Annotated in this window: 49 protein-coding genes (1 of these 49 running past the window's edge); 30 read left to right on the top strand and 19 right to left on the bottom strand. The window is 66.4% G+C overall.

Features of this window, described 5'->3' with window-relative positions; all coding sequences use genetic code 11:
• Positions 1 to 35: 35 nt before the first annotated feature.
• Both ACT53T_RS13740 and ACT53T_RS13735 read left to right on the top strand, forming a co-directional pair.
• Complete coding sequence (locus ACT53T_RS13740) at positions 36 to 1,592, top strand: pyridoxal phosphate-dependent decarboxylase family protein (RefSeq protein ID WP_476161633.1); 1,557 nt, start codon at positions 36 to 38, stop codon at positions 1,590 to 1,592.
• An 84-nt stretch (positions 1,593 to 1,676) separates the two neighbouring features.
• Positions 1,677 to 2,375 carry a glycosyltransferase family protein gene (locus ACT53T_RS13735; RefSeq protein WP_476161632.1) on the top strand — a complete coding sequence of 233 codons (699 nt, stop codon included), beginning with the start codon at positions 1,677 to 1,679 and terminating at the stop codon, positions 2,373 to 2,375.
• A 15-nt stretch (positions 2,376 to 2,390) separates the two neighbouring features.
• Here the strand turns inward: ACT53T_RS13735 and ACT53T_RS13730 are convergent, their stop codons facing one another.
• A complete protein-coding gene (locus tag ACT53T_RS13730) occupies positions 2,391 to 2,699 on the bottom strand; it encodes a carboxymuconolactone decarboxylase family protein (protein ID WP_018267701.1) in 309 nt (102 codons plus the stop codon).
• A 112-nt stretch (positions 2,700 to 2,811) separates the two neighbouring features.
• Here ACT53T_RS13730 and ACT53T_RS13725 point away from each other — a divergent pair, with 112 nt between their 5' ends.
• Positions 2,812 to 3,363: a TetR/AcrR family transcriptional regulator gene (locus tag ACT53T_RS13725; RefSeq protein WP_018267700.1), complete on the top strand. Its 552-nt coding sequence runs from the start codon at positions 2,812 to 2,814 to the stop codon at positions 3,361 to 3,363.
• Here ACT53T_RS13725 and cobU read toward each other — a convergent pair.
• From cobU to ACT53T_RS13710, 3 genes are all read right to left on the bottom strand, one after another.
• The gene (gene cobU, locus ACT53T_RS13720) at positions 3,342 to 3,857 is read right to left on the bottom strand and encodes a bifunctional adenosylcobinamide kinase/adenosylcobinamide-phosphate guanylyltransferase (RefSeq protein WP_476161631.1); all 516 of its coding nucleotides are present in this window, start codon (positions 3,855 to 3,857) and stop codon (positions 3,342 to 3,344) included. The genes ACT53T_RS13725 and cobU overlap by 22 nt on opposite strands.
• Positions 3,858 to 3,997: 140 nt before the next feature.
• The gene (locus ACT53T_RS13715; RefSeq protein ID WP_018267698.1) at positions 3,998 to 4,420 is read right to left on the bottom strand and encodes a SufE family protein; all 423 of its coding nucleotides are present in this window, start codon (positions 4,418 to 4,420) and stop codon (positions 3,998 to 4,000) included.
• An 82-nt stretch (positions 4,421 to 4,502) separates the two neighbouring features.
• Complete coding sequence (locus tag ACT53T_RS13710) at positions 4,503 to 4,880, bottom strand: hypothetical protein (RefSeq protein WP_400765694.1); 378 nt, start codon at positions 4,878 to 4,880, stop codon at positions 4,503 to 4,505.
• A gap of 251 nt (positions 4,881 to 5,131) precedes the next feature.
• Here ACT53T_RS13710 and ACT53T_RS13705 point away from each other — a divergent pair, with 251 nt between their 5' ends.
• Together ACT53T_RS13705 and ACT53T_RS13700 are read left to right on the top strand one after the other, a co-directional pair.
• On the top strand, positions 5,132 to 6,958 hold the full coding sequence (locus ACT53T_RS13705; RefSeq protein WP_476161630.1) for a sensor histidine kinase: 1,827 nt from the start codon (positions 5,132 to 5,134) through the stop codon (positions 6,956 to 6,958).
• Entirely contained in the window at positions 6,951 to 7,634 is a 684-nt protein-coding gene (locus ACT53T_RS13700) for a peptidoglycan-binding domain-containing protein (RefSeq protein WP_476161629.1), read from the top strand. The genes ACT53T_RS13705 and ACT53T_RS13700 overlap by 8 nt, the downstream gene beginning before the upstream one ends.
• Positions 7,635 to 7,842: 208 nt before the next feature.
• Here the strand turns inward: ACT53T_RS13700 and ACT53T_RS13695 are convergent, their stop codons facing one another.
• Together ACT53T_RS13695 and ACT53T_RS13690 are read right to left on the bottom strand one after the other, a co-directional pair.
• Complete coding sequence (locus tag ACT53T_RS13695) at positions 7,843 to 8,868, bottom strand: sulfate ABC transporter substrate-binding protein (protein WP_476161628.1); 1,026 nt, start codon at positions 8,866 to 8,868, stop codon at positions 7,843 to 7,845.
• A 173-nt stretch (positions 8,869 to 9,041) separates the two neighbouring features.
• Positions 9,042 to 9,974, bottom strand: a complete 933-nt coding sequence (locus tag ACT53T_RS13690) for an extensin-like domain-containing protein (RefSeq protein WP_476161627.1) — start codon at positions 9,972 to 9,974, stop codon at positions 9,042 to 9,044.
• A 232-nt stretch (positions 9,975 to 10,206) separates the two neighbouring features.
• Between ACT53T_RS13690 and ACT53T_RS13685 the strand changes: the two genes are divergently transcribed.
• Complete coding sequence (locus ACT53T_RS13685; protein WP_476161626.1) at positions 10,207 to 11,295, top strand: hypothetical protein; 1,089 nt, start codon at positions 10,207 to 10,209, stop codon at positions 11,293 to 11,295.
• A gap of 45 nt (positions 11,296 to 11,340) precedes the next feature.
• Here the strand turns inward: ACT53T_RS13685 and ACT53T_RS13680 are convergent, their stop codons facing one another.
• Positions 11,341 to 11,820: a DUF2852 domain-containing protein gene (locus ACT53T_RS13680; protein ID WP_476161625.1), complete on the bottom strand. Its 480-nt coding sequence runs from the start codon at positions 11,818 to 11,820 to the stop codon at positions 11,341 to 11,343.
• 195 nt (positions 11,821 to 12,015) lie between these two features.
• Here ACT53T_RS13680 and ACT53T_RS13675 point away from each other — a divergent pair, with 195 nt between their 5' ends.
• Positions 12,016 to 13,023, top strand: a complete 1,008-nt coding sequence (locus ACT53T_RS13675) for a chloride channel protein (protein WP_476161624.1) — start codon at positions 12,016 to 12,018, stop codon at positions 13,021 to 13,023.
• The gene (locus tag ACT53T_RS13670; protein WP_476161656.1) at positions 12,905 to 13,582 is read left to right on the top strand and encodes a chloride channel protein; all 678 of its coding nucleotides are present in this window, start codon (positions 12,905 to 12,907) and stop codon (positions 13,580 to 13,582) included. Before ACT53T_RS13675 ends, ACT53T_RS13670 begins: the two co-directional genes overlap by 119 nt.
• Here the strand turns inward: ACT53T_RS13670 and ACT53T_RS13665 are convergent.
• The 5 genes from ACT53T_RS13665 to ACT53T_RS13645 all read right to left on the bottom strand — a co-directional run bounded on the left by ACT53T_RS13665 (position 13,579) and on the right by ACT53T_RS13645 (position 20,038).
• Complete coding sequence (locus tag ACT53T_RS13665) at positions 13,579 to 14,199, bottom strand: TetR/AcrR family transcriptional regulator (protein ID WP_476161623.1); 621 nt, start codon at positions 14,197 to 14,199, stop codon at positions 13,579 to 13,581. The genes ACT53T_RS13670 and ACT53T_RS13665 overlap by 4 nt on opposite strands.
• Positions 14,200 to 14,404: 205 nt before the next feature.
• The gene (locus ACT53T_RS13660; protein ID WP_400765681.1) at positions 14,405 to 15,928 is read right to left on the bottom strand and encodes a SpoVR family protein; all 1,524 of its coding nucleotides are present in this window, start codon (positions 15,926 to 15,928) and stop codon (positions 14,405 to 14,407) included.
• Positions 15,928 to 17,235, bottom strand: coding sequence for a YeaH/YhbH family protein (locus ACT53T_RS13655; protein WP_476161622.1), 1,308 nt, complete (start codon positions 17,233 to 17,235; stop codon positions 15,928 to 15,930). The genes ACT53T_RS13660 and ACT53T_RS13655 overlap by 1 nt, the downstream gene beginning before the upstream one ends.
• A 37-nt stretch (positions 17,236 to 17,272) precedes the next feature.
• Entirely contained in the window at positions 17,273 to 19,216 is a 1,944-nt protein-coding gene (locus ACT53T_RS13650; RefSeq protein WP_400765677.1) for a PrkA family serine protein kinase, read from the bottom strand.
• Between the two features lie 381 nt (positions 19,217 to 19,597).
• Complete coding sequence (locus ACT53T_RS13645) at positions 19,598 to 20,038, bottom strand: transcriptional repressor (RefSeq protein WP_400765675.1); 441 nt, start codon at positions 20,036 to 20,038, stop codon at positions 19,598 to 19,600.
• A 128-nt stretch (positions 20,039 to 20,166) separates the two neighbouring features.
• Here ACT53T_RS13645 and ACT53T_RS13640 point away from each other — a divergent pair, with 128 nt between their 5' ends.
• From ACT53T_RS13640 to typA, 4 genes are all read left to right on the top strand, one after another.
• Entirely contained in the window at positions 20,167 to 21,414 is a 1,248-nt protein-coding gene (locus ACT53T_RS13640) for an argininosuccinate synthase (RefSeq protein WP_036292899.1), read from the top strand.
• Positions 21,415 to 21,565: 151 nt separating this feature from the next.
• A complete protein-coding gene (locus tag ACT53T_RS13635; RefSeq protein WP_476161621.1) occupies positions 21,566 to 22,903 on the top strand; it encodes a TAXI family TRAP transporter solute-binding subunit in 1,338 nt (445 codons plus the stop codon).
• Between the two features lie 111 nt (positions 22,904 to 23,014).
• On the top strand, positions 23,015 to 23,935 hold the full coding sequence (locus ACT53T_RS13630; RefSeq protein ID WP_476161620.1) for an OmpA family protein: 921 nt from the start codon (positions 23,015 to 23,017) through the stop codon (positions 23,933 to 23,935).
• A gap of 175 nt (positions 23,936 to 24,110) precedes the next feature.
• Complete coding sequence (gene typA, locus ACT53T_RS13625) at positions 24,111 to 25,931, top strand: translational GTPase TypA (RefSeq protein ID WP_476161619.1); 1,821 nt, start codon at positions 24,111 to 24,113, stop codon at positions 25,929 to 25,931.
• Positions 25,932 to 25,980: 49 nt separating this feature from the next.
• Here the strand turns inward: typA and otsA are convergent, their stop codons facing one another.
• The 3 genes from otsA to otsB are packed head-to-tail and all read right to left on the bottom strand — an operon-like array spanning position 25,981 to position 29,926.
• On the bottom strand, positions 25,981 to 27,369 hold the full coding sequence (otsA, locus tag ACT53T_RS13620; protein WP_476161618.1) for an alpha,alpha-trehalose-phosphate synthase (UDP-forming): 1,389 nt from the start codon (positions 27,367 to 27,369) through the stop codon (positions 25,981 to 25,983).
• Entirely contained in the window at positions 27,366 to 29,180 is a 1,815-nt protein-coding gene (locus tag ACT53T_RS13615) for a glycoside hydrolase family 15 protein (protein ID WP_400765669.1), read from the bottom strand. The genes otsA and ACT53T_RS13615 overlap by 4 nt, the downstream gene beginning before the upstream one ends.
• Positions 29,177 to 29,926 (bottom strand): trehalose-phosphatase, encoded by a 750-nt coding sequence (otsB, locus tag ACT53T_RS13610; protein ID WP_476161617.1) that lies wholly within the window; start codon positions 29,924 to 29,926, stop codon positions 29,177 to 29,179. The genes ACT53T_RS13615 and otsB overlap by 4 nt, the downstream gene beginning before the upstream one ends.
• Positions 29,927 to 30,156: 230 nt before the next feature.
• On the opposite strand from otsB, the gene putA reads away from it, so the two are divergent.
• The 8 genes from putA (at position 30,157) to ACT53T_RS13570 (ending at position 42,069) form a co-directional block, all read left to right on the top strand.
• On the top strand, positions 30,157 to 33,222 hold the full coding sequence (putA, locus tag ACT53T_RS13605) for a bifunctional proline dehydrogenase/L-glutamate gamma-semialdehyde dehydrogenase PutA (protein WP_476161616.1): 3,066 nt from the start codon (positions 30,157 to 30,159) through the stop codon (positions 33,220 to 33,222).
• Between the two features lie 85 nt (positions 33,223 to 33,307).
• Positions 33,308 to 34,477, top strand: coding sequence for an isovaleryl-CoA dehydrogenase (locus ACT53T_RS13600; protein ID WP_476161615.1), 1,170 nt, complete (start codon positions 33,308 to 33,310; stop codon positions 34,475 to 34,477).
• Positions 34,478 to 34,531: 54 nt separating this feature from the next.
• Positions 34,532 to 36,139, top strand: a complete 1,608-nt coding sequence (locus ACT53T_RS13595) for a carboxyl transferase domain-containing protein (protein ID WP_476161614.1) — start codon at positions 34,532 to 34,534, stop codon at positions 36,137 to 36,139.
• Positions 36,140 to 36,146: 7 nt separating this feature from the next.
• Positions 36,147 to 36,947: an enoyl-CoA hydratase-related protein gene (locus ACT53T_RS13590; protein WP_476161613.1), complete on the top strand. Its 801-nt coding sequence runs from the start codon at positions 36,147 to 36,149 to the stop codon at positions 36,945 to 36,947.
• The gene (locus tag ACT53T_RS13585; protein WP_476161612.1) at positions 36,937 to 38,925 is read left to right on the top strand and encodes an acetyl/propionyl/methylcrotonyl-CoA carboxylase subunit alpha; all 1,989 of its coding nucleotides are present in this window, start codon (positions 36,937 to 36,939) and stop codon (positions 38,923 to 38,925) included. The genes ACT53T_RS13590 and ACT53T_RS13585 overlap by 11 nt, the downstream gene beginning before the upstream one ends.
• A complete protein-coding gene (locus ACT53T_RS13580) occupies positions 38,922 to 39,845 on the top strand; it encodes a hydroxymethylglutaryl-CoA lyase (protein WP_476161611.1) in 924 nt (307 codons plus the stop codon). Before ACT53T_RS13585 ends, ACT53T_RS13580 begins: the two co-directional genes overlap by 4 nt.
• Complete coding sequence (locus ACT53T_RS13575) at positions 39,842 to 40,891, top strand: enoyl-CoA hydratase/isomerase family protein (protein WP_476161610.1); 1,050 nt, start codon at positions 39,842 to 39,844, stop codon at positions 40,889 to 40,891. The genes ACT53T_RS13580 and ACT53T_RS13575 overlap by 4 nt, the downstream gene beginning before the upstream one ends.
• Positions 40,888 to 42,069, top strand: a complete 1,182-nt coding sequence (locus ACT53T_RS13570; RefSeq protein ID WP_476161609.1) for an acetyl-CoA C-acyltransferase — start codon at positions 40,888 to 40,890, stop codon at positions 42,067 to 42,069. The genes ACT53T_RS13575 and ACT53T_RS13570 overlap by 4 nt, the downstream gene beginning before the upstream one ends.
• Positions 42,070 to 42,127: 58 nt before the next feature.
• Here ACT53T_RS13570 and ACT53T_RS13565 read toward each other — a convergent pair whose 3' ends face one another.
• Positions 42,128 to 43,249 (bottom strand): Glu/Leu/Phe/Val family dehydrogenase, encoded by a 1,122-nt coding sequence (locus ACT53T_RS13565; protein WP_476161655.1) that lies wholly within the window; start codon positions 43,247 to 43,249, stop codon positions 42,128 to 42,130.
• Between the two features lie 20 nt (positions 43,250 to 43,269).
• Between ACT53T_RS13565 and pdhA the strand changes: the two genes are divergently transcribed.
• The 7 genes from pdhA to ACT53T_RS13530 all read left to right on the top strand — a co-directional run bounded on the left by pdhA (position 43,270) and on the right by ACT53T_RS13530 (position 51,101).
• Positions 43,270 to 44,481, top strand: coding sequence for a pyruvate dehydrogenase (acetyl-transferring) E1 component subunit alpha (pdhA, locus tag ACT53T_RS13560; protein ID WP_476161608.1), 1,212 nt, complete (start codon positions 43,270 to 43,272; stop codon positions 44,479 to 44,481).
• 167 nt (positions 44,482 to 44,648) lie between these two features.
• Entirely contained in the window at positions 44,649 to 45,629 is a 981-nt protein-coding gene (locus ACT53T_RS13555) for an alpha-ketoacid dehydrogenase subunit beta (RefSeq protein ID WP_476161607.1), read from the top strand.
• Positions 45,626 to 46,750: a dihydrolipoamide acetyltransferase family protein gene (locus ACT53T_RS13550; protein ID WP_476161606.1), complete on the top strand. Its 1,125-nt coding sequence runs from the start codon at positions 45,626 to 45,628 to the stop codon at positions 46,748 to 46,750. The genes ACT53T_RS13555 and ACT53T_RS13550 overlap by 4 nt, the downstream gene beginning before the upstream one ends.
• A 487-nt stretch (positions 46,751 to 47,237) precedes the next feature.
• Positions 47,238 to 47,741: a hypothetical protein gene (locus ACT53T_RS13545; RefSeq protein ID WP_476161605.1), complete on the top strand. Its 504-nt coding sequence runs from the start codon at positions 47,238 to 47,240 to the stop codon at positions 47,739 to 47,741.
• A 267-nt stretch (positions 47,742 to 48,008) separates the two neighbouring features.
• Entirely contained in the window at positions 48,009 to 48,629 is a 621-nt protein-coding gene (locus ACT53T_RS13540; RefSeq protein WP_400765642.1) for a response regulator transcription factor, read from the top strand.
• 24 nt (positions 48,630 to 48,653) lie between these two features.
• Complete coding sequence (locus ACT53T_RS13535; RefSeq protein WP_476161604.1) at positions 48,654 to 50,210, top strand: RecQ family ATP-dependent DNA helicase; 1,557 nt, start codon at positions 48,654 to 48,656, stop codon at positions 50,208 to 50,210.
• A gap of 465 nt (positions 50,211 to 50,675) precedes the next feature.
• Complete coding sequence (locus ACT53T_RS13530) at positions 50,676 to 51,101, top strand: hypothetical protein (protein ID WP_476161603.1); 426 nt, start codon at positions 50,676 to 50,678, stop codon at positions 51,099 to 51,101.
• Between the two features lie 22 nt (positions 51,102 to 51,123).
• On the opposite strand, the gene ACT53T_RS13525 is transcribed toward ACT53T_RS13530, so the two are convergent.
• From ACT53T_RS13525 to ACT53T_RS13515, 3 genes are all read right to left on the bottom strand, one after another.
• Positions 51,124 to 52,965 carry a cation:proton antiporter domain-containing protein gene (locus tag ACT53T_RS13525; RefSeq protein WP_476161602.1) on the bottom strand — a complete coding sequence of 614 codons (1,842 nt, stop codon included), beginning with the start codon at positions 52,963 to 52,965 and terminating at the stop codon, positions 51,124 to 51,126.
• 237 nt (positions 52,966 to 53,202) lie between these two features.
• Positions 53,203 to 54,162 carry a DnaJ C-terminal domain-containing protein gene (locus tag ACT53T_RS13520; RefSeq protein WP_476161601.1) on the bottom strand — a complete coding sequence of 320 codons (960 nt, stop codon included), beginning with the start codon at positions 54,160 to 54,162 and terminating at the stop codon, positions 53,203 to 53,205.
• Between the two features lie 144 nt (positions 54,163 to 54,306).
• Positions 54,307 to 54,801 carry an RT0821/Lpp0805 family surface protein gene (locus ACT53T_RS13515; protein ID WP_476161600.1) on the bottom strand — a complete coding sequence of 165 codons (495 nt, stop codon included), beginning with the start codon at positions 54,799 to 54,801 and terminating at the stop codon, positions 54,307 to 54,309.
• A gap of 59 nt (positions 54,802 to 54,860) precedes the next feature.
• On the opposite strand from ACT53T_RS13515, the gene pdxH reads away from it, so the two are divergent.
• From pdxH to ACT53T_RS13500, 3 genes are all read left to right on the top strand, one after another.
• Positions 54,861 to 55,469 (top strand): pyridoxamine 5'-phosphate oxidase, encoded by a 609-nt coding sequence (gene pdxH, locus ACT53T_RS13510; protein WP_026191606.1) that lies wholly within the window; start codon positions 54,861 to 54,863, stop codon positions 55,467 to 55,469.
• Positions 55,470 to 55,586: 117 nt separating this feature from the next.
• Positions 55,587 to 56,219, top strand: a complete 633-nt coding sequence (locus ACT53T_RS13505; protein WP_476161599.1) for a TIGR02301 family protein — start codon at positions 55,587 to 55,589, stop codon at positions 56,217 to 56,219.
• A gap of 80 nt (positions 56,220 to 56,299) precedes the next feature.
• Positions 56,300 to 56,517, top strand: the 5' portion of a protein-coding gene (locus ACT53T_RS13500) for a hypothetical protein (RefSeq protein WP_161912516.1). The gene runs 40 nt beyond the window's last position; 218 of the gene's 258 nt are visible here — the first part of the coding sequence; the start codon lies at positions 56,300 to 56,302; the stop codon falls past the right edge of the window.

The following is a 56,517-nucleotide window of genomic DNA, read 5'->3' as shown; positions in this document are numbered from 1 at the left end:
GTCCAACGACGTAGCTCCCGAGGATGAAAGCGGGAATGAACCACTCACAACGGCCGCCGAAGCCGATCGGCGCGGCCGTCCCGGCGCCCGCCGACGCCTCGCCCGCGGATCTCGATCCCACGGATTGGGAGGCGTTCCGCGCCGAGAGCCATCGCGCGCTCGACGCCATGATCGACCATCTCGCCACGCTGCGCGAGCGGCCGGTCTGGCGCGAGCCTTCAGCGGAGGCGCGCGAGCGCTTCCGGCGCCCGCTGCCGGCCGAGGGCCAGGGCCTCTCCGCCGCGCTCGAAGATTTCGAGCGCTTCATCCAGCCCTACGCCAATGGCAATATCCATCCGCTGTTCATGGGCTGGGCGCAGGGCGCCGGCACGCCCGTGGGCATGATCGCGGAAATGCTCGCGGCCGGGCTCAACTCCAATTGCGGCGGCCGCAATCACATCGCGCTCGACGTCGAGCGGCAGATCGCCGCCTGGATGGCGGAGGCTTTCGGCTTCCCTCTGGACGCCTCCGGCGTCTTCGTCACCGGCACGTCGATCGCCAATTTCCTGTCGCTGCTGGTCGCGCGCGAGCATGCGCTCGGCGAGAAGAATGTGCGCAAGAACGGGCTCAAGGCGCTCGAGGAGCAGCTCGTCGCCTATGCCTCGAGGGAGGCGCACAACTGCGTGCGGCAGGCCATGGAGCTCGCCGGCCTCGGCGCGCGCCATTTGCGGCTCATCGAGTCGGACGGCTCTCATTCGCTGCGCATCGACGAGCTGAAGCGCGCCATCGCCGAGGATCGCGCCGCCGGTCTGCATCCGTTTCTCGTCGTCGGCACGGCGGGCGCGGTCGACACGGGCGCGATCGACGATCTCGACGCGCTCGCCGATATAGCGAAGGCGGAAGATCTCTGGTTTCACATAGACGGCGCCTTCGGCGCGCTGGCCGTTCTCTCGCCGGCGCTGAAGCCTTTGGTGAAGGGCCTCGAGCGCGCCGATTCCATCGCCTTCGATTTCCACAAATGGCTGCATGTGCCCTATGACGCGGGCTTCTTCCTCGTCCGCGACCCGGAGGCGCATCGCCGCGCCTTCGCCGCCAACGCCGCCTATCTGACGCGCGCGCCGCGTGGGCTCGCGGCCGGCGAGATTTGGCCCTGCGATCTCGGCGCCGATCTCTCGCGCGGCTTTCGCGCGCTGAAGACCTGGTTCACCATGGAAGTCTTCGGCGCGCGGCGGCTCGGCGCCTGCATCGAGAAGAGCTGCGCATTGGCGCAGCGGCTGCGCGGCCATATCGAAGCCTCGCAGACTTTCGAGATGCGCGCGCCGGTGGCGCTCAATGTCGTCTGCTTCGGCGTGAAGGACGATGACGAGAGCGGCCGGCTCAATCGCGAGATCGTGATGGAGCTGCATGAGAGCGGCGAGGCGGCGCCGTCGCTCACCCTGCTCGACGGACATCCGACGATCCGCGCGGCGATCTTCAATCATCGCACGCGCGAGACGGACATAGACGACTTCATGCAAATGCTGGAGCGCGCCGCGCAACGCGCCCGCGGCGAGCCGCCGCTCGCGCCGCTGCCGACGCCGCGCGAGGACGGCGAGCCGCTCTCGCAGGATTGAGCGCGCGCGGCGAGCTGGCGTATCGCTTGCTTTTATCGTGCGAGGAAGGCCGCCGAGGGCGGCCGCTCACGAAAGGCGGCGTTCATGAACGTCCTCGCCATCATCTCCGCCGCGACGACGCAGGACGGCCGAGCGACCGGCGTGCTGGCGCCGCTCGCCGGCGCGCCGCTGCTGGGGCGGCTGCTCGATCGTCTCGCCCATGCGGAAAAGCTCACCGGAATTGTCGTCACCACCAGCGACGAGCCGGAGGATGCGCCGATCCGCGAATTTTGCGCCGCGCGCGGAACCCCATGCCAGTCCGGCGCGCGCGACGATCTCATCGGCCGCCAGCTCGCGGCGATGGCGGCGGCCGGCGCCAAGGGCGGCGTCTCGCTCGACGCCCGCAATCCGCTCATCGATCCGGCGCTCGTCACCCAGGTCGCCGATCTGCTGCAAATGACCGATGGAATGCTGGATTGGATCGGCAACACTCTGGCGCCGGCCTATCCGCGCGGCATGGAGATCGACGGCTTCACCGCCGCCGCGCTGACCGAGGCCGAGAAACGCTGCGGCGAGCCGGAGCAACGTCGCCGCAGCCCGGCTTTTCTGCGCGAGAATGGCCGAATCTATCGCCCGCTGAGCCTGAAGGCCCCGCCGGAGGTCGCGCGGCCGGATGTGCGGCTCGGCGTCGAGAGCCTCGCCGACCTCCCGCGCATAGAGGCGATTTTTCAGAGCTTCGAGGGCCGCACGGATTTCACGCTCGCCGAAATATTGGCCGCCGCCGATCGGCTGGCGGCGCAATAGCGCGTTTCCGTACGCCTATTCCACGCCGGCGACATGGGTTCCATGGGTGACGGCGGCGCCGGCGCGCAGCGCCGCGGCGATAAAGACCGTCTCGGCCAGCTCCGTCTCTGTCGCGCCGGCGGCGATGGCCTGCTTGCGGTGGATCTCGAGGCAATAGGCGCATTGCGTCGTCATGGCCACGGCGAGGGCGATCAGCTCCTTGTATTTCTTTGGAATAGCGCCTTCGGCCATGGCCGCGGCGTCGAATTGCTTGAAGGCCTCCCATGCGGTGGGCGCCGAGTCGCCGATCTTCTTCAGCCGCTTCACATTCTGCATATCGTACATGGGCTTGCCTCCCGGAGATCAAAGCTTACCTATCAGATGATAGGCTCGCACAATGCGCCATTGACGAAGTGCCTGTCAATGGCGCTACTCCCGGGCGGAAGGACGGAGTGGAATGGCGACGGCGCGACGCGGCGAGGTTACGGCCGCGAAGATTCTGGACAGCGCGGAGGAGCGGCTCTGCCGCTACGGCTATAATGGCGTGAGCTTTCGCGACATCGCCGCCGATGTCGGAGTGAAGAGCGCCAGCGTCCATTATTTTTTCCCCACCAAGCCGGCGCTGGTCGCCGCCGTGGCGCGGCGCTACGCCGATCTCTGCCTGGCGGAGCTGGGCGATCCGCAGGCGCGAACGCCGGCCGAGGCCGTGGCGCTGGCGGCGGAAATGTTCCGCCGCACGGTGGCGGAGAAAAAGCGAATGTGCCTCTTCGGCATGTTGGCGGCGGAAGTGGGCGGCCTGCCGTCCGAGGTCTGCGCGGAGGCGCGGCGCTTCTTCGCCGAGACGCTGGCTTGGCTGCGCCTCGCCCTGCGCGGCGAGGCGGCCGAGGCGGAGGCTATCCTCGCGGCTTTCGAGGGCGGCGTGCTGCTCGCCCGCGCCATGGATGATCCAGCCATGCTGGAGAAGGTGACGGAGCGCCTGGCGGCGCGTCACTTCACCGTGAGCGGATAGCCGGCGACGATGAGATAGAGCCTGCCCGCCGCTTTGGCGACGGCCTGATGCAGCTCGCCGGCGGCGTCGCGAAAGCGCCGCGCCAGCGCATTCTCCGGCACGATGGAGAGGCCGACCTCGGAGGAGACCAGGACCGTCGACGCCCGCCGCTCGGCGAGCGCCTCGAGCAACGCGGCGCGATCGGCGCGCAAATCCGCTTCGGCGAGCAGGCGATTGGTCAGCCAGAGCGTGAGACAATCGACCAGCAGCGGAAGCTCCGGCGGCGCTGCGGCAATGGCCGCGGCGAGCGCCTGCGGCGCCTCGACCGTGCGCCAATCCCCGGCGCGCCGCTCCCTATGCGCGCCGATTCGGCTCTCCATCTCCGCGTCGAAAGCCTGCGCCGTGGCGATATAGGTCCAGGGGCCGGGCTCGGCGGTCACGAGCCGCTCGGCGAAAGCGCTCTTGCCGGAGCGTGCGCCGCCGAGGACGAAGGTCACATTTGGATTTTCGGTCATTCCCGACGGCGCCGAGCGACATGCGCGCGGCGCCGGCCCCTATTTGGACTTGCGCGTTCGATTGCGAAAATCGCTTCGCACTTTTCGGGACGATGCGCCAGAGGCGCCCCTTCCCCGCCGAGCGACGGGATGGGCGAGGCTCACGCGGCCAGAGCGGCGCGCGCCTCGTTCTTGATGCGCTCGACCATGGAGCGGACGCCATTGCTGCGCTGAGGCGTCAGATGCTGGGCGAGGCCGAGCTCGGTGAACAGCGGCATGGCGTCGAGATCGACGATCTCATCGGCCGGACGGCCGGAATAGAGCGCGAGAATCAGCGCCACGAGCCCACGCACGATGTGAGCGTCGCTGTCGCCGCGCAGCGACAGCAGCGGCGCGCCGCGGCCCTCGCGAATCACCTTGCTGTCGAGCCAGACCTGGCTCGCGCAGCCGCGCACCTTGTTCTCCTCGGTGTGGGCTTCGTCCGGCAGCGGCTCCAGAGTGCGGCCGAGCTCGATGAGATATCGATACCGATCCTCCCACTCGTCGAGCATTTCGAAATTGCCGATGATCTCGTCTATCACCATTGTTCGCTCGCCCGCTCGAGACGCCTTTCCGACAGTTATATGGCCACTGTCCGTTTTGGCGCAATCGCCAGCGACGATGCAATCACGGCGCCGCGCCGAGACCGGCGGGCCGCCGCGGCGGCTCGACCGAAGCCGTCGCGCGGCCGATTCGCTCCGCCGCCTGCAGGCACTCCATCGGATGCGCCATGCAATGGTCGCGCGCCACAGTGGCGATTTTGGCGGACGCCTCCTCGGCGAGATCGGCGAGCGCGTCACGGGCGAAGTCGACGGGCGAGGGCTCGGATTTCGAGGGCTCGGACTTGGCGGCGGCTCGCGGCCTCGCGGGAGGATCGGCGAAAGCCCCGGCGGGGACGCGCGCCGCCACGGCGGGCGGGCGCGGCGCAGGACGCCGCTCGGCGTCCCGCAGAATGACGAGACAAACGATCCCTAAGAAAATCAAGCTCTTGAAAATAAATCCCACGGCCGCCGCCTCGCTTCGCCGACGGGGAAGCCGCCGCGCGCGAAAAACGATGGCGCGCCGCCCTTACCGCTTCGTAAAGACGCACGCGGCGCAAATCGCCGGCGCGACCGCGGCCGCGCGGGGCTAAGAAGTCGCAAACCATATGCGCCGTTCACAGCCCGTACAACCCGAAAACTTCCATTTCTGTGGTCGGTTTAGCAGTCACTTAAGACCGATTTGTCACATTGCCCTCAATCCGGGAGCGTGTGATTTTGCGTAAGCCAGCTGCACCTTGGGCGACCGTGTCGAGTGAATGGATCGAACGTCTGGCGCAATCCGGGCGCGCGATCGATTCGATGGAGCGCGCGCGTCGCGAAGCCTTCCTCCTGTCGCATCTCGTTCTGGCCGCCGGCGTGCTGATCGCGGCGCCGCTGTGGATCGTCGTCAATGGCGCGCCGACGCTGGGCGAGAGCGCGATCTTCGCTCTGGCGCAATTGCCGCTGCTGTCGGTGATCGCGCTGCTGCGCCTCGACAATCTGAAGACCGCGCAATCCATCGCCGCCTTCGGCTGGCTGGCGCTGGCCGCGGCCTGCCTCTTCACCGGCGCGCATGTCGGCGCGGCGGCGCCCTTCGGCGCGCTGGCCCTGATAGAGGCGACATTCGCCTACGATCTCGCGCTGATCTCGGCGACGGCCTCGGCCGCTCTCGTCGTGCTCACGGTCGCCGCGCTGACCGCCGCGTCGGTCGGCGGATTTTTCGAGACGCTGCTGGCGGCGCCGCTGGTCCTCTATGTCGTGCTGCTGGCCCGCAGCGCGGCGAAGGTGGAGACGGTCCGCGCTGAGGCGGAGGCGCGCAACATGCGCGATCTGCGGCTCGTCTCCGAGGCGGCGGGCGATCTCGTCATCGGCTTCGACGAGGGCGGCGCGGTCGCATCCGTCGTCGGCGAGGCCGCCAAGGCCTATGGGCTGGATGCGCGCGAATTGATGGGGCGCGGCTTCTTCCAGCGCGTCCATGTCGGCGATCGGCCGGCGTTTCTGAAGCTCGTCTCCGACGCCATCGCCACCGGCGAGGCGATACGCGCGACGCTGCGGCTGCGCATCGGCCATGCGCGCAACGAGCGCGGCGAGTTCGTCGAGCCGGTGTTTCATTTCTTCGAGGCGCGCAGCAGCCTGGTGGAGGCCGCCGCCGGCGAGCGCGCGGGCGGCGTCGTCTGCATATTGCGCGATGTGACGGCCCAGCGCCACGCCGCAGAAACGATAGAGGCGGCGCGCCGCGAGAGCGAGATGGCCGCCGCCGGCAAGACGCGCTTCCTCGCCAATGTCAGCCATGAGCTGCGCACGCCGCTCAACGCCATCATCGGCTTCTCGGAAATGCTGGCGAGCGAGCAGCTCGCGCCGGCCGATCCGGCCAAGCGGCGCGAATATGCGGAGATCATCCGCAATTCGGGCCAGCATCTGCTCGCCGTCGTCAACACCATCCTCGACATGTCGAAGATCGAATCCGGCTCCATGCAGCTTTCGCCCGAGCCCTTCTCTCTGCCCGAGCTCGTCGATCAATGCGTGAGCATGATGCAGCTGAAGGCCGAGCAGGGTCAGGTGACGCTCTCCCGCGATTATGCCGAGCGTCTCGAGGACATCGTCGGCGACAAGCGCGCCTGCAAGCAGATCATCATCAATCTGCTCTCCAACGCCGTGAAGTTCACGCCCGCCAACGGCCGCGTGCGCATCCGTCTCTATCCAGACGGCAATTGCCTCGCGCTCTCCGTCACGGACAGCGGCATCGGCATTTCCGCCGCCGATCTCGGCCGGCTCGGCGACCCTTTCTTCCAGGCCAGCGCCAGCCATGATCGCGCCTATGAAGGCACCGGCCTCGGCCTCTCCGTGGTGCGCGGCCTCGTCGGCCTGCATGGCGGAACCATTGCGGTGGAGAGCGCGCCGCGCAGCGGCACCAGCGTCACCGTGCGCCTGCCCCTCGATTGCCGTCCCTTTCAGAACAAGGCCCCCGCTCTCGCCAGGATCGAGACGATCGCCCGCCGCGGCGTCATCCGTCCCGCCGAGGAGCTCGAGGCCGCCGAAGACAGGGTGAAGAAAATTGCGTGAAGCTCTCGCCGGCACAAATCATGATTTTCTGCTCCGCGACGAGGATCGCGGCGAGACGCAGCGGCGCGGCCGCGGCGCCAAGGACAAGGCCAAGGCCAAGAAGAAAGGCGCGCTGACCAAGCTGTTCGGCGGACGTCGGCGCGGCATCGTCTTTCTCAGCCTCGCCGGCGCGACGGCGATCGGCGTGCCGCTGAACGCGCTCTATTTCCAGGACGGCCGCCATCCGGCGCCGCTGTTCCGCGCCTTCGCGCCAGAGCCGCGCGCGTCAGAGCCGCGCGCGGCGGCCGAGGCGCCGACGCCGCCCGCGCGGCCGACTGCGACGGCGCCCGCCCAGCCGCAATCCATTCAGCCTGCGCCCGTCGTCCATGCGGCGGCGCCCAAGCCCGCGGCGAAGCCGGAGCCGGCGCGCAACGAGAAGCGCGACGCGATCGGCGCGCTGCTCGGCAATGCGCATAGGGACGCGCCCAAGGCCGATGAAGCCGACAAGACTGTGCAGGCGGCGCAGCGCGCGCTCGCCAAGCTCGGCTATGCGCTGCATGCGGATGGCAAGATAGGCGGCGCGACTAGGCAGGCGATCGAGAAATATGAGCGCGACAATCGCCTTCCCGTCACCGGCGAGGTGACGCAAAAGCTGCTGCGCAAGCTGCAAGGCCAGGCGAGCGTCGCCGCGCACTGACGCCCTTAGGGCGATCGGGTGAAGGACAACAATCCTCCCCCTCATGCTGAGGAGCGCCCGAAGGGCGCGTCTCGAAGCGCGAGGGGGAGCTCCAGATGACCGCATGAAGGTTTCCTCGTCCTTCGAGACGCCGCTTCGCGGCTCCTCAGGATGAGGAAACCTTTCACCTCATCCGCCCTGCTCGGGTCCAGCGTCCGCCGCTTTCGCGTCAGGGCTTCTGCATCTCGTCGAAGAGCGCGCCATCGACGAAGAATTTCTTCTGCGCCGCCGGCCAGCCGCCGAAGGCCTTGTCGATCGTCACCAGATCGAGCGTGTGGAAGCGCTTCAAATCTTCCGGCGCGGCGAATTCCGGCTTCGACGGGCGATAGCCGTGCTTGGCGATGAGCGCCTGACCGGCCGGCGTGTAGAGGAAGCCGAGATAGGCTTCCGCCGCCTTGCGCGTTCCCTTGGCGTCCACATTGCCGTCGACGATCGACACCGCCGGCTCGGCGAGAATGGACAGCGACGGAACCACGATCTCGAGCTTGTCCTTGCCGAACTCGTCGATGGCGAGAAAGGCCTCGTTCTCCCAGGCGATGAGAACATCGCCGAAGCCGCGCTGGGCGAAGGTGGTGGTGGAGCCGCGCGCGCCGGAGTCGAGCACGGGCGCATTCTTGTAGATCGCCTTCACCAGCTCCGTCGTCTTGGCCTCGTCGCCGTTGAACTTCTTCAGCCCATAGGCCCAGGCGGCGAGGAAGTTCCAGCGCGCGCCGCCGCCGGTCTTGGGATTGGGCGCGACGACGACGACGCCGGGCTTGGCGAGATCGTCCCAATCCTTGATCCCCTTGGGATTGCCCTTGCGCACGAGCAGCACGATAGTCGATGTGTAGGGCGAGGAATTATTGGGCAGGCGCTTCTGCCAATCGGCCGGAATCTTGCCGGTCTTGCTGGCGATGGCGTCAATGTCATTGGCGAGAGCGAGCGTCACCACATCGGCGGCGAGCCCCTCTATGACCGAGCGCGCCTGCGCGCCGGAGCCGCCATGCGAGGCTTGGATCTGCACGTCCTGACCGGTCTTCTTCTTCCAATCGGCGGCGAAGGCCTTGTCGACGGCCTTGAACAGCTCCCGCGTCGGATCATAGGAGACGTTGAGCAGAGTCTCGCCGCAGGCCGCCGACGCGAAGCTCAATGAAAGCGCGAGGCCGATGGCGCGCAAGAACCCGCGAGACGGAAAAAGACCGGACGTCGTCTGCATGTCGCTCCTCGAGATATGACCGCTCTGCATCATTCGCATGCGTCGAAAGCGAGCCTGCGGGGCTCGCGGTCCAGATTCGTCCTTGGACCGCGAGCCTGCGGGCTCGCTCTCGACGCCGACTATTAGCCTATCAGCTCGTCGCCAATCATTCGCCCCGCGCAACCGCGAGCGGATCAGCGCGCGTGCGGGCGGATGCTGGAGGTGACGTCCCAATCCTTCGGCGCGCCTTCGGGCGAGAGCGCCGCGGGCTTCGGCCGCACGGGCGGCATGGGCGCGGCGAGGATCAGGCTGTCATTGACGCTGCGCGAGGCCTGCGCCTGAAAGGCGGCGAGCGGCGGCTGAGCGCCGGGCGTGTCGACATCGTCGTCGTCCGGCCCATGGGCGACGAGCTGCGGGTCCTGGCCCGGCGGCGGCGCGACGTCGCGCGGGACCGGCTTGCAAATATGCCGATCGCCATTGCGGCCATGCATGGCGAGGTCGACATGAATATGATTGTAGTGAAATGCGTTGGAGCCGGGCGACAGAACAGTGGTGAAATGCCGGCAGGAGCCGCCATGCACCTCGGCGAGAAAATCCTTCACCTGCTGCTCGCCGCGCGTCCAATCGCGCACGATGGAAATCTCGCGCCCGTCGGCGAGCACGAAGCCGCCGATATCGAGCGCATTGCCGAAGGAATGTTCCGAGAGCGGCGCGCCCGCCTGGGCGTTCATGCCACGGCAGGAATAGGAGCCCATGGAGTTGATCTGCGCCACCGGCTGGCCGAAGCGCGCCATGGCCGAAGGCTGCACCACATCGGCGAGCCATTGGTCGAGCTCGGCCACCATGGAGCAGTCGAGCGTCGCCCGCGCATTGAAGGCGACGGCGCCGCCCTGCAGCGCCGTGACCTTCAGCGGCCTGGTGAGGCCGCAAATGCCCGGCCCGTCGATCTCCGGCGCGAATTGCACATAGGCGGTGGGCTGCACGCGCTTCTCGGCGAGGCAGGCGTTCTCGGCGTTGGCGCGCCAGGCCGGGCGCTGCGGCTTGGCCATGAATCCGCAGCCCGACAGCCCCGCCGCCGCGAGCGGCGCGAGGGCGAGAAGCAGCAATGGCGTTATGCGGCGAGCCATGCCGCGACAATGACGGCGGAGCGTTAACGCGGCGTCGAGAAATGTGGTTAACGTCAACGCTTCTCGGGCGTTGGCGCGAAACGCCTCCGCCCGCGCGAATCCGGCCGCAGCGAGCGACATCCCACCGTCATGCGCGCGTCGTAATCGGGCCGGCTGAAGCCAGAGCGCATCTTCGCGCTCGGCCGAGGCTGGGGGATTTTTCATGCGCGCAAGACGATTTTCGATAGCGCTTTTGGCGGCTGTTCTCGCGAGCGGCGTCTCCGCGGACGCCGATGAGCGCGGCCTGGAGCGGCGGCTGGAGCCGCGCCACGAGCACAAGACCACGATCGCCGTTTTCGGCGACTGGCCCTATAATCTCAACCTTCTGAACAACGCCAATCTGCTGCTCGACTCGGTCAATTCCGATCCAGAGGTGAGCCTGGTGATGCATGTCGGCGATATTCATTCCGGCAGCATGCCTTGCACCAGCGCCGGAACGCTGCCGCCGATCGCGGCGTCCAACCCCGGCTGGAATCAGCAGATTTTCGCGGCCTTCCAGAAGTTCAAATCGCCGGTCGTCTACACGCCGGGCGACAATGAATGGACCGACTGCCACAAGTCGAAGGAGTCGTCCTCCGGCAAGCCGCTGCAGGAGCTGGCCGCCGTGCGCAGCCTGTTCTTCGCGCGGCCGGGCTGGACGCTCGGCCTCCATGAGATGGAGGTCTACAGCCAGGCGAAATATTTCTCGCCCTCCTATCCCGCCGATGCGCAATTCGTCGAGAATATGATCTGGATGGATGCGCGGACCGTCTTCGTGACGGTGAACATGCCGGGCTCCGACAATGACGGCCTGCCCTGGAGCAGCGTGGAGGACAAGACCGCGCGCGAGGCGGAGATCGCCGCCCGCACCGACGCCGATATTCGCTGGCTGCAAGCCGCCTTCAATCTCGCCGAGCGCGAGCATGCGGCCGCTGTGGTGATCGGCCTGCAGGCCGATATGTGGGACCCGGCCGCGCTGGCGGCGGGCGGCGACGGGCTCGATCGCTACACCGGCTTCGTGCGCGAGCTGGCGAACCAGGCCGTGCGCTTTCGTCGTCCGGTGCTGCTCATCAACGGCGATTCACATCTTTATGGATCGGATCGTCCGCTCGCCGATCCGTCGAGCGCGACCGGCAAGATTCACAATGCGGCGGCGGCGGCCAATCTCACGCGCATCACCGTCCAGGGCTCGACCAATGCGCCCGGCGAATGGCTGCGGCTGACGATCGACGCGCGCACGCCCAGCGTCTTCAGCTGGAAGAATGTCGCTTATTGCGTCGATCCGCTGACGAGCTGCAAGTAACAAAAAAGGGCGCGTCCCGCGGGGCGCGCCCTTCTCGCGATCGGGTCAGCTCTGCGGCTCGCCGCGATCCCGGCGCGCCCGCATGAAGGATTCGAATTCCGCACGATCGCGCGCGCGGCGCAGCTCGTCTATATGCTCGGCGAACTCGCGCTCGGCCTCGGCGAGCTTGCGGCGCTCCTCCTCGAGGCGGGCGAGCTCGCTCTCGCGCCAATCGTCGAAAGCGACATTGCCCGAGGAGCGCATGAAGCCCGGACCACGCCAGCCGCCGGTGGGGCCGGGCTGGCCGGTCGCCTCCTTCCAGCGGGCCTGGACATCGGCCGCGCGCTCCTGCGCGAAGGCGAAGAGATCGCCCTCATAGCCCATCTTCCGTTGCCACACCTTGAAGAGCACGATGGCGAGGCCGATCGGCCAGAAGACGATGAAGCCCAGAACCATCGCCAGCAGCTCGAGCGGCTTCCATGGCCGCCCGCCGTCTCCGAAGCGATAGTGAGATTCGTGCATGCGGGAGTGACGATGACAGCCCATGTTCGGACTCTCCAGTTCCTTCGCTCATCGCGGGCGCGCGCGGTGGATCCGCGCGCCGCCGTCGCAATGTGAATGTAACATACATTAACATTGTTGTTTCGCAAGGGGCCCGCCGAAGATTCCGCCTCCGGCTGATTTCGTCTCTCGCGCCGCGGCGCGCTATCCTGCGCTCGACCTTTCTCGCGAATCGTTTCCATGACCGACTTCTCCGACGTGGACGCAAGCGCGCTCCTCGCACTGGCGACGCTCATCGGCGCCGGGGCGCTGCCTTTTCTGTTCCGCCTCGCCTTCGGCCGCCGCAGGCGCAAGGGCCGCGCGCGCGCCGCCTCGGTCGCGCTGGCGCTCGGCCGCTCGCGCCGGCTGGCGCTGGTCGGCGTCGCTGGAGCGGAGCGCCTGCTGCTGCTCGGCGAGACGAGCGATGTCGTGATCGAATCCCATATCGCCGACGCCGCCCCGGCGGAGGAGACGCCCGAGCCGCCGTCCGAGCTGCGCGGCCTCTTTTCGCTCGGCGCCGTCTCGCTGCTGGCGGGGGTCGCGGTGGGAACGCTCTGCGGCGTGTTCCGCCTCGTGCTCGACGCCGCCGGGCGCATGAGAATGGCCATTCCCGACCAGTTCGCGGAGCGCCCGGTTCTGGGCCTCGCGATCATGGTCGCCGGCGCGGCGCTCGCCGCTGGGCTCGCGGCCTATCTCGTGCGCCGTTTCGTCCCGGCGGCGGTGGGAAGCGGCATTCCGCGTGTCGAATCGGTGATCGACGGCAGCGAGCCGCCCTCCCCGCCGCTGCTGCTGCCGGTGAAATTCATCGGCGGCGTGCTGGCGATGGGCGCCGGCCTCGCGCTCGGCCGCGAAGGGCCGTCGGTGCAGATGGGCGCGACGCTCGCGCATCAGTTCGGCCGCTATTTGCGCTATGATTGGCGCGATCAGCAATCGCTGCTCGCCGCCGGCGCCGGAGCCGGGCTCGCCGCCGCCTTCAACGCGCCGCTCGCCGGCGCGGCCTTCGTGCTCGAGGAATTGCTGCGCCGCTTCGATATGCGCCCATGCGACCATAGCGCTCGGCGCTTCGGTCGGCGCCATATCGGTCGTGCGGCTGCTGCTCGGGCCGGAGCCGGAATTGCGCGTCGCGGCGCATTATCCTGTCGGGCCGCTCGACGTTCCGCTCGGCCTCGCGCTCGGCGCCATCATGGGGCTCGCCAGCCTCGCCTATAATCGCGCCATTCTCCGCGCCCTGGACTTCGCCGATCGCTCGCCCTTGCCGGCGGAGGCGAAGGCCGCCCTGGTCGGCGCCGGCGTCGGCGCCATCGGCTTTCTCGCGCCCGATCTCGTCGGCGGCGGCGATCTTCTCACGCAAAAGACGCTGGACGGCGCCTATGCGCTCGACGCCCTGCCGCTGGTCTTCGCGCTGCGTTTCGCGCTCGGCGTCGTCTCCTATGCGGCGGGGACGCCGGGCGGCCTGTTCGCGCCGCTGCTGGCGCTCGGGGCCGAGATCGGGCTCTTCTTCGGCCTCATGATTCCGGGCGAAGACGCGCTGACCATGGGAATGAAATTCGCGCTCATCGGCATGGCCTCGTTTTTCGCCGCCGTGGTGCGCGCGCCGCTCACCGGCATGATCCTCATCACCGAGATGACCGATAATTCAGAGCTGCTGCTGCCCATGCTGGCGGCCTGCTTCGCGGCCATGGCCATCGCCGCCGTCTGCCGCAACGAGCCGATCTATGACGCGCTGAAGGAGCGCTCCGCCCGTCTCGCGCGGCGGGCGGAGACTTAAGCCGAAGGGGTCTCCGCGCGGCGGACGGCGGACTCCATGAGATTGCGCGCGGCGGCGTCGAGCACGGGGACGGGATCGAGCCCCTTGGCGGCGTCGAGATGACCGGAGATGGTCAGCATGGCGACGCCATGGGCGAGCGCCCAGAGCTGCAGCGCCAGCTTGCGCGCGCCCTGCGCCGGAACGCCCCGCTGCTGCAGAAAGGCCACCACAGAGCGCCACAGAATATCCAGCGCATGATCGGCGGCGTCGGCGGAGGGCTCGCTCGCCAGCGTCGCCGCCGAGCCGAACATTGCGGCATAGAGGCCCGGCTCCTCACGCGCGAAGGCGAGATAGGCGGCGCACATGCGCCACATGGCCGCCGCCGCCTCCGGCCGTCCTTCGTCCCAGGCGTTTTCCAACGCCGAGCCGAAGGAGAGAAAGCCGCGCCGGGCGACCTCGTTCAGCAAATCCTCCCGGCTGGCGAAATGGCGATAGGGCGCGGCCGCTGTGACGCCGACGCGCTTGGCCGCCTCGCCGAGGCTGAGATTGGCCGGCCCGCCTTCCGCCAGCAGCTCGAGCGCAGCTTCGACCAGCGCCTCCTTGAGGGCGCCATGGTGATATTTGCGCTTGATGGTCATCCGAGCGGCATGCGTGAGGCGAAGCGTTCGCGCAGCCGTCGCACAGTCTCGCCGGAAATGGAAGCCGGGAGACGGGAGGAGGTCGACCACATTTCTTTCGGGGCGTCATCGCGAGGAGCGCAGCGACCAAGCGATCCAGGGGCCGCACGGCGGCTCTGGATCGCTTCGCTTCGCTCGCAATGACGGCCGCAGAGGCAACGCCGCGTTACCCCGCCTCCGGCCGCACCATATGCTCTTTCAGCACCTGCTCCGTGCCGGCGTCGATCTCCTGCAGCAGCACCTCATAGCCCCAGAGATTGGCGAGATGGCCGAGCACCATTGCGGCGTTGGTCAGCTCCAGCATCTTGCCGTCGCGCACGCGATGATGCAGCACGAGCTTGCGATTGCCGGCGAGATCGACATCGACGATCTGAATGTCCGGCGCATAGCCGCCGACGTCATATTGCGCCGCGAGGCTGCGGCGCAGATCGCGATAGCCGCGCTCATTATGGATCGACGACACTTCGAGATGCGGCTGCTCGCGATCGTCGACGACATGGAACAGCCGCCAATTGCGAATGAGCCGCGGGCTCAGGAATTGCGCGATGAAGCTGTCGTCGCGGTAATTCGCCCAGACGTGGCGCAGCACCTCCATCGCATCGCCGGTTCCGGCGATCTCGGGGAACCAATAGCGGTCCTCCTCGGTCGGCTCGCGCACGATGCGCTCTATGTCGCGCATCATGTCGAAGCCGAGCGCATAAGGATTGACGCCATTATAGGATGGGCTGTCGTAGAAGGGCTGCCGCGTGGCGTTGGTGTGCGAGGTGAGGAACTCGAGGAAGCTGCCGTCGTCGATCCGCCCGGTCTCGTGCAGACGACCCAGCAGCCGATAATGGCAATAGGTGGCGCAGCCCTCGTTCATCACCTTGGTCTGCTGCTGCGGATAGAAATATTGCGCGATGAGCCGCACGATGCGCAGCACCTCGCGCTGCCAGGGCTTCAGACGCGGCGCGGCCTTCTCCAAAAAGTAGAGGATGTTCTCTTGCGGCAGGCCGAGCAGGGCGCGGCGCTTGTCGCCGGCCAATTGCTTCGCTCCATGCGCGCGGCCGGGAACGGTGCGCCACAGATCGTCATAGACGCGCTCGCGCTCCTCCTTGCGATCCTGCTCGCGTTTCTCCTCCATATGGAGATTGAGCGGACGCTTGCGCGGATAGCGGTCTATGCCTTGCGGCATCAGCGCATGAGCGGCGTCGAGCAAGCGCTCCACCTCCGCATGGCCGTAGCGCTCCTCGCAATTGGCGATATAGGCTTTGGCGAAGGAGAGATAATCCAGAATGCCTTCTGGATCGGTCCATTGCCGGAACTGGTAATTATGCTTGAAGAAATGATTGTGGCCGAAGGCGGCGTGCGCGATCACCAGCGTCTGCATAGTGGCGGAATTCTCCTCCATTATGTAGCTGATGCAGGGATCGGCGTTGATGACGATCTCATAGGCGAGGCCCTGCAGCCCCATGCGATAAATGCCCTCGTGCTGGGCGAAACGCTTGCCGAACGACCAATGCTTGTAGAAGAGCGGCATGCCGGTCGAGGCGTAGGCGTCGAGCATCTGCTCGGCGGTGATGATCTCGATCTGATTGGCGAATGTGTCGAGCCCGAGCTCCTTGTGCGCAATGCCCGCGACCGCATCGTGGATGCGCTGGATCGTGCCGAAATCCCAATCCTTGCCTTCATAGAGCAGCTCGCCGCGCATCAGCCGACCTCCGCCGTCTTGGCCGCGCGCCGTTGGAACAATTGCCGGAACACGGAATAGATATGCTCGCGTCGGGAGACGCGACGCATCTGGAATTTCTCATTTTCCTTTTGCAGCGCGGCATAGGTGAGCCATAGCGAGCTCTGGCCGTGATGCGGCACATAGCCATGCGTCTCGGTATTCGGCCCGCTCACTTCCACATAGGCGAAATATTGGCACAGCGGCAGAATGTGATTCTGCAGCAGCTCGCGCGTCTGCGGATTGTCGCTGGAGAGATTGTCGCCGTCCGAGGCCTGCGCGGCGTAGATGTTCCACACGCCCGGATCATAGCGCTCGCGAATGACCTTCAGCATCTCCTGCAGAGCGGAGGAGACCATTGTGCCGCCGGTCTCGGCGGAGCGGAAGAATGTGTCCTCGTCCACCTCGCCGGCGCGATCCGTATGGCGGATGAAGACGATCTCGACGCGCTTGTAGCGCCGCGTCAAGAACACATGCAGCAGCATGAAGAAGCGTTTGGCGAGATCCTTCATATGCTCGGTCATGGAGCCGGAGACGTCCATGAGGCAGAACATCACCGCCTGCGTCACGGGCTTCGGAAAACGCTCGAAGCGGCGATAGCGCAGATCGATCGGATCGAGATAGGAGATGCGCGACCTCTTGTTGCGCAGCGCCTCGAGCTCGGCGGCGAGGCGCTCGGAATCGGCGTCGTCGCGGCTCTGCGCCTCCGCGAGGCGGCGCTCGAGATCGTCGACCGTCGATTGCTTGGGCCGCTTCAGCGCAATGCGCCGCGAGAGCGACGTTTGCAGCGTGCGATGCAGCGCGAGATTGGCCGGCGTGCCGGTGGTGGTGTAGCCGGCGCGGCGCAGACCTTCCTTCTCCGTCTGCGCGACGCGCCTTTTGGCGAGATCGGGCAGCTCGAGATCGTCCAGGAATATGCTCAGAAATTCGTCACGCGAGAGGATGAAGCGAAAGGCGTCCTCCTGCCCATCGCCGCGGCCGACCTGCCCGCCGCCGCCTTCGCCCTCGCCTTCGCCGCGCGGACGCTCGATGAGGTCGCCCTCGACATAATCCTTATTGCCGGGCAGCACGAGATCGCGCCGCGAGCCCTGCGTGTGGCGGAATGTGGGCTCGCGCGTGCCCTCGGAGGGAATGGAAATCTCTCCGGGGCTCTCGAGATCGCCGATCGCTCGGTCCTTGCTCGCCTCGCGAACCGCCTTCTCCACCATATCCTTGGCGCGGCGCAAAAAGCGCTGGCGGTTCGCGAAGCTCTTGCCTCCGGGATTCAACCGACGATCGACGATGTGCATCGTTCCATCACCCGTTCTTCGCCGGCTCGCCTTACGATCAGCCGGCCTGTTTTACGCGCATGTACCACTCGACCAGACGGCGCACCTGACGCTCCGTATAGCCGCGAGCCATCATGCGGCTTACGAATTCTGCATGTTTTTTTTCTGTCTGGGTGTCTTTTTTCGATCCGAATGAAATGACCGGCAGCAGCTCCTCCACCTGGGAGAACATGCGCCGCTCGATAACGTCGCGGATTTTCTCATAGCTCGCCCAAGAGGGATTGCGCCCCTCGTTGGCCGCGCGCCAGCGCAGCGCGAACTTCACCACCTCATTGCGGAAGTCCTTGGGATTGGCGATGCCCGCGGGCTTCTCGATCTTGGTCAGCTCCTGGTTCAAAAGGTCGCGGTCCAGCAGCTGTCCCGTGTCCGGGTCCTTGAAATCCTGATCCTCGATCCAGGCGTCGGCATAGTCGATATAACGGTCGAAGAGATTCTGTCCGTAATCCTGATAGGACTCTAGATAGGCTTTCTGAATCTCATGGCCGATGAATTCTGCGTAACGCGGCGCGAGCTCGGCCTTGATGAACTCGAGATAGCGCTTCTCGATCTCCGGCGGCATCTGCTCGCGGCGCAGCGACTGCTCCAGCACATACATGAGATGCACCGGGTCGGCCGCGACCTCGACCGTGTCGTGATTGAAGGTCGCCGCCAGCACCTTGAAGGCGAAGCGCGTCGAGCAGCCGTCCATGCCCTCGTCGACGCCGGCGGCGTCCTTATACTCGAGCATGCTGCGCGCGCGCGGGTCCACCTCGCGCAGGCTCTCGCCGTCATAGACGCGCATCTTGGAAAAGAGATTGGAGTTCTCATGCGGCTTCAGGCGCGAGAGCACGATGAAGCGGGCGAGCATCTCCAGCGTGCTCGGCGCGCAGCTCGCCTCTGCGAGCTCGGAGCCGCGCAGCAGCTTCTCGTAAATATGCTGCTCTTCCGTCACCCGCAGGCAATAAGGCACCTTGATCACATAGATGCGATCGATGAAGGCCTCATTGTTGCGGTTGTTCTTGAAGCTCTGCCATTCCGCCTCGTTGGAATGGGCCATGACGATGCCGGAGAAGGGAATTGCGCCGATATTCTCGGTGCCGATGTAATTTCCCTCCTGCGTCGCCGTCAGCAGAGGATGCAGCATTTTGATCGGGGCCTTGAACATCTCGACGAATTCGAGAAGGCCCTGATTGGCGCGGTTGAGGCCGCCGGAATAGCTGTAGGCGTCCGGGTCCGCCTGCGCGAGATTCTCGAGCTTGCGAATATCCACCTTGCCGACGAGCGAGGAAATGTCCTGATTATTCTCGTCGCCCGGCTCGGTCTTGGCTATGGCGATCTGGCGCAGGCGCGAGGGCGTGATCTTCACCACGCTGAATTTGGTGATGTCGCCGCCATATTCGTCGAGACGCTTGAGGCACCAGGGGCTCATCAGCCCGTTGAGGCGCCGGCGCGGAATGCCATAGCGCTGCTCGAGCATGTCGCCCGCCGTCGCCGGATCGAAGAGGCCGAGCGGGCTCTCGAAGACGGGCGAGAGCTCGTCGCCGGCCTTGAGCACATAGATCGGATCGATCTCCATCAACGCCTTCAGGCGCTCGGCGAGGGAGGATTTGCCGCCGCCCACCGGGCCGAGCAGATAGAGGATCTGCTTGCGCTCCTCGAGCCCCTGCGCGGCATGGCGGAAGAAGCTGACGATCCGCTCGATCGTCTCCTCCATGCCGAAGAATTCGGCGAAGGCCGGATAGACGCGGATGGTGCGGTTCATGAAGATGCGGCCGAACCTCGGATCGCGCGATGTGTCGATCAGCTCCGGCTCGCCGATCGCGTCGAGAATGCGCTCCGCTGCGGTCGCATAGGTCTTCGGATTCTCGCGGCATAGATCGAGGTATTCGGAGAGCGTCATCTCGACGGCTCTTCTGCCTCTGTAGGACCTCGCAAAATCCGCAAAAACGTCGGAGTTCGTCATGGGGCACCTGTCGCTGGAGCGGTATGGCTCACGATTTCCGAGACGGCTCGAATTCCATCGGCCGCCCTCTCGTCTTCGCCGTCGACCGCCCCACCCCTGTCGACTGCCAAAAGACCGAGCTCAGGGCATTCGAGGCAAGGTTTGTGCCGATCGCGGCGGGAAGCTCGTCTCCTGTCATATGAGCATCATTGTCTGCTCAGGGTAGACGTAACGGTTGCGATTCCCTCTTCGTCGAGGGAGTCGACGTCACTCTGGGCGCCGATCCCGCTCCACGCGGGCCGTCGATATCAACTGGGGCGCGATCGCTGATATTGGCGAAGTTCGGCGGCCGCGTCGACACCAATCCTTTTCCCGATGGTAAAGTTCTCGAGAAGGAGCGGCTCAGCCCGCTTTTGCCTCCGCCGCGGCGCAGCGTCCGCACAGGCCCGCGATCTCGACGACGCGCGTGCGCGGCTGGAAGCCGGCCGCCGCGGTGAGGCCGGCGAGGCCGCGCGTCAGCTCCGGGCTCGTCGCCTCGCTCACCTCGCCGCATTCGTCACAAATGAGGAAGATCACCGGCTCGCCGGCCTCATGCGCATGGCCGCAGACGACGAAAGCGTTGCGGGAGGCCAGCCGATGCGCGAGGCCCTGGTCCAGAAGATAGCCGAGCGCCCGGTAGACCGAGATCGGAGCCGGGCGCTTGCCGCTCTCGTCGGCGAGAAGATCGATCATCTCATAGGCGCCGACCGGCCGGTTCGCCTTGGTGAGAATGTCCAGCGCGGCGCGCCGCGCCGGCGTGAGGCCCCGCGCCGTCGTCCCCGGCGCCGCTCGCTTGATGGTCATGGCGCATTGTAGCGCGCCGCGGCCGTCCTGACGAGAGCGCCCGCGCCGGCTTGCGCGCGCGCCGCGCGCCTCTATAGTCGCGGCGCGATGCGCGCCCGCGCGAGGCGGCGCCGAAAGAAGAATCTCGAATGACCCGCTCCAAGAAAGACATCAAACGCGTCGTTCTCGCCTATTCCGGCGGCCTCGACACCTCGATCATCCTCAAATGGCTGCAGACGACCTATGGCTGCGAGGTGGTGACCTTCACCGCCGATCTCGGCCAGGGCGAGGAATTGGAGCCCGCCCGCGCCAAGGCCGAGCTGCTGGGCGTCAAGCCCGAGCACATCTTCATCGAGGATTTGCGCGAGGAGTTCGTCCGCGATTTCGTCTTCCCCATGTTCCGCGCCAACGCCCAATATGAGGGGCTCTATCTGCTCGGAACGTCGATCGCGCGCCCGCTCATCGCCAAGAAGCAGATCGAGATCGCCCGCCGGCTCGGCGCCGACGCCGTCTGCCACGGCGCCACCGGCAAGGGCAACGATCAGGTCCGCTTCGAGCTCGGCTATTACGCGCTGGAGCCGGACATCACGGTCATCGCCCCCTGGCGCGAATGGGACCTGACCTCCCGCACCGCGCTCATCGATTTCGCCGAGAAGAACCAGATTCCGATCGCCAAGGACAAGCGCGGCGACGCACCCTTCTCTGTGGACGCCAATCTTCTGCACACCTCTTCGGAGGGCAAGGTGCTCGAGGATCCGGCGGAGGAAGTGCCGGATTATGTCTATTCTCGCACCATCGATCCCGAAAAGGCGCCGGACGTTCCGCAATATGTCACCGTCGATTTCGAGAAGGGCGACGCCGTCGCCGTCGATGGCGTGGCGCTCTCGCCGGCCGCGCTGCTGACCAAGCTCAACGAGCTCGGCCGCGCCCATGGCATAGGGCGGCTCGATCTCGTCGAGAATCGCTTCGTCGGCATCAAGTCGCGCGGCATGTACGAGACTCCCGGCGGCGCCATTCTGCTCATCGCCCATCGCGGCATAGAGAGCGTGACGCTGGATCGCGGCGCGGCACATCTGAAAGACGAGATCATGCCGAAATACGCCGAGCTGATCTACAACGGCTTCTGGTTCGCGCCGGAGCGCGAGATGCTGCAGGCCTTGATCGACAAGAGCCAGGAGCTCGTCACCGGCCGCGTGCGGCTGAAGCTCTACAAGGGCTCCGTCCATGTCGTCGGCCGCGAGAGCCCCTATTCGCTCTACGACAAGGAGCTCGTCACCTTCGAGGAGGGCGCGGTGGCCTATGACCATCGCGACGCCGAGGGCTTCATCAAGCTCAACGCGCTGCGCCTGCGCACGCTGGCCAAGCGCGGCGCCCGCGGCGCGAAAGCGAAGCCTTGAGGCCGAGCTGAGAAAGAAGCGTTTCCGGTCGGACACGGGCCGGAAACGCTCGGGACCAGAAACGCTCCCGCCTCCACGACTTTGCCTTCGATAAATCGAGAAACGGTCGCACTATATGAGGAAGTTCGGCTTCGCAACCGAGGCTGATCCCATGCTGCGAACCATTCTCGTAGCGCTGATCGTCTGCCTCGCCCTCGTCGGCGGGGCGGCGACGGCGCTTTATCTCTATAACCGTCCGACGGAGCTGCGGGTCGCCGTCGCCCAGGGCGCGCAGGACTACCGCCTGCTCACCGCGGCGGCGCAGGCCTTCTCGCATCAGCACGAGCCGGTGCGGCTGAAGGTCGTGCCGGTCGCCGACTCCGCCGCCGCGGCGGCCGCGCTCGAGCAGGGCTCGGTCGATCTCGCCGTGGCGCGCAGCGACGCGCTGCCGCCCTCCGCGCAGGCCATCGTCGTCCTGCATCGCAACGCCGCCGTGCTGGTCGCGCCGAGCGGCTCCAAGATCAAGCGCGTCGCCGATCTGCGCGGCAAGAAGATCGGCGTCGTCCAGGAGATCGTCAGCGGCCGCGGCAATGTCCGGCTGCTCGAGACAATCCTGGCTCAATATGACATTCCCGAGCAAGGATTTGCGACAGTCACGCTGCAGCCGGGGGAGGTCGAGGCGGCGCTGCGGGCGCGCAAGGTCGACGCCATATTTCTGGTCGCCGTCCCGCAGATCGGCTCGGCGAGTGAGATCATTCACCAGATCGTCGCCGGCGCCGGCAAGCCGCCGGTCTTCCTGCCCGTGTCGGAAGCTCAGGCCATCGCCAAGCGTTATCCGACCCTCGAATCGACCGAGATCGTCCACGGAGCCTTCGGCGGCGACCCGCCGCGCCCGGACAAGGCGCTGGAGACGACCAGCGTCGCCGTCCTTCTCGTCGGACGCGCCTCGATCCCGGCGAGCGTCGCCGGGGAGGCGACGCGCCAGTTCCTCACCCATAGATCGACCATCGCCGCGCTCGCGCCGCTCGCCAACAATATAGAGGCGCCCTCGACCGACAAGAATGCGGCGGTCCCGGCGCATCAGGGCGCGATCGACTTCATCGACGGCAACGAGCGCGGATTCTTCGACAAATACAGCGACTTCTTCTATCTCGGCGCGATGCTCGCCTCGCTGCTCGGCTCGGCCGCGGCGGCGCTCGCCAGCCGCATGCGGACGAAGACGCATCAGCGCTCCGAGCAGCTGATCGAGCGCCTGCTCGAGATTCTGCCCGCCGCCCGCGCCGCCCAGGACTTCGCCGAGCTCGACAGCTATGAGCGCGAGCTGGACCAGGCGCTGGTCAGCTCCGTCGCCGATCTGCGCCTGCGCAATATGGACGGAACGGCGCTGCATGTCGTCTCCCTGGCGCTGGACCAGGCGCGGCTCGCGATACAGGAGCGCCGCCGCACGCTCTGCGAGACGCAGAGCGAGGGCTCGGTGACGCCGTTCAAGAGCATTCGCATCGCGGAATAGCGCAACTCTGTGCGCCAGCGCACAGAACGGGAGAGTTCTCGGAGCATAATTCGACCGTGGCGCGGCATTTTTCCCGCGCAAATCTTTTTTCACGATCGAATGGAGCGCGCGATGTTTCGACCCACGGGTCCCGGCAAGGTCGAGATCGACCCGATGTTCAGCGGCGCCGGCATGTTGAAGGCTCTGCTCTATAATTTCGACTTCGACGATTTCGACAAGCGCAAGTTTCGTCCGCTGAAGACGGAGCACCAGAAGTTTCTTGCCGAGCGCGTCGTGCCGCTTCTCGAGCATAATCACGGATTCGTCTGGATGACCGGCTCGGCGAGCCGCATCGGAACCAATGACTGGAATATGGAGACCTCCATGGTCCGGGTGGGGACGGTCCAGGCCTATCTCCTCGATCATGGCGTCGAGGGGAGCCAAATCGAGCCCAACGCCATCGGCGAGGAAGAGGCGCAGACCCATGCGCTCGATGACGAGCGCGACCGGGCGGTCCGGCTCTGGGTCATGCCCAAGCTCCGAACCGATCCGCGGCCGCCGAAGAAGGTTCCGCCCCGGCCGAAGATCAGCCAGAAATTCCGAATCGCCATGGTGACGGCCGTCTCCGCGGCCCATGCCTCGCGGCTGGCGAAATTCATGCGGCTCAAGCTCGGCGGCGGGCCATTGGTCGACTTCGCCGTTTTCACCGTCTGGGACACGACCAATAATATCGCCTGCATGTATGTCTATGTCGGCCTCGGGCTCGGCGTCGGACTTCCGTCCCTGCCCTCGGGATCCGTCACCACCCATGGACCGTGGAATGATTTCACCACCGAAAAGCCGATGGCCGTCGGGCAGTTCGGCCGCTGGTCCCGCTTCACCACCGCCGGAGTCGGCAGCCATTCCGTCAATTGGATCACCATCGAGACCCCGAGAGGGATCGACAATGTCTATGAGCGGATCGACACGGGCGTGACCTATGGCGTCGGAATGTCCTCCTCGATCGGGGATTTCATCCGGGCGACGCAGCCGGAGCGTTTCTCCGGGCCGTGACCCCGCCGCGCCCCCGCCGCGGGCGCGGCCGACGCTCGGCGAACCTCGCCGCAACGCTTCCCATTCGCGTCGCGCTCCTGTATGAGATGCCGCACTGCAAAAAGCCGCGGTCCGCCTCGCGCCCGAAAGGAGCGCCGGGCCGCGCTTCGCCCGCGAACCGATCGGCCCTAATCTCATGAAGCTCCGCAACATCGCCATCATCGCCCACGTCGACCACGGCAAGACGACGCTCGTCGACCAGCTGCTCCGGCAATCGGGCGCCTTCCGCGAGAATCAGCGGGTCGCCGAGCGGGTGATGGACAGCAACGATCTCGAGAAAGAGCGCGGCATCACCATCATGGCCAAGGCGACCTCCATCGCCTGGAAGGACACGCGCATCAATATCGTCGACACCCCCGGCCACGCCGATTTCGGCGGCGAGGTGGAGCGCATCCTCTCCATGGTGGACGGCGCCATCGTGCTGGTGGACGCGGCCGAAGGCCCGATGCCGCAGACCAAATTCGTCGTCGGCAAGGCGCTGAAGATCGGCCTGAAGCCGATCGTCGCCATCAACAAGGTGGACAAGCCCGACGCCCGCATCAGCGAGGTGGTGAATGAGGTGTTCGACCTCTTCGCCGCGCTGGACGCCACCGACGAGCAGCTCGACTTCCCGATCATCTACGGGTCCGCCAAGCAGGGCTGGATGGCCGAGGAGCCGACCGGCCCGCAGGACGGCATGGCCCCGCTGTTCGATCTCGTCATCAAGCATGTGCCGGAGCCCAAGATCGAGGAAGGCGGCTTCCGCATTCTCGGCACGCTGCTCGAGGCCAACCCCTATCTCGGCCGCATCATCACCGGCCGCGTCTTCGCCGGCAGCGTGAAGCCCAATCAGGCGGTGAAGGTGCTGGACCGCTCCGGCAAGATCGTCGAGCAGGGCCGCGTCTCCAAGATTCTCGCCTTCCGCGGCATCGAGCGCCAGCCGATCGACGAGGCCGAGGCGGGCGACATCGTCGCCATCGCCGGCCTCGAGAAGTTCAACGTCGCCGACACGCTCTGCGCGCTCGAGGTCAATGAGCCGCTGCAGGCGCAGCCGATCGACCCGCCGACCCTCTCCATGACCTTCCTCGTCAACGACTCGCCGCTCGCCGGCACAGAGGGCGACAAGGTCACGAGCCGCATGATCCGCGCCCGCCTGTTCAAGGAGGCCGAGGGCAATGTGGCGCTGCGCGTCGAGGATTCGCCCGGCGGCGAGAGCTTCATCGTCTCCGGCCGCGGCGAATTGCAGCTCGCCATTCTGATCGAGACCATGCGCCGCGAGGGCTTCGAGCTCGGCGTCTCCCGTCCGAAAGTCGTGTTCCAGAAGGATGAGGCCGGCGAGATTCTGGAGCCGATCGAGGAGGTCGTGATCGACGTCGACGAGGAGCATTCCGGCGTCGTCGTGCAGAAAATGTCCGAGCGCAAGGCCGAGATGATCGAGATGCGCCCCTCGGGCGGCAATCGCCTGCGCCTCGTCTTCCATGCGCCGACGCGCGGCCTCATCGGCTATCAGGGCGAGCTTCTCACCGACACGCGCGGCACGGCGATCATGAACCGCCTGTTCCACGAATATGCGCCCTATAAGGGAGAAATCGCCGGCCGCCGCAATGGCGTGCTGATCTCCAACGAGCAGGGCGAGGCCGTCGCCTACGCCATGTGGAAGCTCGAGGATCGCGGCCCGATGATGATCGAGCCGGGCTGGAAGGTCTATCGCGGCATGATCGTCGGCGAGCATACGCGCGACAACGACCTCGAGATCAACGTCCTCAAGGGCAAGCAGCTGACCAATATCCGCGCCGCCGGCAAGGACGAGGCTGTGCGCCTCACCCCGCCGATCAAGATGACGCTGGAGAAGGCGCTGGCCTATATCGAGGACGACGAGCTGGTGGAGATCACGCCCAAGTCGATCCGCCTGCGCAAGACCTACCTCGACCCCAATGAGCGCAAGCGCGCGCGCGGCAAGACCGCCGCTATAGCGTAAATCGCGACGCGCGCTTCCTTCGCCCTCGAATGCGAGAAGGAAGCGCGCCTCACGCCGCCAGCGGCATGCGGCACGCGCTGAGCGCGCGCAAATATCCATCCATCCAATTGAAGGAATCGTGCTTGCGCACGCGCGCGAGCAGCGCCGCGTGACGCTGCCGGCGTTCGGCGAGCGGCATCACGATCGCCCTCTGCATCGCATTGGCGACCTCGTCGGCGTCATAAGGATTGACGATCAGCGCTTCCTGCAGCTCCTCCGCCGCGCCGGCGAAGCGCGACAGCACCAGCACGCCGGGATTCTCGGCGTCCTGCGCCACGACATATTCCTTGGCGACGAGATTCATGCCGTCGCGCAGCGGCGTCACCAGCCCCACTTGTGAGCCGCGATAGAGCGCCGCCAGAGTGTCGCGATCGACGCGGCGATGCAGATAGCGCACCGGCGTCCAGTCGAAATCGCCGAACTGCCCGTTGATCTCGCCCGACAGCGCCTCCAGCTCGTGGCGAATATCGGCATAGGCCTGCACATCCTCGCGCGTCGGCGGCGCAATCTGCATCAGCGTCACCGCCTTGCAATTCTGCGGATAGATTTCGAGCAGACGCTTGAAGGAGCGCAAGCGATCCGGCAAGCCTTTGGTGTAGTCCAGCCGATCGACGCCGATGACATTTATGCGCGGCTCGCCGGCGCGATGCAGCCTTTCGATACGCTTGGCGGCGCTCGGGCTCTCCGCCATGGCGGCGAAAGAATCGACGTCGATGCCGACAGGGAAGACAGACGCCGTCACCGTCTTGCCGCCGACGCGCACGAGATCGGGCGTCAGCATCTCGCCCTGCATGAAGTCGCACATGAAGCGCAAGAAATTGGCTTGATCGGTCTTGGTCTGAAAGCCCACGAGATCATATTCGACCAGCGCGCTCATCAGCCATTCGTGCTCCGGCATGGCGCAGAGCACATCCGGCGGCGGAAACGGAATATGCAGAAAAAAGCCGATACGATTGGAGACGCCGCGCTCGCGCAGCGCCGCGCCGAGCGGAATGAAATGATAATCATGCACCCAGACGAGATCATTGCTCTTGAGCATGGGCGCCACCTTTTCCGCAAAGCGATCATTGACGCGGCGATAGCCGTCGGTCGCCTCTTGCGTGAAGCGCGCGAGATCGAGCCTGTAATGATGCACGGGCCATAGCGCCGCATTGGCGAAGCCGAGATAATAATCGCGATAATCCCGCTCGGTGAGCGGCATTGTGGCGAGCGTCAGCTCGTCGAATTTCACGCGCGAGACGTCGATATCCGCATCGTCCGGCACGATCTCGCCATTCCAGCCGAACCATACGCCGCCGCGCTTGCGCAGAGCGTCGAGAATGCACACCGCGAGTCCGCCGGCGGCCTGGCTGCAGCCGGGATCGGCGACGCGGTTCGAGACGACGACCAGGCGTTTCATATGGCTTTCTCCCAAGAACGCGACAGCCTCATGGCGCAGTTGATGACGCCGACCATGGAATAGGTCTGCGGATAGTTTCCCCAGGCTTCGCCGGTTTTGACGTCTATGTCCTCGGACATCATGCCGAGCCGATTGCGTTGGGCGAGCAGCGCCTCGAAATAATCGCGCGCCTCCTCGCGCCGGCCCATGCGGGCGAGCGCGTCGATGCGCCAGAAGGAACAGGTGGTGAAGGCCGTCGTCGGCTCGCCGAAATCATCGGCCGCCTCATAGCGCATCATATGCGCGCCGCGGCCGAGCGCGCGCTCGATCTGCTCGAGCGTCGAAACCATGCGCGGATCATTGGGGTCGATGAAGCCGACCTCCGTCATCAGCAGCACGCCGGCGTCGAGATATTCGCCATCGAGCGATTCGACGAAAGCCTGGCGCTTCTGCGACCAGGCGCGCTCGAGAATCACCTGCTTGATGCGCTCGGCCTCGACGCGCCAATCTCGCGCGCGCTCCGGCTCGCCGATGTAATCGGCGATGCGCGCGAGCCGGTCGGCCGCCGCCCAGCACATGAGGCTGGACGTCGTGTGTATGCGCGCGCGCGAGCGCAGCTCCCACATGCCGGCGTCGGGCTTGTCGTAGCAGGCGAGCGCCTGCCGGCCCATATCCTCGAGCCGCAGGAAATCCATGCGCGTCGGCGGCGACAGCAGGCGCCGGTCGAGAAAGGCCTGCGCGACGCCGAGTATCACATTGCCGTAAGAATCGTGCTGAAAATGCTGATAGGCCTGATTGCCGACGCGCACCGGCCCCATGCCGCGATAGCCGGGAAGATTGGGGATGATGCGCTCGGTGAGCTCCGATTCGAGCCCGAGACCATAGACCGGCTGAATATGCGAGCCCGCCGCCGAGGCGACGACATTCATCAGCCAATCGAAATAATTCTCCATCTTGCGCATCGCCGCCATGCGATTGAGCGCGCGCACCACGAAATATGCGTCGCGCACCCAGCAATAGCGATAATCCCAATTGCGCTGCGTGTCCGGCGCCTCGGGAATGCTCGTCGTCAGCGCCGCGACAATGGCGCCGGTTCCTTCATAGGTGCAGAGCTTCAGCGTGATCGCCGCGCGCAGCACGGCGCTCTGCCATTCGAAGGGAATCGCCAGCCGATGCACCCAGCGGCGCCAATAGTCGCGCGTGCGCTCCTCGAAATTGCGCGCCGTATGCGCAATCCCCTCGTGCAATGTCTCGTCCGGGCCGAGCACGAGATCGATCGGGCTGCTCAGATTGAACAGCGTCTCCTCGCGCACATAATCGAGCGGCGCATTGGTGGTGAGCCGCAACACCGAATGCGGGCCGACATAACGAATATGATGCGAGCCGAAGGTGAGGCTGGGAAGAGCCGCGCCGTAATCGTAGCGCGGGCGCAGCCGAATGCGAATGCGCGGCGTGCCGGACACCGGCGTCAGCCGGCGGATCAGCATGTTGGGATGATAGAGACGATCGCGCCAGAAAAAGCGCGGCGCGAAATCGGTGACGCGAACAGAGCCCTGCTTGCCATGCAGCACCGTCTCCAGCACCGCCGTGTTGCCGCAATAGTCCTGCTCGCTGTGCACGCGATCCTCGAGATCGATCGCGAAGAAGCCCCCGTCCTCCATGTCCGGCGGCGAGCCGAGCAGGCTGTGGAACACGGGATCGCCGTCGAAGCGCGGCAGGCAGCACCACACGACGCTGGCGTCGCGATCTATGAGCGCGGCGAAAGAGCAATTGCCGACCACGCCGAGCTCGAGATCGCTGATCTTGCGCTCATGATTCTGCGCATCGCTCATCGCGCGCGCTCCGCCTGCGACGCGCGCGCGAGATCGGCGAGCCAGCGATGCAATTCGCGCAAATCCGCCGCTCTATAACGCGCCAGTGTGGCGCTTCTCCCCACTTTGATGGAGAGCCCGCCGAGCGCATTGACGGCGCTGAAGGCGACCTCGTCGGTCACGTCGTCGCCGGCGAAAATCGGCATGCGGCCGCGAAACGGCGCTTCTTTCGAGAAGGCCTCTATGACATCGCCCTTGTCCGCCCCTTGCAGACGAATCTCGAAGACCTTCTTGCCCGGCAGAATCTCAAGATCGGGACGCTCTCGCGCCGCGCGCTCGGCGATGGCGCGGCACTTCTCCTCGAGCTCCGGCCGAAGACGATAATGGAGCGCCACCGCGCCTGTCTTGCGCTCGACGACGACGCCCTCCTCGCCGCCGATCTCCGCCGTGATGACGCGAAAGACCGAGTCGAGATCGCCGCCGGCTGCAGCGGCGCCATGCATGCGCCCGCCGGCGTCGCGACGCTGCAGTCCATGCACGCCGGCGACGGGAAGCCGCAACGGGCTGAGCAAGGCGTCGATGACGGCGATGTCGCGGCCGGAGACGACGGCCAGCGCATCGCCGGCCGCGCGCCGCAAAGCGCCGAGAAGCTCGATCGTCGCCGCATCGACCTGCACGGCTTCCGGCCGCTCGGCGATTTCCGCGACCGTGCCGTCGAGATCGAGAAACAGCGCGAAGCGACCGATATCGTCGACATTTGGCAACATTATTCGAGCGTCCCCTCTGGCCGCCTCTTGCCGCAGCGACCTTTCATGCTCATGTCGAATGAAAGGAACGGCGACGTTCGCGCCGCGCGCGCTCGTGATCCGCGTGTTCCCGCCCTCGCTTGCGAGACAACTATGGACGACTCCCACCTTTTCAATGACGACATGCGACCATGATGACAGCCGAGCTCGCGTCTCTTCCACGCGAGCCGACATCGCTCGGGACAGATGACATGCCGGAGCCGGAGCCGTTTCACGCGCCTTGGTTTCCCGCCGATGAAGAAATCGCGGCGAAATTGCTGTCGCAGCCGCTCGATGCGGAGCAGAACGCCCGCATCGAGCGGCTCGCGCGACGTCTGCTCGCCGCGATGCGCGCGCCAAAGAGCATGGCCTCTGTCGAGGCTCTGCTGCAGGAATATTCGCTGTCGACGCGCGAAGGACTCGCGCTGATGGCGCTCGCCGAATCGCTGCTCCGCGTGCCCGACGATTCCACTCTCGATCTTCTGATTGCCGACAAGCTCGCCGCCGGCGCCTTCGATCGCCACTCGCCGGCCTCCGATGCGCTGCTGGTGCAAGCCGCCGCCTTCGCGCTCGGCCTATCGACGAAGATTTTCGCCGCGGATGAGACTCCGCGCGGACTCGTCGCGCAAGCCGCGCGACGTCTCGGCGCGCCCGCGCTACGCGGCGCCGCGCGGCAAGCGATGAAGCTGATGGGCGGCCATTTCGTGCTCGGCCAGACGATCGACGAAGCGCTCGCGCGCGCCGCCGCCGATGAGCGCTGGCGCTATTCTTTCGACATGCTCGGCGAAGGCGCACGCAGCGCAGCAGACGCCGAACGCTATTTTGCCGCCTATGCGGCGGCGATCGAGGCCATAGGCGCAAAGGCGGGCGCATGCGCGCTTCCGCAGCGGCCGGGCGTCTCCGTCAAGCTCTCTGCGCTGCATCCGCGCTTCGAGCCATTGTCGCGGGCGCTTGTGCTGCGCGAACTGACGCCGCGGCTGCTCGAGCTCGCGCGCCTCGCCCGCGCGCACGATCTCGTCTTCACCGTCGACGCCGAGGAGGCGGATCGTCTCGAGCTGTCGCTCGACGTCATAGACACCGTTGTCGCCGATTCCTCGCTCGCCGGATGGGACGGTTTCGGCCTCGCGATTCAAGCCTATCAGAAGCGCGCCGCCGCGGTGATCGGCCATATGGAGGCGCTCGCGAAAGCGCATGATCGCCGCTTCATGGTCCGCCTCGTCAAAGGCGCCTATTGGGATACGGAGATCAAGCGCGCGCAGGAGCGCGGCCTCGCCGACTATCCTGTTTTCACGCGCAAGGCGATGACGGATTTGAATTACATCGCTTGCGCCGATCTTCTGCTCGCCGCGCCGCGCATTTTTCCGCAATTCGCGACGCATAACGCCGCCACAGTGGCGACGATCGTCGAGCGCGCGGGCGACCCCACACAATATGAATTCCAGCGCCTGCATGGAATGGGCGAAGATCTGTTCGGCGCGCTTCTCGCAGAGAAGCATGACGCGAGCTGCCGCGTCTATGCGCCGGTCGGCCCGCATCGCGATCTGCTCGCCTATCTCGTGCGGCGGCTCATCGAAAGTGGCGCCAATTCATCCTTCGTCGCGCGCGCCGCCGACTCTGCGACGCCAGAGAGCGAATTGCTCGCTTCGCCCAGCGAGATCATCGGCGAGGCCGCGCGCGCGCGCCATTCGCGCTTGCCGTTCCCCGCCGATCTCTATCGACCCTTGCGCGCGAATTCGAAAGGCGTCGAATTCGGCGATCGTGACGCGCTCGCCGAATTGCTCGCGGAGAGAGACGCCGCGCCCGCCATTTTGCACGCTGCTCCATCGTCAGGGCGCAGCGCGCGCGCCCCACGCGAATTGCGTTCCCCCATCGACTCCTCGCTCATCGGCTCGGTCGTCGAGGCCGACGTCGAAACAGCGCGCGCGGCGATGATCACGGCCGCCCGCGCTTTCCCGCCGTGGGAAGCGACGCCGATCGAAGCGCGCGCCACCACTCTCGAGCGCGCGGCCGATCTCGTCGAGACGCGCCGCGGCGCGCTCATCGCATTGCTGCAAAGGGAAAGCGGCAAGACGCTCGACGATGCGCTCGCGGAGATACGCGAGGCCGCCGATCTCATCCGCTATTATGCGGAGCAGGCGCGACGGCTCTGCGCGGAAGAGAATCTTCCCGGTCCGACGGGCGAAGACAATCGCCTGCGCCGGCGTGGGCGTGGCGTTTTCGTCTGCATCTCGCCATGGAATTTCCCATTGGCGATATTTCTGGGCCAAGTCGCCGCTGCGCTCGCGGCCGGCAATTGCGCCATCGCAAAGCCCGCGGAGCAGACGCCGCTCGTCGCGCGCGAAGCTGTCGCGCTTCTGCATGAGGCCGGCGTTCCGCATGGCGCTCTCCATTATATTCCGGGCGACGGCGCGGTCGGAGCGGCGCTCGTGGCCGATCCTCATGTCGCTGGCGTCGTCTTCACTGGCTCGAGCGAGACCGCGCAATCCATCAACCGCACGCTCGCAGCGTCGAATGGGCCCATCGTTCCGCTCATCGCCGAGACCGGCGGCGTCAATGCGATGATCGTCGATTCCACGGCTCTGCTCGAGCAAGTGGTCGACGACGTCCTCGCATCGGCGTTTCGTTCCGCCGGGCAGCGCTGCTCGGCGCTGCGCCTTCTCTGCCTGCAGGAGGACATCGCCGAGGACGCGCTCGCCATGCTGATTGGCGCGACAAAAGAATTGCGCATCGGCGACCCGCGTGATCCTTCGACACACATCGGTCCCGTCATCGACAGCGCGGCTCGAGCGCGGCTTTGCGATTATCTGACGGAGCGCCGCGCGCAAGGGCGCGTGCTCTACGCCGGCGAGGCGCCGAAGAGCGGCAGCTTCGTCGCGCCACATATCATCCGGCTCGATCGCGCCGGCGATCTGCGCGAGGAGATTTTCGGTCCCGTCCTCCACATTGCGACATGGCGCGCGGAGGATGAAAAGGATTTGTCGACTCTGATCGATGAAATATCGGCGAATGGATTCGGCCTTACAATGGGCCTGCACACGCGCATAGAAGCGCGCATGCGCATGTTCGCCGAGGCCACGCCGGCCGGCAATCTCTATGTCAATCGCAACATGATCGGAGCCGTGGTCGGCAGCCAGCCCTTCGGCGGATCGCGCATGAGCGGCACTGGGCCGAAAGCCGGCGGCCCCGACTATCTGCGCCGCTTCCTGCGCGAGGAGACGGTGACGATCAACACCGCCTCCTTCGGCGGCGACGCGCGGCTGCTGGCGATGAAGGAGTGACTCGAAAGAGGCTCCGCCCGCGGTCTTGAAACGCCGCGCGCGCGCCAAATATTGGCTTCTATCGCGTCCGGGAGGCTCGGGACCGATGCGTCACTGGATTCCTTCGCTCGATTTCGCGCTCGGCGAAACCGCCGATATGTTGCGTGACCAGGTCGAATCATTCGCCGCGCGAGAGATCGCGCCGCGCGCCGCGACGATCGATCGCGAAAACGACTTCCCTTCCGACCTCTGGCTCAAGATGGGCGCGCTCGGCCTGCTCGGCGTCACGGTCGAGGAAGAGTATGGCGGCGCCGGGCTCGGCTATCTCGAGCATGTCGTCATAATGGAGGAGCTGAGCCGCGCTTCCGCTTCCGTCGGCCTCTCCTATGGAGCGCATTCCAATCTCTGCCTCAATCAGCTGCGCCGCAACGGAACATGCGAGCAGAAGCGCCGCTATTTGCCCAAGCTCGTTTCCGGCGAGCATATCGGCGCCCTCGCCATGTCGGAGCCCGACGCCGGCTCGGATGTTGTCAATATGTCGATGCGCGCGGAGAAGCGCGGCGACCGCTATGTGCTGAACGGCGATAAGATGTGGGTGACGAATGGTCCCAACGCCGATGTCGTCATCGTCTATGGCAAGACCGAACCCGCCGCCGGCGCGCATGGCATAACCGCCTTTATCATAGAGAAAGGCTTCAAAGGATTCACGCCCGCGCAAAAGCTCGACAAGCTCGGCATGCGCGGCTCCAACACATGCGAATTGCTGTTCAGCGATTGCGAGGTTCCAGAGGAAAATGTGCTGGGCCTGCCGGAGCGCGGCGTGAATGTGCTGATGAGCGGGCTCGACTACGAGCGCGCCGTTCTCGCCGGAGGACCGATCGGCATCATGCGCGCCTGCATGGATATCGTCGTTCCCTATGTGCATGATCGCAAGCAGTTCGGCCATCCGATCGGCGAGTTCCAGATCATGCAGGCCAAGCTCGCCGACATGTATACGGCGCAAAATGCGGCGCGCGCCTATGTCTATGCCGTCGCGCGCGCCTGCGATCGCGGCCGCACGACGCGCAAGGACGCCGCCGGCGCCATTCTCTTCGCCGCGGAAAGCGCGACGCGCATGGCGCTCGAAGCCATCCAATGCCTCGGCGGCAATGGCTATATCAATGATTATCCGACCGGCCGGCTGCTGCGCGACGCCAAGCTCTATGAGATCGGCGCCGGCACCAGCGAGATTCGTCGCATGCTGATCGGCCGCGAGCTTTATAGCGAAACCGCGTGACGGTCGCGGCGCGCTTCGCCGCGGCGAGAGATTTGGCCAAGAGAGAATTTGGCAATGACTGTTCTCGAAACGAGCTTGGACACGGGCTCCGCGCAATTCGCGGCCAATGCGCAGACGATGCGGAGCCTCGTCGCCGATCTGCGCGCCACGGCGGCGCGCATCGCAGAAGGCGGCGGCGCAGCTGCGCGCGAAAAGCATGTCGCTCGCGGCAAGATGACCGCGCGTGAACGCATCGCCGCGCTCGTCGATCCCATGTCGCCCTTTCTCGAGATCGGCCAATTCGCCGCCTATGATCTCTATGACGGCGAGGCGCCTTGCGCCGGCGTCGTCGCGGGAGTCGGGCGCATTTGCGGCCGCGCCTGCCTGATCCTCGCCAATGACGCGACCGTGAAAGGCGGCGCCTATTTTCCGCTGACCGTGAAAAAGCATTTGCGCGCGCAAGAGATCGCCGCGCAGAATCGCCTGCCTTGCCTCTATCTCGTCGATAGCGGCGGCGCCAATCTGCCGCGGCAGGACGAGGTGTTTCCAGATCGCGATCATTTCGGCCGCATCTTCTACAATCAAGCGCAAATGTCCGCCGCGGGCATTGCGCAGATCGCCATCGTCATGGGCTCTTGCACCGCGGGCGGCGCCTATGTGCCGGCCATGTCGGACGAGTCGATCATCGTGCGCGACACAGGCACGATTTTCCTCGCCGGACCGCCGCTGGTGCGCGCCGCAACCGGCGAGATCGTCACCGCGGAAGAATTGGGCGGCGCTTCAGTGCATGCGCGCAGCTCCGGCGTCGTCGATCATTATGCGGAGAATGACGGCCATGCGCTCGGCATTGCGCGCGACATCGTCGCCACGCTCGGCGCGCCTCCGCCGCCGTCGCTGCAGAAACGCGAGCCGCGCGAGCCGCTCTATGACCCGATGGAAATTTATGGTCTCATCCCCGCCGACCGCCGCCGTCAATATGACGCGCGCGAGCTGATCGCGCGGCTCGTCGACGCGAGCGAGTTCGATGAGTTCAAGAAGCTCTATGGCGAGACGCTCGTCGCCGGCTTCGCGCATATTTGCGGCTATCGCATCGGCGTGCTCGCGAATAATGGCGTGCTGTTCGGCGAAAGCGCGCTCAAGGGCGCGCATTTCATCGAGCTCTGCGCGCAACGCGGGATTCCTCTGCTGTTTCTGCAGAATGTCACCGGCTTCATGGTCGGTCGCGATTATGAGGCGCGCGGCATCGCCAAGGATGGCGCGAAAATGGTGACGGCGGTGGCGACCGCAGCCGTGCCGAAATTTACCGTTATCGTCGGCGGCAGCTTCGGCGCCGGCAATTATGCGATGTGTGGCCGCGCCTATGGTCCACGCTTTCTGTGGAGCTGGCCCAACGCCCGCATCTCCGTCATGGGCGGCGAACAGGCCGCCGATGTTCTCTCCCGCGTGCGCGGCGACAGCTACGCCGCGAAAGGCCGCGACTGGCCGCAAGCCGACCATGACGCCTATCAGGCGCAAATCCGCGCGCAATATGAGCGGCAAGGCCACCCTTATTATGCGAGCGCGCGTCTTTGGGACGACGGCGTCATCGATCCGGCGGATACGCGCCGCGTGCTTGCGCTCTCTCTCGCCACGGCGTCCAATGCGCCGCTCGAGGCGACTCGCTTCGGCCTGTTCCGCATGTGAGGCGCCAATGTCCCTTATTCGCTCGTCCCTCGATTCCCGCGGCGTCGCCACGCTCACGCTCACACGAGCGGAGCGGCGCAATGCGCTGGACCAGGCGATGGTCGTCGAGCTCATCGCGGCGCTCGAATGCGCCGCGCGCGATTCGCAGACGCGCATTCTCACGCTTGCCGGCGACGGCGCCGCCTTTTGCGCCGGCGGCGACATAGAATGGATGAAGCGCGTCGCCGGCGACACGCCGCGCGCCAATGAGGAAGATGCGCTTCTGCTCGCGCGTGCGATGCGCACGCTCGACACCTTGCCCAAGCCGACCATCGCGCGCGTTCATGGCGCGGCCTATGGCGGCGGCGTCGGCCTCGTGGCCTGCTGCGACATCGCCGTCGCGTGCGATACGGCGAGCTTTTGCTTGAGCGAGGCGAGGATCGGCCTCACGCCCTCTGTGATCGGTCCTTATGTTCAGCGCGCGATCGGCATACGCCAAGCGCGACGCTATTTTCTCACCGCCGAGACGATCTCCGCGACGCAGGCGCGCGCGCTCGGCCTCGTTCACGAGATCGCTCCCATTGCAGAGCTGGACGCGCGGCTCGCGCGCATCGTGGAGGCGCTGCTCGCCGGCGCGCCCGGCGCGCAAGCCGAGGCGAAAGATTCCATAGCGCTCCTTGCCGAACGACCGATCGACGAAGCGCTGATGCGCGAGACGGCGCAGCGGATCGCCGCGCGGCGAGCGTCTGCGGAAGGACAGGAAGGTCTCGCCGCTTTCCTCGAGAAGCGCGCCCCCTATTGGAGACGGGATCGCGACGATGTTTCGTAAGATTCTCATCGCCAATCGGGGCGAGATCGCATGCCGCGTGATCGCGACCGCGCGGCGCATGGGCGTCATCGCGGCCGCCGTCTATTCGGACGTCGATGCGCAAGCGCGTCATGTCGCGCTCGCCGACGAAGCCTATCCGCTGGGCGCGGCGCCTCCGCGCGAGAGCTATCTCGCAATCGACAAGATCATCGCCGCCGCGCGCCGCGCGGACGCGCAGGCCGTGCATCCCGGCTATGGCTTTCTCTCCGAGAACGCAGCTTTCGCGGAACGTTGCGCCGAGGCGGGAATCGTCTTCATCGGACCGACGCCGCAAGCCATGCGCCTCATGGGCTCCAAGGCGCGGGCGCGCGCTTTGATGGAGAGCGCCGGCGTGCCGATCGTGCCGGGCTTTCACGGCGCGCAAGATATGGAGAGCCTCGTCGACGCGGCGATGCGCATCGGCTTTTCCGTGCTCGTCAAAGCCTCGGCGGGCGGCGGCGGCAAAGGCATGCGCCGCGTGGAGACGCAAGGCGAGCTGCGCGGCGCGATCGAGAGCGCGAGGCGCGAGGCGGCGTCCGCCTTCGGCGACGATTCGCTGCTGATCGAGAAGGTGCTCGACGGCGCGAGGCATATAGAAGCGCAAATTTTCGGCGATGCGCATGGCGGCCTCGTCGCTTTTCCAGAACGCGACTGCTCGATCCAGCGCCGTCATCAGAAGATCATCGAGGAGACGCCCGCGCCCGGCCTCTCGAGCGCGCTACGATCCGCCTTGCGCGAGGCCGCGCTGGCCGCGGGGCGCGCGGTCGCCTATATCGGCGCCGGAACGGTCGAATTTCTCGTGAAGGACGACAGCTTCTACTTTCTCGAGATGAACACGCGGCTCCAGGTGGAGCATCCGATCACCGAAATGATATCGGGCGTCGATCTCGTCGAATGGCAGCTGCGCGTCGCGTCCGGCGAGGCGCTGCCTGCGCGGCAGGAGGAGATCGCGCCGCATGGACATTCGATCGAAGCGCGGCTCTATGCGGAGGCGCCGGCGCGCGACTTTTTGCCGAGCGTCGGCCGGCTCGAGCACTGGCGCGCGCCGCGTGAGGAGGGCGCGATTCGCGTCGAGACCGGCGTGCGCGAAGGCGATGTGGTGACGCCCTTCTACGATCCGCTGCTCGCCAAGATCGTCGCGCATGGCGCGGATCGAGAGACGGCGTGCGCGAAGCTGGCCGCGGCGCTGCGAGATTGCGAGATCGTCGGTGTGGAGACAAATCTGCTGCTGCTACGCGCAATTCTCGACAGTGGAGCGCATGCGGCCGGCGAGATCGACACGGGATTTCTTCCGCGTCATCTCGAGCTTGTCCTCGCGGGGGCGGAGGCGCCGGACGCGGACGCCGAGACCATAGCGCTCGCGGCAGGCGCCGCCGCTTGGCTGCGTCGTCTTCGCGGCGAGCGCAGCGACGATTCCCCTTGGGACGCGAGCGACGGCTGGCGCCTCAATGGCGCAGCGCAGCAGAAGCTGTTCGTGCGATTCCACGAGCGCGACATTCCCCTGACGATCGAGCCTCTGCCCGAGGGCGCCTTTCGCTTGCAAACGCCGATGTCGCTGCATTGCGTCGAGCTCGACAGCGAGGCGTGTCGCTCTCGCCTGCGCATCGACGGCGTCGCGCGTCGGCTTTCGATCGTCGAGCGCGCAGATGGCTTCATCATCATATGGGATGGGCGCAATCATGAGCTTTCGCTCGTCGATCCGCTCGCGCCGCCGCATGGGGAGCGCGAAGACGATGCGGCGCTCGCGGCGCCGCTGCCTGCGCGCGTCACCGGGCTCTTCGCCAACGTCGGCGAGAGCGTGAAGAAGGGCGCGCCGCTCGTCATGCTCGAGGCGATGAAGATGGAAATCGCATTGTCGGCGCCCCGCGACGGACGCATATCGGAGATTCGGGCGATGATCGGCGATATGGTGAGGCAGGGCGAGCCGCTTATCGTCTTCGCCGAGGGAGAAGCGGCATGACAGGCATTCCGCAGCGCGTGCGCATCGTCGAGGTCGGCCCGCGCGACGGCCTGCAGAATGAGAGCGCGATGGTTCCAGTGGAGACCAAGGTCGCGCTGATCGAGAAGCTGGCCGCGGCGGGGCTGCGCGACATAGAAGCCGGAAGCTTCGTCTCGGCGAGGCGCGTTCCGCAAATGGCGGATACGAAGCGCGTGCTCGCGCATCTGCGTCCGACGCCGCATGTTCATCTGTCCGCGCTCGTTCCCAATATGCGCGGGCTCGAGGAGGCGCTCGCTTGCGGCGTGCGCGGCGTCGCCATTTTCGCGGCGGCGAGCGAGAGCTTTTCGAAAGAAAATATCGGCTGCTCCATCACAGAGAGCCTGACGCGTTATGCGCCTGTCGTCGAAGCGGCGGTCGGCGCTGGGCTCGCGGTGCGCGGCTATATTTCCTGCGCGCTCGGCTGTCCCTATGAAGGCGAGGTGGCGCCGCGCGCGGTGGCGACGCTGGCCCGCGATCTCGCCGCGCTCGGCTGCAGCGAGATTTCGCTCGGCGACACGATCGGCGTCGGCGCGCCTTTGCAGGCGCGGCGGCTCGTGGAAAAGGTCGGACGCGACATTCCAATGGCGCAGATCGCGGTTCATTTTCACGACAGCTATGGTCAGGCGCTCGCCAATATATTCGCTTGCGTCGAGATGGGCGTCGGCATCGTCGACGCATCCGTCGCCGGCCTCGGCGGCTGCCCTTTCGCGCCGGGCGCGAACGGCAATGTCGCAACGGAAGACGTGGTCTATATGCTCGAGCATTCGGGAATCGAGACCGGCGTCGATCTCGCCGCGCTGATCGACGCCGGATCGTTCATTTGTGAAAGTCTCGGGCGCGAGACACAGAGCCGCGTAGCGCGCGCATCGCTGCTCCGGCGCGAGAAGAGGCGCCGCGCATGAGCGATATTCTCGTCTCTCGCACGCGCAAGGTCGGGCGCCTGTCGTTGAACCGGCCGAAGGCGCTGAACAGCCTGACGCTGGATATGGTGCGCGATTTTTCCACCGCGCTCGACTCCTTCGCCGCCGATCGTGAGATCGTCGCCGTCGTGGTGATGGGCGAAGGCCAGCGCGGCTTTTGCGCGGGCGGCGATATTCGCGCGCTCTATGAGCTGCGCAATGGCGACCGCAGCCTCTATGAGACTTTCTGGCGCGAGGAATATCGGCTGAATGCGCGCATCGCCGCTTTTCCGAAACCCTATGTCGCGGCGATGGACGGAATCGTCATGGGCGGCGGCGTCGGGCTGTCGGCGCATGGCAATTTTCGCATCGTCACGGAGCGGACGCGCCTCGCCATGCCGGAGACGGCGATCGGCTTTATTCCCGACGTCGGCGGCTCCTGGCTGCTCACGCGCAATGGCGGCGTCGGGCGCTTCATGGCGCTTTCCGGCATGACGGTCGGTCCGCATGACGCGATCTTCGCCGGGCTCGCCGATGTGCTCGTGGATTCGGCCGCGCTGCCAGAGCTGCTCGCCCTTCTGAGCGACATAAGCGAGGCGGAAGAGCTGCGGCCGCTGCTGGCGCGCTTCGCCAAATCGTCCGGCCTCGGCGCCTTGTCGCGGCACGAGACTTTGCTGCGGCGCGTGACGGCGCATTCGAGCGTCGAGCGCCTCATCGCCGCGCTCGAGACAGAGGGTTCGGAATTCGCGCACGAGGCGGCGGCGACGCTCGCCATGCGCTCGCCGACGAGCCTGAAGGTGACGTTGCAGCTGCTGCGCCGCGCGGCCGACGCGGAAAATCTGGAAGCGTGCCTGCGCCAGGAATTTCGCACGGCTTGCAATCTTCTTTCGACGCATGATCTCTACGAGGGCATTCGCGCCGCCGTCATCGACAAGGATCGCGATCCGCATTGGTCGCCGGCGACGCTCGCGGAAGTGGACGACGCTTCGGTGAAGGCGCTGCTCGACGGCGGCGCGGCGCCGGAACTCGAATTTCGAGCCTGGATATGAGCGAGAGCTTCGATCCCGTGGTCATCATCGGCGCCGCGCGCACGCCGATCGGCGCAATGCTCGGCGAGCTGAAGAGAGTTTCCGCGCCGGAGCTCGGCGCGGCGGCGATTCGCGCCGCGGTGGCGCGCGCCGACGCGCCGACAGATCAGATCGACGATGTGCTCATGGGCTGCGTGCTGACAGCGGGCCTCGGCCAGGCGCCTGCGCGGCAGGCGTCGCTCGCCGCCGGTCTGCCGGAGGCCGCGGGCTGCGTGACGATCAATAAAATGTGCGGCTCCGGCATGAAGGCGATCCAGCTCGCGCATGACCAATTGCTCGCCGGCAGCTCGCACGCCATCGTCGCCGGCGGCATGGAGAGCATGAGCAATGCGCCCTATCTGCTCGAGCGCGCGCGCGAAGGCTTTCGCATGGGGCATAAGAAGCTCCTCGATCATATGTTTCTCGACGGGCTCGAGGACGCCTATGACAAGGGCCGTCTGATGGGCGATTTCGCCGAGGATTGCGCGACGACGCATCAATTCACGCGGCAAATGCAGGATGATTATGCGACGCTCTCGCTCGAGCGCGCGCGGCGTGCGGCGCAGCAGGGCGATTTCGACTGGGAGATCGCGCCGATCGAGGCGCATGAGACGACGATCACGCGCGATGAGTTGCCGGCGAAAGCGAAGATCGAGGCGATCACGAAATTGAAGCCGGTGTTTCGCGAGGGCGGCACGGTGACGGCGGCCAATTCCAGCGCCATTTCCGACGGCGCCGCGGCGCTGACCTTGATGCGGCGGGAGCGCGCCGAGCGCGCCGGCCTCGCGCCGCTGGCGATCATTCGCGCCCATGCGACCCATGCGGGGCCGCCCAATCTGTTTCCGACGGCGCCGATCTCGGCAATGCGCAAGCTCGCCGAGCGCCTCGGCTGGCCGCTGTCGAGCGTCGATCTCTTCGAGATCAACGAGGCTTTCTCCGTCGTCGTGATGGCGGCGATGCGCGAGCTCGATCTGCCGCGCGAAAAGGTGAATGTGCATGGCGGCGCCTGTGCGCTCGGCCATCCGATCGGCGCCTCGGGCGCGCGCATCGTCGTCACTCTGCTCGCGGCGCTGCGCAAATATGGGCTGCGACGCGGCGTCGCCGCGCTCTGCATCGGCGGCGGCGAGGCGGCCGCCGTGGCGATAGAGATCGTGAATTAGAGTGTTTTCGAGCGAAGCGGGAACCGGCTCGCGTGAAGAAAGCACGGGAGAATAGACTCTAGCGCCAGCGCTGCGTCGCCATCATCTTGCGCAGGCGCTCCTGCACCAGCGCTGTCGCAGCGTCGCGCAATGAGACGCGCATTGCGGAAGCCCGCGCGATGATCTCTCGCATGTTGCGGGAAATCTTTTCTTCGATCGCCGCAAAGGCGGCCTTCTCGTCGCCGCCGGCATATTCCACCGATGCGCAGATCACGCCGCCGGCATTGGCGATGAAGTCCGGCGCGCTGACGATTCCGCGCTCGAACATGATGCGCTCCGCCTCGGCGGTCGCGGGAATATTGGCGCCTTGCACCACGAGCTTGCATTGCAAGCCGCCGACATTGTCCGCGCGCAGCACATCCGGCCGCGCGGCGGGGATGAAAATATCGCAAGGCGCGGCGAGCAGCGCATCGGGCGCCAGCGCTTCGCCGCGCGCATGGCTGGCGACGCTGCGGCCTTCGCTGCGGATTTGCGCCAATGCGTCAATGTCGAGTCCGGCCGCGTCATAGATCGCACCGCGGCTGTCGGAAGCGCCCACCAATATCGCGCCTTTGCGCGCGAGGAATCGCGCGGCGTGCCGGCCGACGGCGCCGAAGCCTTCGACGACGACGCGCGCGCCTTCGAGCTTCAGCCCGGCGGACGGCGCGGCCGCCTCCGCGGCTATGGCGACGCCATAGCCTGTCGCGCCGATCTCATCGAGCGGAACGCCGCCGAGCTCCGCGGGCAAACCGACCGCGCGGCCGATCTCGTCATGCACATAGGCCATGCATGTCTCATTCGTGCCCATGTCCGGCCCGGGGATGTAATCGGTCAAGGGCTCGATCGCCTTGGCGAAGGCGCGAATGAGCTGCTCTTTCTCCTGCGTGGGCATCGCAGGATCGCCGAAGATGACGGATTTGCCGCCGCCATGGCGCAGGCCGCAGGCGGCGTTCTTCAACGTCATGGCGCGGGCGAGGCGGAAGCACTCCTCGACGCCGACATCCGGCGCCATGCGCACGCCGCCTATGGCGGGGCCGGCGGCGACATTGTCGATGACGACGATCGCCTCGAGGCCGACGCCCGGCGTGCTCACATAGACGATTTTCGCCGGGCCGAATTCGTCGACGAAGGGGAATGCGTCTGATTTGGACGACGCGGACAGGGACGACGCGGACATGAATCATGAACTGGGCGCACGCGCGAGCGATTCAAGCGCTCTTCGGCTCACGCAGCAAAAAATTCCCTAGGGCGGATGAAAAGCGCGAGGCGGCGCCTTACGTCACTCTGACGAAGCTCGAGGCAGGCCCGATGACCATTGGCGTCTCCTTCCAGATCGACTTTCTTCGCTTCCTCTCCGCGTCGGGCGAGCTCGATCCCGCGACGCCGCGCGAGGCGATAGACCCCGAGCTACTGCTCGTCCTCTATCGCGCCATGACGCGCACGCGCGCCTATGACGGAAAAGCCATCGCTCTGCAGCGCACCGGCAAGCTCGGCACTTTCGCCTCCGCTCTCGGGCAGGAGGCGATCGGCGTCGGCATAGGCGCGGCGATGCGCAGCGAGGATGTGCTCGCGCCGTCCTATCGCGACCATGGCGCGCAATTGCTGCGCGGCATGACGATGGTGGAAAATCTCGCCTATTGGGGCGGCGACGAGCGGGGCAGCGATTACGCCGTTCCGCGCAGCGACTTTCCCATCTGCGTTCCCGTCGGCACGCAAGTGGCGCATGCGGCGGGCGCGGCTTACGCCTTCAAGCTGCGTGATGAGAAGCGCGTCGCGGTGACGATCCTCGGCGATGGCGGCGCCTCGACCGGCGATTTCTACTCGGCCTTGAACATGGCCGCCGTCTGGCGCGTTCCGCTCGTCGTCGTCATCAATAATAATCAATGGGCGATCTCGACTCCGCGCGAAATGGAATCGGCGACCGCGACTCTCGCGCAAAAAGCCGTCGCCGCCGGCGTCGAGGGACATCAAGTCGATGGCAATGATGTGATCGCCATGCGCCATGTCGCGCATACGGCGATAGAGAAAGCGCGCGACGGCGGCGGGCCGACGCTCGTAGAGGCGCTGAGCTATCGGCTCGGCGACCACACCACGGCGGATGACGCCTCACGCTATCGCGACGTCGAGATCGTGCGGCGCGAGGCGGAGAAGGAGCCGATCGGCCGGCTGCGCAAATATCTCACAGCGCGCGGATTGTGGAGCGAGGAGCAGGAGAAGGCGCTCGCGAAGGATTGCGCCGATGAGGTGGAGCGCGCCGTCGCCGCCTATCTGGCGACGCCGCCGCAAGCGTTCTCGGCGATGTTCGATCATCTCTTCGCGCAGCTGCCGGAGTCGATGCGCGATCAATATGAAGAAGCGCGGCGCTTTGCGCCGAAGGATGGCGGCCATGGCTGACATGTTCGGCGAGCGCCCAGCGGCTCTGGATCGCTTCGCTCCGCTCGCGATGACGAGCCGCGCGAGGCTGGTTTCATGCCTGGTTTCATGGCCGTCATTGCGAGGAGCGACAGCGACGAAGCAATCCAGAGCCGCGCGCCCGCGCCTGACGATAAAGGACGCGCGCCATGGCTGAGCTCACTCTCGTCGAGGCCGTCAATCGCGCGCTCGCGCATGCGCTCGAGCATGATCCCGCCGTGCTGCTTCTCGGCGAGGATATCGGCGTCAATGGCGGCGTGTTTCGCGCGACGCTCGGCTTGCAGCAGCGCTTCGGCTCGGCGCGCGTTCTCGATACGCCGCTCGCCGAGGCGGCCATCGCCGGCGTCGCCGTCGGCATGGCCGCAATGGGGCTGAAGCCGGTGATGGAGATTCAATTCAGCGGCTTCATCTATCCGGCGCTGGATCAGCTCATTAATCACGCCTCGCGTCTGCGCAATCGCACGCGCGGGCGGCTCAGTTGCCCCATGGTGCTGCGCGCGCCCAATGGCGGCGGCATTCATGCGCCGGAGCATCATTCGGAAAGCCCCGAAGCCATGCTCGCGCATACGCCCGGCCTGCGCGTCGTCATTCCCTCTTCTCCGGCGCGCGCCTATGGCCTGCTGCTCGCCGCCATTCGCGATCCCGACCCCGTCGTCTTCCTCGAGCCGACGCGGCTCTATCGCTTGTTCAAGCAGGAGGTGATCGACGATGGCGAGAGCCTGCCGCTCGACACATGCTTCGTCTCGCGCGAGGGACGCGACGTCACGCTGATCGCTTGGGGCGGCATGCTGCATGAGGCGCTCGCCGCCGCCGAGACTCTCGCGAGCGAAGGCGTCGATTGCGAGGTCATCGACATTGCGACGCTGAAGCCGCTCGACGCCGAGACCATTTTGCGTTCCGTCGAGAAGACCGGTCGCTGCGTCATCGTGCAGGAGGCCGCACGCACCGCTGGCTTCGGCGCCGAGATCGCGGCGATCATCGCGGAGCGCGGATTGTATTTTCTGCAAGCGCCGGTGCAGCGCGTCGCCGGCTATGACGTCGTGATGCCGCTGGCGCGGCTCGAGGGACAATATTTGCCGAGCGTCGCGCGCATCGCCGACGCCGTGCGCAAAACGATGGAGGCGGCATGAGCGTCTTCAAGCTTCCCGATCTCGGCGAAGGCCTGCAAGAGGCCGAGCTGGTGCAATGGCATGTCGCACCCGGCGAGGAGGTCGCGCTGGATCAGCCGCTCGTCTCCGTGGAGACGGCGAAGGCGGTCGTCGAGATTCCGTCGCCGCAGGCGGGACGCATCGAAAAGCTGTTCGCGCAGGCGGGCGAGATCATCCGCATCGGCGGCCCGCTCATCGCTTTCGCCGGCGACGGCGAAGAGCCGCCGCGCGCGCGAGAGGACAAGGGAACCGTCGTCGGCGCGATGGAGACGAGCGGCCGCGTGCTGCAGGAAGGCGCGGCGTCGCTGGGGCGCAATGGCGCCGGCCTGCGCGCGACGCCGGCGGTGCGCGCGCTGGCGCGGCGGCTCGATGTCGATCTCGCAATGGTGACGCCTTCCGGCGCCGATGGCGTCATCACCGCGAGCGATGTGCAGCGCGTGGCGCGCATATTGTCGGAGGCCGCGCCGCCCGAGCCGCTGCGCGGATTTCGTCGCGCCATGGCGCAGAATATGGCGTTGGCGCAAGCCGAGGTTGCCGCGGCCACTGTCGTCGACGACGCCGACATAGACGCTTGGCCCCAGGGCGAAGATACGACCTTGCGGCTCATCCGCGCGCTCGTCGCGGGCTGCCGCGTGGAGCCGGGACTCAACGCCTGGTTCGAATCCCATGCGCTGGCGCGGCGCGTGCTCGCCGCTATCGATCTCGGCATCGCCGTCGACTCGGCGGAAGGCGGATTATTCGTGCCCGTGCTGCGCAATGTCGCGGAGCGCGATCCTTCCGATCTGCGCGCCGGGCTGAACAAGATGCGCGCCGATATAGAGGCGCGGCGCATTCCGCCGGAGGAATTGCGCGGCGCCACCATCACCCTCTCCAATTTCGGCATGATCGCCGGGCGCTATGCCGCGCCCATCGTGCTGCCGCCGACCGTCGCCATTCTCGGCGCCGGGCGCATCCGCCGCGCGATCGTCGCCGATGACGACGGCCGCCCCGTCGCGCGGCGCATGCTGCCGCTGAGCCTCACCTTCGACCATCGCGTCGTCACCGGCGGCGAGGCGGCGCGCTTTCTCGGCGCGGTCATCGCCGATCTCGGCCGCGCCGCCTGAGAGAGCGCGGCGGCGCCTTCGCCGTGCCGCAACGAGAAATTGCATAGAATTTGAATATATTTGTAGTATATTCGACCGATAAATGAATAGAATTTTCTATTCTTTCATCGACGATCGTATAAATCGCATGTCCACCCCCGCGCCGGCGCACCGCACAACATATTGAAATTGTTGTATTATTTCAGCAGCGCCCGACGCCTCTCCGCCTTATAAGTACATGTCCTAATTTTGGATTCGGCCGCCAGCAAGTATTGACGGAACAGCGCGGCCCACTGCAATCTCGCCGCCCAGGGAGAATTGGCGCAGATGACATCCATGGATCAATTTGATCTCCGCACGCAATCGATGAATTTGAAGCGTTTCTTTCGGCTTCGCGTCCTTGCCGATCCGCTTTGCCCTTTCGCTGGCAGCCGCGGCCCGTTTCCCGCAGGCTGATCGCCCTTCAATCGAACTGTAACGAGTTTGCGTAACGCGTAAGGAGCTTCTCATGATCACCGTGTCGCAATGCGCCGCCCAGGCGGGCCTGGCCTCCAACGAGCTGGTTCTCGGCGCCGTCCCCTCTTGCGAGCATGACGCGCTGCTCGAGAGCTATCTGCTCAACGGCCATCGTGGGCTGACGGCCGTGCGCGAGATGATCGTCGCCGATCTGCGCGGCTTTCTCGATCTCGGCGTGACGATCCGCGCCGCCGATCTGCTGATCGTGCTGCGCCTGCTGCTCACCGCCCATCCAGAGGCGGGCCTCGCCCAGCATCCGCGCCACGCCGAGAGCGAGGCGGCTTTCGAGGCCGCGCTGCTCGGCCATTATGTCGACGCCCGCCGCGGCCGGAATGCCCCGCTGCGCGAGCCGGGCGTGGTGCTGTCCTTCTTTCGCGAGGGACGCCGGCCCCGACGCCGCGACGCGCAGGGCGAGACCCCGGAGTCCCTCTGTGGCGGCGATCCGATCGTCGCCCGCTTCGGCGCGCGGGCGTCCTATCTGCGCGGCGAGCGCTAGAGCTTCCGGCTCCAGAGTCCCGCCGGTTCGGCCCGAACCGAAGGGACTCTGGAAGGCGCGTCCTCGGCCGGATGGGCGCGCGTCACGCGGGCGTCACGCGGCTATTGCCAATCGACGCGCCACATAGGATCATCCCGGCCCGACGCGCCTGTCGAGGCGCAAAACGCTCGGGTGGTCGGACCCGTTCTTTATGCAATCGGTAGACTGTTTCGATCTCGGCTTTTCCGGCGACCACGCCTTTCGGCCTCGGCCGGGCGGAGCGCGCGCATGAGCGCCGCGGCCATCGTGCATGTCATCGACGATGACGCCGCCGTCCGCGACTCGCTGACGCTTCTTCTGAAAATGGCGGATTTGGACGTTCGCGCCCACGCCTCCGCGCGCGACTTTCTCGCCGGCCTCCGCCCCGGCGATGGCGGCTGCGTCGTCACCGATGTGCGAATGCCGGGCACGAGCGGGCTGGAGCTGCTCGCCGAGATCAAGGCGCGCGGCCTCGATCTGCCGGTGATCGTCATCACCGCCCATGCCGATGTGTCGCTCGCCGTTCAGGCGATGAAAGCGGGCGCCGTCGATCTGCTCGAGAAGCCTTTCGGCGAGGAGACGCTGCTCCGTTCCGTGCGCCAAGCCCTCGGCCTTCGCGGCGCGGGCGATGGCCGAGGCTCGGAGGCGGCGATCGCACGCGACCGTCTGGCCAGCCTCACGGCGCGGGAGCGCGAGGTGCTGGTGGGCGTGCTCGAGGGCCGCCCCAACAAGATCATCGCCCATGAGCTCGGCATCAGCGTCCGCACGGTGGAGGCGCATCGCGCCCGGCTGATGGTGAAGATGCAGGTCAAGAGCCTCTCCGAGCTGGTGCGCATTTCCGTGCTCGTCCCGCGCGCCGCCTCCTTCTGACCGTTGCGCTTCCCGCCCGCCGATATGGAAGAGGCGCGGCGCGTGCTGCGCGCGCGCTTCGGCCATGAGGATTTTCTGCCGGGTCAGGCGGCCGTTATCGCGGCTCTGCTCGAGGGGCGCGACGCGCTCGCGGTCATGCCCACCGGGGCCGGCAAATCCCTGCTCTATCAATTGCCCGCCGCCATGGGCGCGGCGCCGGTCGTGGTGGTCTCGCCGCTCATCTCGCTGATGCGCGATCAATTGCGCGGCCTCGCGCGCTCGGGCGTCGCCGCCGTCGCGCTCCATTCGGGCCAGAGCGAGGAGGAGCATGGCGCGGCGCGCGCCGCCATCGCCAGCGGGCGGGCGAAGCTCGTCTATCTCGCGCCCGAGCGTCTCGCCGGGGACGGAGCCATCGAGCTTTTGCGCGCCGCCGGCGTGGCGCTGCTCGCCGTGGACGAGGCGCATTGCGTCTCCCATTGGGGACATGAATTTCGCCCGGATTACGCGCGGCTCGGCGAGATCGCCGCCCGTCTCGGCGCGCCGGTGCTGGCGGTGACGGCGACGGCCGGCCCGCGCACGCGGGCCGACATTATCGCCAGCCTGTTCACGCGCGCGCCGGAGGTTTTCGTCGCCTCCTTCGCGCGGCCCAATCTGCGCCTCTCCTTCCGCCCGCGCGGCGACGCCGAGGGGCGGCTTTCGCGTTTCCTGCGGCGCCGGCCGGGCGAGAGCGGCGTCGTCTATGTGCGCTCCCGCCGCGAAGCCGACGAGACGGCGGCGCGATTGCGCCGGCTCGGCTTCGACGCGCTCGCCTATCACGCCGGGCTCGACGCGCAGACGCGGGCCGCCCATCAGGACGCGTTTTTCGCACGCGAGGGCGTGGTGATGGCGGCCACGATCGCCTTCGGCATGGGCGTCGACAAAAAGGACGTGCGCTTCGTCGTCCACGCCGACCCGCCCGATTCGATCGAGGCCTATTATCAGGAGATCGGCCGCGCCGGCCGCGACGGACGGCCGGCCGATGCGCTCGCCCTCTTCGATCCGCGCGAGCTCGCCGGCCGCTTCGGCTTCGCGCCGCCGGCGGACGATCCCGTCGCGCTCGGCGAGACGGAGCGGCGACGCGCCATGGCGCGCCTCTGCCTCACCCCCGCCTGCCGCTTTCAGACGCTGCTCGCCGCTTTCGGCGAGGAGAGCGGCCGCTGCGGACGCTGCGACAATTGCCGCGGCGGCCTGCTGGCGCTGCCGCGCCGCGCCGGCCTCGTCGCTCTGGGATGGCGCGTGGCGCTTCTCGCACGTTTTTCCAGCGCCGACGCCGAGAGGCTCGACGCGCCGGAGGAGACGCCGAGCCCCGCTGTGGCGCCGGGCCTCTCCATCGCGCCGACCGAGGAGCGGCTCAGCGTCGCCGAGGAGCGGCTCTATCGGCGGTTGCTACATTTGCGGCTCGATATTGCGAGGCGCCGCCGTCTCTCCCCCCGCGCCGTGGCCAGCGACATGATGCTGCGTCGGCTCGCGATCACGCGGCCGAGCATGATCGGCGACTTTCCGCCCGGCGAGATCGTCGACGCGCCGGCCTTTCTTTGCGAAATCGAAGCCTATGACGAATGAAAGGACACAGGTCGAATCGAAAGTTTTCGCCCCGAGAAGCCGTCCGCCGTTCGCGTTCCGTCAAAAAAGCGTCTTCGTAAGGAGATATTCGGTACTTTTTATCATCGGCACGACGCAGAGCGTGGCATGAAACATTTTCGCGCGATTTTCCTGTTGCTTCTTTTCGTCGCTTTTTGGACGGCGAGTTCAGCCAGCGCGCAAGGCGCATCGGACGCGCCTTCGCCGGAGCTTCCGGCGAATACCCCTGACCTGAATGGTCTTCTCTATATGAAGGATTGGAACGGTCTCGGCGCCGCGCTGAGGGATGCCGATCAGACCCCGGTCACCCGCGTGAAAGCGATGAACTGGCTACAGCGCCGGGTCTTGCGCGGCGCGGAATATTTCGTCGTTTACGCCTATATGCGCGAGCTATGGACTGTCGGAACCGTGTCGCAGTCGGAGGGAATGCGCCAAACGGCGGGCGCGATGGCGCTCTACGCCTATGCGCTCATCGCGATCGACGGCGCCAAATGCCAGGACCTGACGGCGCCGGGCAATCGCATGACCCAATTGTTGGGCCTCAATCCCTCGACCTTTTCGTTTGTGAAGAGTCAGCCGGCAGAGACGAAAGCAAAAATGATCGATTTGGCGATCACGATCGAAAACCGCACCTCGTCCGCTCGCCGTGATGACGACTTGCTCTGCCGTGGCGGCTTGGAGGAATACAAAGCAGCTTTCGAGGGAGGGACGCAAACCGAAGTTCCAAACTCGACAGGGCATTTCGGCAAGACATTTCAAGTCGAGCCTCCTGCCTATTGGAAACCGAAATTCGCGCCGCCGGAGGTCTACCGCCCCAAGCAGGAGATCGCGCGCAACGCCATGCGCGAAGCCCTGCTCAAATTGATCCAGTAGTTCGCGCCCAAAACCGCCGTTCCTACTCGTCTTCCAGCCCCTGCGTCGGACGGGCGCGCCTTTTCTTCAGCTCGCGCAGCCGCGTCGAAGCGCGCGCGGCGCGTTGGCGCGCCTCCTCGCCGGTCGGCTGCAGCAGCTTGCGATATTCGTCGCGCTTCTCATGAATGGAAGCGATGACATAGCCCATGGGCACGCCGACATCGACGAGGACCGTCTCCGCGAGCTGGAGGCTGGACTCGATCGTCTCCGGTATCGCGTCGCTGGCGCCGAGCTCGTAGAGATGGGTGGCGTGCCAGGCGTCGCGGGCGCGCGCGACAATGGTCATATCGGCGCGCTCCTGATGCGCGAGGCGCACGATCTCCTGCGCGGCTTGCGCATTCTCCACCGTCACCACCAGCGCGCGCGCCTGGGCCACGCCGAGGCGCATCAAAAACTCGCGCCGCATGCAATTGCCCCAATAAATATCGACGCCCTTGTCGCGGGTCTGCGCGACGAGCTTCACGTCATTGTCGACGGCGACGTACGGAATCTCATGGCGGCTCAGCATGTCGCCGATGAGCGCGCCGACGCGCCCATAGCCGACGATGACGACGCGGCCGGCGGCGATCTCGCCCTCCGGCGCGAGATGGCCGAACTCCGCCTCGTCGTCTTGCAGCCGGCGGCCGGGATTGAGCCATTCGCCGAGCCGCGCCAGCGCCGGCAGCACGAAGAGACCGAGCGTCACGGCGAGCATGGCGTCGGCGCCGAGATTTTTCGGCAGCACGCCGGAGGCGATGGCGGCGCCGACGAGAATGAAGGCGAATTCGCCGCCGGGCGCGAGCAGCAGCGCCACTTCCGCCGCTATGCGCGGGCGCAGGCGAAAGGCGCGGCCGAGCAGAAAGACAATGAGCGTCTTGGTCACGACGAGGCCGATGGCGATGACCAGAACCTGGCGCAAATCCTCGATCACCCGGTCGAAATCGAGGCCCGCGCCGACGGACACGAAGAAGAGGCCGAGCAGCAGGCCCTTGAACGGCTCGATCGTCACCTCGATCTCGCGGCGAAACTCGGTCTCGGCGAGCAGCAGGCCGGCGATGAAGGCGCCGAGCCCCATGGAAAACCCCGCCGCCGCGCTGGCGACGCCCGCGCCGATGATGACCAGCAGGCTCGCCGCGGTGAACAGCTCGATCGATTGCGCCGCCGCCACCAGATGGAACAGCGGCCGCAGCAGCAGCCGGCCGGCGATAATCAGCGCGCCCATGGCGGCGAGCGCCGGCAGAAAGGCGAGCAGCGCCTTCAGCCCCTCGCTCTCCACTTGCGGATCGGAGAGGAAGGAGATGAGGAAGAGCAGCGGCGCCACCATCAGATCCTGCAGCAGCAGCACCGAAAAGGCGGCGCGGCCGGCGACGCGGTTGAGGCGGCGGCGCTCGGCGAGCAGCGGAATGACGATCGCCGTCGAGGACATTGCGAGCGCCGCCCCGAGCAGCGTCGCCGGCGCAGGGCCGAGCCCGGCCCAGAACACGCCCGCCGCGGCCAGCGCCCCGCCGCAGAGCAGAACCTGCGAAAGGCCGAGCCCGAAGACGAGCGTGCGCATGCGCGCGAGGCGCTCCCAGGAGAGCTCGAGGCCGATCATGAACAAGAGGAAGACGAGGCCGAATTCGGCGATCTTGGCGACGCCCTCGAGATCGCTCAGCGCGATCGCCGAGAGAAGCTCATGACGCTCGGCGAGCTTGCCGAGGCCGAAAGGGCCGAGCGCCGCGCCGGCGAGCAGAAAGCCGAGAATGGGGCTGATGCGCAGCCGATGAAACAAAGGCGCGACGACTCCCGCCGTGCCGAGAAACAGCAGCGCCTCGCGATATTCGCCCCACTGGAAAGAACTCGTCATGACTAGCTTTCGTCGAAGAAGGGCGCCCTGCGCCCGATTCGACGTTCAGCATAGGGCATGCCGCCGCGGGTTAGAACGCGCGCGCGACTTTGTCGCGCTTGCGCTGTGACGAAAGGAGCTTTCGGCCGTCATCGCGAGAAGCGAAGCGACGAAGCGATCCAGAGCCCTGGCGGCAGCTCCTGGATTGCTTCGCTCCGCTCGCAATGACGGCGCGCAGGACATTCCTCCGCGCGCCGCTCACATACCCTTGCGCGGATCATAGGGCTTGGCCGTGCGCCATTTTTGGGCGAAGGCCTCGAGCTCGGCGTCGGCGCCCTCCGGCAGCAGCACGCGCAGCGTCACATAGAGATCGCCGGCCGACTTGCCATCGATGGCCGGCAGGCCCTTGCCGCGCAGGCGCAGCACGCGTCCGCCATTGGAGCCGGCGGGGATCGTCAGCTCCACCTTGCCGGAGAGCGTCGGCGCCGCGACCTTGGCGCCCAGAACCGCCTCGTAGAACGCGATCGGCAGATCGAGCTTCAGATCGCGGCCGGAGATGGCGAAGAGCGGGTCCGGCGCGACATGGATGGTGACGATGGCGTCGCCGGGCTCGCCGCCGGGCGGGGCGGCGTGGCCCTGGCCGCGCAGGCGAATCTGCTTGCCGTCCTCTATGCCGACCGGAATATTCACCTCGAGCGTGCGGCCGCTGGGCAGAAAGACGCGCGTGCTGCCGCCCTTCACCGCCTCGGCCAGCGAGATGGTCACTTGCAGCGCGACATCCTCGCCGCGGCGCGGCGCGCGGGCTCCGCGGCGCGCGCCCCCTCCGGCGCCGAAAAGATCGGCGAAAAGATCAGAGGGGTCGAAGCCGGCGCGGCCGCCGCCGGGCGCGTCGCCGCCGAAATGAAATTCGAAATGCTCGGCCCCGCCAGGGCCGCGCTGTCCGCGATAGCCGCCGCCCGGCCCCGCGCCGAAGCCCTCGAAGCCGGTGAAGCGCGGCTTGCCCTCGGCGTCGATCTCGCCACGGTCGAATTGCGCCTTTTTCTTCTCGTCGCCGAGAATCTCATAGGCGGAATTGGCCTCGGCGAATTTCTCCTTGGCCTTTGGGTCGTTCTTGTTCTGGTCCGGGTGGTATTTTTTCGCGAGATTGCGAAACGCCTTCTTGATCTCGGCGGCGCTCGCCGTCTTGGCGACGCCCAGGACATCATATGGATCGCGCATTTTCTTCAAAAGCCCATAGTGGCGCCCGCCTCGAGCGGCGCGGACGCTCATGTCTGACCCGTCTATTTGGGAGAAGAGACGGCCGCGCGCAAGGATGCGGCGAAGGTCGGAGGGCGAGACCGCTGAATTTTCAGGCCGGACTCGTCAGGCCTTGCGGAAGGGCCGCACGTCGATCAGCGCCCAATCCGCGGATTTGTCGCGGCAGGCCGTGCCCTGCAATTGCTCGTGGCTCTCCTTCGTCCCGACTTCCGCCAGAAAGGCGCGGCACACCTTGCCGTCCGAAGGATAGGGCTGGCCGACCGGCGTGAAGGAGCCGCGCGCATGGCTTTCGGGATTGTCCCAATTGACCGTCGCGCCGGCGCCCTGAGGATCGAGCGCGACGCCGAGCGCCGCATTGGCGCGTCGCCAGTCCTCCTGGTCGAGCGAATGCGAGAGGGTCGGCGTGGTCTTATGCGGAATGGAGCCGGTCACATCGTCGCTGACATTTTTCCAGGCCGGGGCCGGCTCGCCGCCGGGAATGGCGAAAGAGCAGCCGCCGAGCGCCGCCGCCGCGAGGGCGACCGCGAGCAGACGTGCGGCGGCGAGACCGATTTGAGAAGCGGCCACGGCGGCGTTATGTGTGTCTCGCAGGTCGTGCAATGCGCTGCCTTACCACCAGGACCACCGCCATCGCTTCGGCGGCAGCTGAGGATTTTCCCGTGAAGGGGTTAAAACAGAGTGACTTCTGCGAGGCCTCCGAACCCTACGCATTATTCGGCGAGTGGTTCGGGGAGGCGAAGGCGAGCGAGCCCGACGTTCCCGAAGCGATGGCGCTCTCCACGGTGGACGAGACCGGCCTGCCGGATTCCCGCATGGTTCTGATGAAGGATTGGGGCGAATCCGGCTTCACCTTCTATACCAACGCCGAGAGCGCCAAGGGCCGCGAGCTCGCCGCCACGATGAAGGCGGCGGCGCTTTTCCACTGGAAATCGCTGCGCCGCCAGGTGCGGCTGCGCGGTCCGGTGGAGCCCGTATCGGACGCCGAGGCCGACGCCTATTTCGCCAGCCGGCCGCGCGACAGCCGCATCGGCGCCTGGGCGAGCCGCCAGTCGCAGCCGCTGGAGAGCCGTTTCGCGCTCGAGAAGGCGGTCGCCTATCAGGCCGCGCGCTTCGGGCTCGGCGAGGTGCCGCGGCCGCCGCATTGGCGCGGCTATCGTATCCTTCCGGTCGCGATCGAGTTCTGGGCGGATCGGCCCTTCCGCCTTCACGATCGCGTGCAATTTTCCCGCGAGGGCGCCGGCTGGACCAAGGCGCGGCTCTATCCTTGACGGATGTTTTCACTTCATTTCGCGCGGCGTTCGCCGCCATCCTTCTCCCCGGTTGCGGGGAGAAGGAGACATAACGAAGCGATCGGCCGGATCATCGGACTCGAAAGAGGCGAAGCGATGCCATTCTCGTCAGACAGACGGATCACGACGAAGAGCGCGCCTGAAGGCTCGCGGTCCTGGCCGGGCTCTGGACCGCGAGCCTTCAGGCTCGCCCTTCCCCTCGCGCTCTCCTGCGCTCTCCTCGCGCAGCCGGCGCGCGCGCAGGATTTTCTGCAGAGCCTGTTCGGCTGGGGCCAGCAGCATTCGGCGCCGCGCGTGATCGAGCAGGCGCCGCAGCAGGGCAAGGCCAAGCCGAAGAAGAAGAACGCCGCGAAAACGCCGCCGGGAGGCAAGCAGCAGGCGCAGCCCAACGGCGCCGCGCAGCAGCCCGCCGCCGAAGGACCGCCGCCGCCCTATGAGCCGCAATTGCTGCGGCTGTCCGAGATACTCGGCGCGCTCTCCTATCTGCGCGATCTCTGCGGCTCGGAGGATGGCGAGGATTGGCGCGCCAAGATGAGCGCGCTGCTGGAGGCCGAGGCCAAGACCGGCCAGCGCCGGCTGAAGCTGACGGGCGCCTTCAACCGCGGCTTTCGCGGCTATGAGACCACCTATCGCTCCTGCACGCCCAATGCGCGCCTGGCCATCTCGCGCTATCTCGACGAAGGCGGCCGCATCGCGCACGACATCGCGTATCGTTACGGGAATTCCTGACGTCGCGAGCGCGGATGTGCGTTAACCCTCCGGCAAGGACCCGTCTCGCGCGGCGCGCCGCCGTTGATTAGAGTGATCGCATGACGGGCTTTTCCTCCTCCACATTGGACGACGCCGCCGGAGCCGAGCAGCGCCGGGTCGCGCTCGCTTATCTCGCCGAAGCTTTCGCGGAAGCCGCGCTCGCCGGGATCGAAGGGGATTCCTTCGCCCATGTCGCGCTCTCGGCGGCGCTGCACGAGCTCGTCGCCACTTATGGCGAGGAGGAGGTCGCGGCTTTCGTGGAGCGTCTGCCGCGTCG

Source organism: Methylosinus sp. DMC45, assembly GCF_056313885.1.
Note: the sequence above shows the minus strand (reverse complement) of the source record. Positions and strands in the feature narration are given on the sequence as shown.

What these genes read in the sequence shown, in the direction of transcription:
- ACT53T_RS13660 (WP_400765681.1), bottom strand. Translation starts at nt 15,928, where the DNA reads ATGCGCGGCGAGCTGCTCTATGAAGGCAAGGATTGGGATTTCGGCACG.
- ACT53T_RS13575 (WP_476161610.1), top strand. Translation starts at nt 39,842, where the DNA reads ATGAGCGATATTCTCGTCTCTCGCACGCGCAAGGTCGGGCGCCTGTCG.
- pdhA (WP_476161608.1), top strand. Translation starts at nt 43,270, where the DNA reads ATGAACTGGGCGCACGCGCGAGCGATTCAAGCGCTCTTCGGCTCACGC.
- typA (WP_476161619.1), top strand. Translation starts at nt 24,111, where the DNA reads ATGAAGCTCCGCAACATCGCCATCATCGCCCACGTCGACCACGGCAAG.
- otsB (WP_476161617.1), bottom strand. Translation starts at nt 29,926, where the DNA reads ATGTTGCCAAATGTCGACGATATCGGTCGCTTCGCGCTGTTTCTCGAT.
- ACT53T_RS13525 (WP_476161602.1), bottom strand. Translation starts at nt 52,965, where the DNA reads ATGACGAGTTCTTTCCAGTGGGGCGAATATCGCGAGGCGCTGCTGTTT.
- cobU (WP_476161631.1), bottom strand. Translation starts at nt 3,857, where the DNA reads ATGACCGAAAATCCAAATGTGACCTTCGTCCTCGGCGGCGCACGCTCC.
- ACT53T_RS13595 (WP_476161614.1), top strand. Translation starts at nt 34,532, where the DNA reads ATGACTGTTCTCGAAACGAGCTTGGACACGGGCTCCGCGCAATTCGCG.
- ACT53T_RS13585 (WP_476161612.1), top strand. Translation starts at nt 36,937, where the DNA reads ATGTTTCGTAAGATTCTCATCGCCAATCGGGGCGAGATCGCATGCCGC.
- ACT53T_RS13680 (WP_476161625.1), bottom strand. Translation starts at nt 11,820, where the DNA reads ATGGGCTGTCATCGTCACTCCCGCATGCACGAATCTCACTATCGCTTC.
- otsA (WP_476161618.1), bottom strand. Translation starts at nt 27,369, where the DNA reads ATGAAACGCCTGGTCGTCGTCTCGAACCGCGTCGCCGATCCCGGCTGC.
- ACT53T_RS13645 (WP_400765675.1), bottom strand. Translation starts at nt 20,038, where the DNA reads ATGACCATCAAGCGAGCGGCGCCGGGGACGACGGCGCGGGGCCTCACG.
- ACT53T_RS13590 (WP_476161613.1), top strand. Translation starts at nt 36,147, where the DNA reads ATGTCCCTTATTCGCTCGTCCCTCGATTCCCGCGGCGTCGCCACGCTC.
- ACT53T_RS13725 (WP_018267700.1), top strand. Translation starts at nt 2,812, where the DNA reads ATGGCGACGGCGCGACGCGGCGAGGTTACGGCCGCGAAGATTCTGGAC.
- ACT53T_RS13715 (WP_018267698.1), bottom strand. Translation starts at nt 4,420, where the DNA reads ATGGTGATAGACGAGATCATCGGCAATTTCGAAATGCTCGACGAGTGG.
- ACT53T_RS13630 (WP_476161620.1), top strand. Translation starts at nt 23,015, where the DNA reads ATGTTTCGACCCACGGGTCCCGGCAAGGTCGAGATCGACCCGATGTTC.
- putA (WP_476161616.1), top strand. Translation starts at nt 30,157, where the DNA reads ATGCCGGAGCCGGAGCCGTTTCACGCGCCTTGGTTTCCCGCCGATGAA.
- ACT53T_RS13650 (WP_400765677.1), bottom strand. Translation starts at nt 19,216, where the DNA reads ATGACGAACTCCGACGTTTTTGCGGATTTTGCGAGGTCCTACAGAGGC.
- ACT53T_RS13615 (WP_400765669.1), bottom strand. Translation starts at nt 29,180, where the DNA reads ATGAGCGATGCGCAGAATCATGAGCGCAAGATCAGCGATCTCGAGCTC.
- ACT53T_RS13690 (WP_476161627.1), bottom strand. Translation starts at nt 9,974, where the DNA reads ATGGCTCGCCGCATAACGCCATTGCTGCTTCTCGCCCTCGCGCCGCTC.
- ACT53T_RS13695 (WP_476161628.1), bottom strand. Translation starts at nt 8,868, where the DNA reads ATGCAGACGACGTCCGGTCTTTTTCCGTCTCGCGGGTTCTTGCGCGCC.
- ACT53T_RS13675 (WP_476161624.1), top strand. Translation starts at nt 12,016, where the DNA reads ATGACCGACTTCTCCGACGTGGACGCAAGCGCGCTCCTCGCACTGGCG.
- ACT53T_RS13580 (WP_476161611.1), top strand. Translation starts at nt 38,922, where the DNA reads ATGACAGGCATTCCGCAGCGCGTGCGCATCGTCGAGGTCGGCCCGCGC.
- ACT53T_RS13520 (WP_476161601.1), bottom strand. Translation starts at nt 54,162, where the DNA reads ATGCGCGATCCATATGATGTCCTGGGCGTCGCCAAGACGGCGAGCGCC.
- ACT53T_RS13600 (WP_476161615.1), top strand. Translation starts at nt 33,308, where the DNA reads ATGCGTCACTGGATTCCTTCGCTCGATTTCGCGCTCGGCGAAACCGCC.
- ACT53T_RS13570 (WP_476161609.1), top strand. Translation starts at nt 40,888, where the DNA reads ATGAGCGAGAGCTTCGATCCCGTGGTCATCATCGGCGCCGCGCGCACG.
- ACT53T_RS13535 (WP_476161604.1), top strand. Translation starts at nt 48,654, where the DNA reads ATGGAAGAGGCGCGGCGCGTGCTGCGCGCGCGCTTCGGCCATGAGGAT.
- ACT53T_RS13540 (WP_400765642.1), top strand. Translation starts at nt 48,009, where the DNA reads ATGAGCGCCGCGGCCATCGTGCATGTCATCGACGATGACGCCGCCGTC.
- ACT53T_RS13640 (WP_036292899.1), top strand. Translation starts at nt 20,167, where the DNA reads ATGACCCGCTCCAAGAAAGACATCAAACGCGTCGTTCTCGCCTATTCC.
- ACT53T_RS13555 (WP_476161607.1), top strand. Translation starts at nt 44,649, where the DNA reads ATGGCTGAGCTCACTCTCGTCGAGGCCGTCAATCGCGCGCTCGCGCAT.
- ACT53T_RS13740 (WP_476161633.1), top strand. Translation starts at nt 36, where the DNA reads ATGAACCACTCACAACGGCCGCCGAAGCCGATCGGCGCGGCCGTCCCG.
- ACT53T_RS13735 (WP_476161632.1), top strand. Translation starts at nt 1,677, where the DNA reads ATGAACGTCCTCGCCATCATCTCCGCCGCGACGACGCAGGACGGCCGA.
- ACT53T_RS13655 (WP_476161622.1), bottom strand. Translation starts at nt 17,235, where the DNA reads ATGCACATCGTCGATCGTCGGTTGAATCCCGGAGGCAAGAGCTTCGCG.
- ACT53T_RS13550 (WP_476161606.1), top strand. Translation starts at nt 45,626, where the DNA reads ATGAGCGTCTTCAAGCTTCCCGATCTCGGCGAAGGCCTGCAAGAGGCC.
- ACT53T_RS13545 (WP_476161605.1), top strand. Translation starts at nt 47,238, where the DNA reads ATGATCACCGTGTCGCAATGCGCCGCCCAGGCGGGCCTGGCCTCCAAC.
- ACT53T_RS13530 (WP_476161603.1), top strand. Translation starts at nt 50,676, where the DNA reads ATGGCGCTCTACGCCTATGCGCTCATCGCGATCGACGGCGCCAAATGC.
- ACT53T_RS13635 (WP_476161621.1), top strand. Translation starts at nt 21,566, where the DNA reads ATGCTGCGAACCATTCTCGTAGCGCTGATCGTCTGCCTCGCCCTCGTC.
- ACT53T_RS13730 (WP_018267701.1), bottom strand. Translation starts at nt 2,699, where the DNA reads ATGTACGATATGCAGAATGTGAAGCGGCTGAAGAAGATCGGCGACTCG.
- ACT53T_RS13505 (WP_476161599.1), top strand. Translation starts at nt 55,587, where the DNA reads ATGCCATTCTCGTCAGACAGACGGATCACGACGAAGAGCGCGCCTGAA.
- ACT53T_RS13665 (WP_476161623.1), bottom strand. Translation starts at nt 14,199, where the DNA reads ATGACCATCAAGCGCAAATATCACCATGGCGCCCTCAAGGAGGCGCTG.